General features: G+C 68.4%; 56 protein-coding genes, 5 tRNA genes, 1 other RNA gene and 1 pseudogene (2 of these 63 cut by a window edge). 26 read left to right on the top strand and 37 right to left on the bottom strand.

The genetic code is table 11. The annotated features are described in order from the left end of the window. A protein-coding gene (locus tag DVH23_RS03175; protein WP_114575992.1) for a GTP-binding protein crosses the window boundary here: on the bottom strand, positions 1 to 1,142 show its 5' portion. Its footprint begins 58 nt before the window's first position; 1,142 of the gene's 1,200 nt are visible here — the first part of the coding sequence; it begins with the start codon at positions 1,140 to 1,142; its stop codon lies off the left edge, out of view. A gap of 128 nt (positions 1,143 to 1,270) precedes the next feature. Between DVH23_RS03175 and DVH23_RS24080 the strand changes: the two genes are divergently transcribed. The 3 genes from DVH23_RS24080 (at position 1,271) to DVH23_RS03165 (ending at position 4,651) form a co-directional block, all read left to right on the top strand. Beyond that, a complete protein-coding gene (locus tag DVH23_RS24080) occupies positions 1,271 to 1,606 on the top strand; it encodes a hypothetical protein (protein WP_198667823.1) in 336 nt (111 codons plus the stop codon). Further along, positions 1,606 to 2,577 (top strand): ArsA family ATPase, encoded by a 972-nt coding sequence (locus tag DVH23_RS03170; protein WP_198667822.1) that lies wholly within the window; start codon positions 1,606 to 1,608, stop codon positions 2,575 to 2,577. The genes DVH23_RS24080 and DVH23_RS03170 overlap by 1 nt, the downstream gene beginning before the upstream one ends. Before the next feature lie 127 nt (positions 2,578 to 2,704). Continuing rightward, positions 2,705 to 4,651, top strand: coding sequence for a carbon starvation protein A (locus DVH23_RS03165; protein ID WP_114575990.1), 1,947 nt, complete (start codon positions 2,705 to 2,707; stop codon positions 4,649 to 4,651). Here DVH23_RS03165 and DVH23_RS03160 read toward each other — a convergent pair. Next, positions 4,648 to 5,283 (bottom strand): hypothetical protein, encoded by a 636-nt coding sequence (locus tag DVH23_RS03160; RefSeq protein ID WP_114575989.1) that lies wholly within the window; start codon positions 5,281 to 5,283, stop codon positions 4,648 to 4,650. The two genes, DVH23_RS03165 and DVH23_RS03160, sit on opposite strands and share 4 nt — an antisense overlap. 96 nt (positions 5,284 to 5,379) lie before the next feature. Here DVH23_RS03160 and DVH23_RS03155 point away from each other — a divergent pair, with 96 nt between their 5' ends. Continuing rightward, a complete protein-coding gene (locus DVH23_RS03155) occupies positions 5,380 to 5,634 on the top strand; it encodes a hypothetical protein (protein ID WP_114575988.1) in 255 nt (84 codons plus the stop codon). A 9-nt stretch (positions 5,635 to 5,643) separates the two neighbouring features. On the opposite strand, the gene upp is transcribed toward DVH23_RS03155, so the two are convergent. The 3 genes from upp to DVH23_RS03140 all read right to left on the bottom strand — a co-directional run bounded on the left by upp (position 5,644) and on the right by DVH23_RS03140 (position 7,403). Next, positions 5,644 to 6,321 carry a uracil phosphoribosyltransferase gene (gene upp / locus DVH23_RS03150; RefSeq protein ID WP_114575987.1) on the bottom strand — a complete coding sequence of 226 codons (678 nt, stop codon included), beginning with the start codon at positions 6,319 to 6,321 and terminating at the stop codon, positions 5,644 to 5,646. Between the two features lie 52 nt (positions 6,322 to 6,373). Beyond that, positions 6,374 to 7,063, bottom strand: coding sequence for a carbonic anhydrase (locus DVH23_RS03145; RefSeq protein WP_114575986.1), 690 nt, complete (start codon positions 7,061 to 7,063; stop codon positions 6,374 to 6,376). Positions 7,064 to 7,329: 266 nt separating this feature from the next. Next, positions 7,330 to 7,403 (bottom strand) — tRNA-Phe (locus DVH23_RS03140). Between the two features lie 197 nt (positions 7,404 to 7,600). Here DVH23_RS03140 and DVH23_RS03135 point away from each other — a divergent pair. Then, positions 7,601 to 8,047, top strand: a complete 447-nt coding sequence (locus tag DVH23_RS03135; protein ID WP_114575985.1) for a hypothetical protein — start codon at positions 7,601 to 7,603, stop codon at positions 8,045 to 8,047. Between the two features lie 130 nt (positions 8,048 to 8,177). Here the strand turns inward: DVH23_RS03135 and DVH23_RS03130 are convergent. After that, positions 8,178 to 8,251 (bottom strand) — tRNA-Val (locus DVH23_RS03130). Between the two features lie 60 nt (positions 8,252 to 8,311). Here DVH23_RS03130 and DVH23_RS03125 point away from each other — a divergent pair. Both DVH23_RS03125 and DVH23_RS03120 read left to right on the top strand, forming a co-directional pair. Beyond that, positions 8,312 to 8,806: a DUF192 domain-containing protein gene (locus DVH23_RS03125; protein WP_114575984.1), complete on the top strand. Its 495-nt coding sequence runs from the start codon at positions 8,312 to 8,314 to the stop codon at positions 8,804 to 8,806. A 67-nt stretch (positions 8,807 to 8,873) separates the two neighbouring features. Next, positions 8,874 to 10,814, top strand: coding sequence for an ABC transporter ATP-binding protein (locus DVH23_RS03120; protein ID WP_114575983.1), 1,941 nt, complete (start codon positions 8,874 to 8,876; stop codon positions 10,812 to 10,814). Here DVH23_RS03120 and DVH23_RS03115 read toward each other — a convergent pair whose 3' ends face one another. Next, a complete protein-coding gene (locus DVH23_RS03115; RefSeq protein ID WP_224828266.1) occupies positions 10,815 to 11,192 on the bottom strand; it encodes a hypothetical protein in 378 nt (125 codons plus the stop codon). Between the two features lie 86 nt (positions 11,193 to 11,278). Between DVH23_RS03115 and DVH23_RS03110 the strand changes: the two genes are divergently transcribed. Continuing rightward, complete coding sequence (locus DVH23_RS03110) at positions 11,279 to 12,016, top strand: creatininase family protein (RefSeq protein WP_114575982.1); 738 nt, start codon at positions 11,279 to 11,281, stop codon at positions 12,014 to 12,016. Between the two features lies 1 nt (position 12,017). Here DVH23_RS03110 and DVH23_RS03105 read toward each other — a convergent pair whose 3' ends face one another. Together DVH23_RS03105 and DVH23_RS03100 are read right to left on the bottom strand one after the other, a co-directional pair. After that, entirely contained in the window at positions 12,018 to 13,295 is a 1,278-nt protein-coding gene (locus DVH23_RS03105) for an MFS transporter (RefSeq protein ID WP_114575981.1), read from the bottom strand. A gap of 59 nt (positions 13,296 to 13,354) precedes the next feature. Continuing rightward, on the bottom strand, positions 13,355 to 13,801 hold the full coding sequence (locus tag DVH23_RS03100) for a DUF5790 family protein (RefSeq protein WP_114575980.1): 447 nt from the start codon (positions 13,799 to 13,801) through the stop codon (positions 13,355 to 13,357). Between the two features lie 167 nt (positions 13,802 to 13,968). Here DVH23_RS03100 and DVH23_RS03095 point away from each other — a divergent pair, with 167 nt between their 5' ends. Continuing rightward, positions 13,969 to 15,588, top strand: coding sequence for a hypothetical protein (locus DVH23_RS03095; protein WP_114575979.1), 1,620 nt, complete (start codon positions 13,969 to 13,971; stop codon positions 15,586 to 15,588). Continuing rightward, positions 15,585 to 16,379 (top strand): ABC transporter ATP-binding protein, encoded by a 795-nt coding sequence (locus DVH23_RS03090; protein WP_114575978.1) that lies wholly within the window; start codon positions 15,585 to 15,587, stop codon positions 16,377 to 16,379. Before DVH23_RS03095 ends, DVH23_RS03090 begins: the two co-directional genes overlap by 4 nt. A 16-nt stretch (positions 16,380 to 16,395) precedes the next feature. Here DVH23_RS03090 and DVH23_RS03085 read toward each other — a convergent pair whose 3' ends face one another. Then, positions 16,396 to 16,764 (bottom strand): dihydroneopterin aldolase family protein, encoded by a 369-nt coding sequence (locus DVH23_RS03085; protein WP_114575977.1) that lies wholly within the window; start codon positions 16,762 to 16,764, stop codon positions 16,396 to 16,398. Positions 16,765 to 16,859: 95 nt separating this feature from the next. Between DVH23_RS03085 and azf the strand changes: the two genes are divergently transcribed. Next, positions 16,860 to 17,606, top strand: coding sequence for an NAD-dependent glucose-6-phosphate dehydrogenase Azf (azf, locus tag DVH23_RS03080; RefSeq protein WP_114575976.1), 747 nt, complete (start codon positions 16,860 to 16,862; stop codon positions 17,604 to 17,606). Here azf and DVH23_RS03075 read toward each other — a convergent pair. The 11 genes from DVH23_RS03075 to DVH23_RS03030 form a co-directional block, all read right to left on the bottom strand. Beyond that, entirely contained in the window at positions 17,603 to 18,217 is a 615-nt protein-coding gene (locus tag DVH23_RS03075; protein WP_114575975.1) for a DUF309 domain-containing protein, read from the bottom strand. The two genes, azf and DVH23_RS03075, sit on opposite strands and share 4 nt — an antisense overlap. 45 nt (positions 18,218 to 18,262) lie before the next feature. Next, positions 18,263 to 19,339, bottom strand: a complete 1,077-nt coding sequence (locus DVH23_RS03070; protein WP_114575974.1) for an aminopeptidase — start codon at positions 19,337 to 19,339, stop codon at positions 18,263 to 18,265. 50 nt (positions 19,340 to 19,389) lie between these two features. Next, complete coding sequence (locus DVH23_RS03065) at positions 19,390 to 20,091, bottom strand: queuosine precursor transporter (RefSeq protein ID WP_114575973.1); 702 nt, start codon at positions 20,089 to 20,091, stop codon at positions 19,390 to 19,392. Between the two features lie 282 nt (positions 20,092 to 20,373). Beyond that, positions 20,374 to 20,622 (bottom strand): hypothetical protein, encoded by a 249-nt coding sequence (locus DVH23_RS03060; protein WP_114575972.1) that lies wholly within the window; start codon positions 20,620 to 20,622, stop codon positions 20,374 to 20,376. 105 nt (positions 20,623 to 20,727) lie between these two features. Next, complete coding sequence (locus DVH23_RS03055; protein WP_114575971.1) at positions 20,728 to 21,099, bottom strand: type IV pilin; 372 nt, start codon at positions 21,097 to 21,099, stop codon at positions 20,728 to 20,730. Between the two features lie 353 nt (positions 21,100 to 21,452). Then, a complete protein-coding gene (locus tag DVH23_RS03050; RefSeq protein ID WP_114575970.1) occupies positions 21,453 to 21,734 on the bottom strand; it encodes a hypothetical protein in 282 nt (93 codons plus the stop codon). Further along, positions 21,731 to 22,540 (bottom strand): succinylglutamate desuccinylase/aspartoacylase family protein, encoded by an 810-nt coding sequence (locus DVH23_RS03045; protein WP_114575969.1) that lies wholly within the window; start codon positions 22,538 to 22,540, stop codon positions 21,731 to 21,733. Before DVH23_RS03045 ends, DVH23_RS03050 begins: the two co-directional genes overlap by 4 nt. A gap of 261 nt (positions 22,541 to 22,801) precedes the next feature. Then, a tRNA-Ile gene (locus DVH23_RS03040) sits at positions 22,802 to 22,905 on the bottom strand. Positions 22,906 to 23,002: 97 nt separating this feature from the next. After that, on the bottom strand, positions 23,003 to 23,137 hold the full coding sequence (locus tag DVH23_RS24945; protein ID WP_255565192.1) for a hypothetical protein: 135 nt from the start codon (positions 23,135 to 23,137) through the stop codon (positions 23,003 to 23,005). Between the two features lie 152 nt (positions 23,138 to 23,289). Then, on the bottom strand, positions 23,290 to 23,883 hold the full coding sequence (locus tag DVH23_RS03035) for a molybdenum cofactor biosynthesis protein B (protein ID WP_114575968.1): 594 nt from the start codon (positions 23,881 to 23,883) through the stop codon (positions 23,290 to 23,292). A 49-nt stretch (positions 23,884 to 23,932) separates the two neighbouring features. After that, positions 23,933 to 24,005 (bottom strand) — tRNA-Asn (locus DVH23_RS03030). Between the two features lie 91 nt (positions 24,006 to 24,096). On the opposite strand from DVH23_RS03030, the gene cca reads away from it, so the two are divergent. After that, complete coding sequence (gene cca, locus DVH23_RS03025; RefSeq protein ID WP_114575967.1) at positions 24,097 to 25,467, top strand: CCA tRNA nucleotidyltransferase; 1,371 nt, start codon at positions 24,097 to 24,099, stop codon at positions 25,465 to 25,467. A 560-nt stretch (positions 25,468 to 26,027) separates the two neighbouring features. Here the strand turns inward: cca and DVH23_RS03020 are convergent. The 5 genes from DVH23_RS03020 to DVH23_RS03000 form a co-directional block, all read right to left on the bottom strand. Then, on the bottom strand, positions 26,028 to 27,026 hold the full coding sequence (locus tag DVH23_RS03020) for a histone deacetylase (RefSeq protein ID WP_114575966.1): 999 nt from the start codon (positions 27,024 to 27,026) through the stop codon (positions 26,028 to 26,030). 4 nt (positions 27,027 to 27,030) lie between these two features. Then, complete coding sequence (locus DVH23_RS25105) at positions 27,031 to 27,462, bottom strand: histone family protein (RefSeq protein ID WP_114575965.1); 432 nt, start codon at positions 27,460 to 27,462, stop codon at positions 27,031 to 27,033. Between the two features lie 53 nt (positions 27,463 to 27,515). After that, the gene (locus DVH23_RS03010; protein ID WP_114575964.1) at positions 27,516 to 28,958 is read right to left on the bottom strand and encodes a single-stranded DNA binding protein; all 1,443 of its coding nucleotides are present in this window, start codon (positions 28,956 to 28,958) and stop codon (positions 27,516 to 27,518) included. A 33-nt stretch (positions 28,959 to 28,991) separates the two neighbouring features. Further along, the gene (locus tag DVH23_RS03005; protein ID WP_232833689.1) at positions 28,992 to 30,260 is read right to left on the bottom strand and encodes an MFS transporter; all 1,269 of its coding nucleotides are present in this window, start codon (positions 30,258 to 30,260) and stop codon (positions 28,992 to 28,994) included. A 172-nt stretch (positions 30,261 to 30,432) separates the two neighbouring features. Then, positions 30,433 to 31,293 carry a hypothetical protein gene (locus DVH23_RS03000; protein WP_114575963.1) on the bottom strand — a complete coding sequence of 287 codons (861 nt, stop codon included), beginning with the start codon at positions 31,291 to 31,293 and terminating at the stop codon, positions 30,433 to 30,435. A gap of 142 nt (positions 31,294 to 31,435) precedes the next feature. On the opposite strand from DVH23_RS03000, the gene DVH23_RS02995 reads away from it, so the two are divergent. The 3 genes from DVH23_RS02995 to DVH23_RS02985 all read left to right on the top strand — a co-directional run bounded on the left by DVH23_RS02995 (position 31,436) and on the right by DVH23_RS02985 (position 34,456). Beyond that, positions 31,436 to 31,508: transfer RNA gene (locus DVH23_RS02995), tRNA-Arg, on the top strand. Positions 31,509 to 32,147: 639 nt separating this feature from the next. Further along, positions 32,148 to 33,332, top strand: a complete 1,185-nt coding sequence (gene galK / locus DVH23_RS02990; RefSeq protein WP_114575962.1) for a galactokinase — start codon at positions 32,148 to 32,150, stop codon at positions 33,330 to 33,332. 137 nt (positions 33,333 to 33,469) lie between these two features. Further along, on the top strand, positions 33,470 to 34,456 hold the full coding sequence (locus DVH23_RS02985; protein ID WP_114575961.1) for a sugar phosphate nucleotidyltransferase: 987 nt from the start codon (positions 33,470 to 33,472) through the stop codon (positions 34,454 to 34,456). Here DVH23_RS02985 and rnpB read toward each other — a convergent pair. Continuing rightward, positions 34,451 to 34,951, bottom strand: an RNA gene (rnpB, locus tag DVH23_RS02980) — RNase P RNA component. The two genes, DVH23_RS02985 and rnpB, sit on opposite strands and share 6 nt — an antisense overlap. A gap of 91 nt (positions 34,952 to 35,042) precedes the next feature. Between rnpB and DVH23_RS02975 the strand changes: the two genes are divergently transcribed. Then, positions 35,043 to 35,651, top strand: a complete 609-nt coding sequence (locus tag DVH23_RS02975) for a TIGR00296 family protein (RefSeq protein ID WP_114575960.1) — start codon at positions 35,043 to 35,045, stop codon at positions 35,649 to 35,651. Here the strand turns inward: DVH23_RS02975 and DVH23_RS02970 are convergent. The 3 genes from DVH23_RS02970 to DVH23_RS02960 all read right to left on the bottom strand — a co-directional run bounded on the left by DVH23_RS02970 (position 35,641) and on the right by DVH23_RS02960 (position 40,273). Then, complete coding sequence (locus DVH23_RS02970; RefSeq protein WP_114575959.1) at positions 35,641 to 36,804, bottom strand: nicotinate phosphoribosyltransferase; 1,164 nt, start codon at positions 36,802 to 36,804, stop codon at positions 35,641 to 35,643. The two genes, DVH23_RS02975 and DVH23_RS02970, sit on opposite strands and share 11 nt — an antisense overlap. 38 nt (positions 36,805 to 36,842) lie before the next feature. Beyond that, a complete protein-coding gene (locus DVH23_RS02965) occupies positions 36,843 to 38,324 on the bottom strand; it encodes an Hvo_1808 family surface protein (protein ID WP_114575958.1) in 1,482 nt (493 codons plus the stop codon). A gap of 65 nt (positions 38,325 to 38,389) precedes the next feature. Continuing rightward, a complete protein-coding gene (locus DVH23_RS02960) occupies positions 38,390 to 40,273 on the bottom strand; it encodes an Hvo_1808 family surface protein (protein ID WP_114575957.1) in 1,884 nt (627 codons plus the stop codon). 91 nt (positions 40,274 to 40,364) lie between these two features. Between DVH23_RS02960 and DVH23_RS02955 the strand changes: the two genes are divergently transcribed. Next, positions 40,365 to 40,946, top strand: a complete 582-nt coding sequence (locus DVH23_RS02955; RefSeq protein ID WP_114575956.1) for a cysteine hydrolase family protein — start codon at positions 40,365 to 40,367, stop codon at positions 40,944 to 40,946. Then, positions 40,943 to 41,026 (top strand): annotated as a pseudogene (locus tag DVH23_RS24500) (DUF4385 domain-containing protein); the annotation flags it as partial. The gene DVH23_RS02955 and the pseudogene DVH23_RS24500, both read left to right, overlap by 4 nt. On the opposite strand, the gene DVH23_RS02950 reads toward DVH23_RS24500, so the two are convergent. Then, entirely contained in the window at positions 41,025 to 41,495 is a 471-nt protein-coding gene (locus DVH23_RS02950) for a PaaI family thioesterase (RefSeq protein ID WP_114575955.1), read from the bottom strand. The pseudogene DVH23_RS24500 and the gene DVH23_RS02950 overlap by 2 nt on opposite strands. Before the next feature lie 56 nt (positions 41,496 to 41,551). Beyond that, complete coding sequence (locus tag DVH23_RS02945) at positions 41,552 to 42,418, bottom strand: hypothetical protein (RefSeq protein ID WP_114575954.1); 867 nt, start codon at positions 42,416 to 42,418, stop codon at positions 41,552 to 41,554. Between the two features lie 52 nt (positions 42,419 to 42,470). Between DVH23_RS02945 and DVH23_RS02940 the strand changes: the two genes are divergently transcribed. From DVH23_RS02940 to DVH23_RS02930, 3 genes are all read left to right on the top strand, one after another. Then, positions 42,471 to 43,169, top strand: coding sequence for a lipoate--protein ligase family protein (locus DVH23_RS02940; RefSeq protein WP_114575953.1), 699 nt, complete (start codon positions 42,471 to 42,473; stop codon positions 43,167 to 43,169). A gap of 60 nt (positions 43,170 to 43,229) precedes the next feature. Continuing rightward, positions 43,230 to 43,484 carry a hypothetical protein gene (locus DVH23_RS02935; protein ID WP_114575952.1) on the top strand — a complete coding sequence of 85 codons (255 nt, stop codon included), beginning with the start codon at positions 43,230 to 43,232 and terminating at the stop codon, positions 43,482 to 43,484. Between the two features lie 117 nt (positions 43,485 to 43,601). Continuing rightward, a complete protein-coding gene (locus DVH23_RS02930; RefSeq protein WP_114575951.1) occupies positions 43,602 to 44,099 on the top strand; it encodes a hypothetical protein in 498 nt (165 codons plus the stop codon). Between the two features lie 7 nt (positions 44,100 to 44,106). Here DVH23_RS02930 and DVH23_RS02925 read toward each other — a convergent pair whose 3' ends face one another. Further along, positions 44,107 to 44,853 carry a DUF5806 family protein gene (locus DVH23_RS02925; protein WP_114575950.1) on the bottom strand — a complete coding sequence of 249 codons (747 nt, stop codon included), beginning with the start codon at positions 44,851 to 44,853 and terminating at the stop codon, positions 44,107 to 44,109. 111 nt (positions 44,854 to 44,964) lie between these two features. On the opposite strand from DVH23_RS02925, the gene DVH23_RS02920 reads away from it, so the two are divergent. The 4 genes from DVH23_RS02920 to DVH23_RS02905 all read left to right on the top strand — a co-directional run bounded on the left by DVH23_RS02920 (position 44,965) and on the right by DVH23_RS02905 (position 48,744). After that, positions 44,965 to 46,104 (top strand): thiolase family protein, encoded by a 1,140-nt coding sequence (locus tag DVH23_RS02920; RefSeq protein ID WP_114575949.1) that lies wholly within the window; start codon positions 44,965 to 44,967, stop codon positions 46,102 to 46,104. Then, on the top strand, positions 46,101 to 46,817 hold the full coding sequence (locus DVH23_RS02915; protein ID WP_114575948.1) for an alanyl-tRNA editing protein: 717 nt from the start codon (positions 46,101 to 46,103) through the stop codon (positions 46,815 to 46,817). The genes DVH23_RS02920 and DVH23_RS02915 overlap by 4 nt, the downstream gene beginning before the upstream one ends. A gap of 162 nt (positions 46,818 to 46,979) precedes the next feature. Beyond that, on the top strand, positions 46,980 to 47,879 hold the full coding sequence (locus DVH23_RS02910; RefSeq protein ID WP_114575947.1) for an NmrA/HSCARG family protein: 900 nt from the start codon (positions 46,980 to 46,982) through the stop codon (positions 47,877 to 47,879). Between the two features lie 100 nt (positions 47,880 to 47,979). Beyond that, a complete protein-coding gene (locus DVH23_RS02905) occupies positions 47,980 to 48,744 on the top strand; it encodes an ABC transporter ATP-binding protein (RefSeq protein ID WP_114575946.1) in 765 nt (254 codons plus the stop codon). A gap of 173 nt (positions 48,745 to 48,917) precedes the next feature. Here DVH23_RS02905 and DVH23_RS02900 read toward each other — a convergent pair whose 3' ends face one another. Further along, the gene (locus DVH23_RS02900) at positions 48,918 to 49,295 is read right to left on the bottom strand and encodes a hypothetical protein (RefSeq protein ID WP_114575945.1); all 378 of its coding nucleotides are present in this window, start codon (positions 49,293 to 49,295) and stop codon (positions 48,918 to 48,920) included. A 128-nt stretch (positions 49,296 to 49,423) separates the two neighbouring features. After that, entirely contained in the window at positions 49,424 to 50,194 is a 771-nt protein-coding gene (locus tag DVH23_RS02895; RefSeq protein ID WP_114575944.1) for a hypothetical protein, read from the bottom strand. A 165-nt stretch (positions 50,195 to 50,359) separates the two neighbouring features. On the opposite strand from DVH23_RS02895, the gene DVH23_RS02890 reads away from it, so the two are divergent. Further along, positions 50,360 to 50,572: a hypothetical protein gene (locus tag DVH23_RS02890; RefSeq protein ID WP_114575943.1), complete on the top strand. Its 213-nt coding sequence runs from the start codon at positions 50,360 to 50,362 to the stop codon at positions 50,570 to 50,572. On the opposite strand, the gene DVH23_RS02885 is transcribed toward DVH23_RS02890, so the two are convergent. Then, positions 50,573 to 52,510, bottom strand: coding sequence for a long-chain fatty acid--CoA ligase (locus DVH23_RS02885; protein ID WP_114575942.1), 1,938 nt, complete (start codon positions 52,508 to 52,510; stop codon positions 50,573 to 50,575). Positions 52,511 to 52,587: 77 nt separating this feature from the next. Then, a protein-coding gene (locus DVH23_RS02880) for an MBL fold metallo-hydrolase (protein ID WP_114575941.1) crosses the window boundary here: on the bottom strand, positions 52,588 to 52,901 show its final stretch. It continues 583 nt past the right edge of the window; 314 of the gene's 897 nt are visible here — the last part of the coding sequence; its start codon lies off the right edge, out of view; its stop codon occupies positions 52,588 to 52,590.

The following is a 52,901-nucleotide window of genomic DNA, read 5'->3' as shown; positions in this document are numbered from 1 at the left end:
GCGCTCTCGCCGTCCTCGAGAAGGCAGGCGTCGATCGCGTCCTCGAGCGCCGCCGCGTCGAGATCGGTCCCGAGACAGACCAGCTCCGTCCGGCGGTCTCCATAGTCGTCGTCCCAGGGGAGGTCGGGGTGGTTCTCCCGGTAGAGCTCCCGCCGGGACCGGGGAAGCGAGGCGATCCACGGACCCTCGCCAACCGCCGAAACCGACCGACCCGCGAGGCTAGCATAGATTGCGAGCTCGTCGCGGCCGGCGAGCCAGCAGACGCCCTTCGCCCGGACGACCTCGAGATCTCGAAGGAAGTCTGCGAACCGCGCAGGGTCGAGCGGCCGGCGGCGCCGGATGACGTGGCTCTCGACGCCGTAGACCGTTTCGGGCGAGCGGTGGTCGTGGCTCGTGTGGTCGGCGTGGCCGCCCGGGTCGTGGTCCGCGTGGCCGCCGTGGCCCCCACCGCCCTCGAGGGCGCGCTGCCAGCCCGCGAGTTCGCCGAGCGCGTCGGGATCGAACCGATCCGCGAACAGCCGGTCGGGGTCGATCTCCGAGTAGGTCGTCCGGACGACCGCCGCGTCGGGCTGGAGGCCGAAGACGATCGCCTCGAGATGTTCGAGTTCCGAGTCCTCAAGGAGGTCGCACTTGTTCAGGAGGACGAGGTTGCTCACCTCGATCTGTTCGATCAGCAGGTCGGCGAGCGGGCGGTCGGTCGCGTCGGGCGGCGTCTCCCGCTCGAGGGTTTCTCCCGAAAGAGTCTCGGCGAGGACGGCACTGTCGGCGACGGTCACGAGCGAGGCGACCTCGAAGCGGGCGGCGGCGTCGCCGGCGGTGAAGAGGCGGGCGACCGGCGCGGGCTCGCTGATCCCCGAGGACTCGACGACGAGGTGGTCGAACTCGTAGCCGTCGGCGAGGCCTCTGACTGCGGTGGCGAGGTCGTCCCGGAGCTCACAGCAGATACAGCCGTTCGAGAGCTCGGCGATCCCCTCGCTCGGGAGGCGCCGTTCGAGCAGGGAGGCGTCGACGTTGACCTCGCCCATGTCGTTGACCAGCACCGCGAGCCGGCGGTCGGCGGTCTCGAGGAGGTGGTTCAACAGGGTGGTCTTGCCCGCCCCCAGGTTCCCGCTGACGACGGTCACGGGGATCGAATCCGACATGGCGGTCGGTTACGGCTGCGTGGTGAAAACCGGCCCGGTCGTTCGTGAGGTTCCCGAGGACTGCCGGCGGGCCGGTCCGGTTCGGCGGTTGGCGACATTCTTTTGGCCGCGCCGTGAAACCGACCCACATGGCGATCGCCGACCGGATCGCAGCCTACAGGGAACGCCTCGAGGCCTGGCTCGAGGCCCGCTTCGGCGGGACCGTCGCCGAGGAGTGGGCCAGAGGGCTCTACCATGGGATGGTCTCGCATCCGGCCTACGAGAAGATCGAGTTCGAGGCCGAGGACCGCGAGGACGCGTTCATGCTCGCCTGCTTCCCCGACGCCTTCGGCATCCCGAGTCCCGTCTCCTATTACACCGCCGAACTGCTCCCCTACCTCGAGGACGAGTACGAGGCCTGGCAGCGCCGGATGTGGGACCGGAGTTCGATGTTAGAACGGAAGGGCCGCCAGCATCACCTCTGATGGAGAGTTCGAGGTTCGTCTTCGTCGGCGGGAAAGGCGGGGTAGGGAAGACGACCGTCGCCAGCGCCTACGGCGTCCGCCGGGCGCGCGCAGGCGACCGGGTCCTGCTGGTCTCGACCGATCCCGCCCACAGCACGAGCGACGTCTTCGGCCAGGAACTCGGCGACGACCCCCAGCCAGTGAGAGGTCACGACGGTCTCGAGGCCGTCGAGATCGATCCCGAAAGCGAGGTCGAGACCCACCTCCAGGGACTCAAACGGGAGCTTGGAACCCAGATGAGCCCGGTCCTGGTAAACGAGATCGACGTCCAACTCGAGATGGCCCATCGAACGCCGGGGGCCTACGAGGCGGCGCTGTTCGACCGGTTCGTCGACGTCATGCGCGAGTCCGGGGGCTACGACCGGGTCGTCTTCGACACCGCGCCAACGGGGGGCACCCTCCGGCTGCTCTCCCTGCCGGACCTGCTCGAGGGCTGGATCGAGCGCCTGAAGGAGAAACGAACGGAGAGCATCGACCTCTACGAGAAGGCGGCGATCGGCAACCGGACGCCCCGCCGGCTGCTGGAGGGCGATCCGATCCTCGCGCGTCTGGAGGAGCGCCGCGAGCGCTTTGCGTTCGCCGGCGATGCGCTGCGGGAGGACGCCGCCTTCGCGCTCGTCGTTACCCCCGACGAGCTCTCGATCCGGGAGACCGAGCGAGCGATCGACGACCTCGCCGATTCGGATCTCTCGGTTGGTGCGCTCGTCGTCAACCGGCTGCTCCCCTGGCCCGAACCCGACGAGGAGGGGCGGGGCGCGACGTATCTCCGCGAGCGGGGGCGCTCACAGCGGGCCAGGGTCCGGGAGGCCAGAGAGCGCCTCGATCCCCCGGTCGTCGCCGAGATCGAGGCCCGGACCCGGGAGGTGACCGGCGACCTCCTGGGCGAGGTCGCCGGGGAGGTGGCGCTGTCGGTCGACGGCGGCGAGAAGTAACGCGAGTCGGAGGGAGAACTCGACTCCAGTAACACGCTGTTACCGGAGGTCGTACTCGGATAATCATCATCAAAAACCCGGTGGGTTTAAGCGACGCTCCATCCATGACCTACGGTAGCGTGATAGCATGCAGGTGATCTGGTTCGTCGCCTTCGTCCTGGTAACGTTCACGGTGGGGTACGTGGGGTATTCGGCGTACCTCTCGCGGCTGGTCGAACTCGACGACGACCGGGATACCCCCGCTCACAAACACAGGGACGGCCAGGAGTACGTCCCCTCGAAACAACCGGTCTTGCTCGGCCATCACTTCTCGAGCGTCGCCGGGGGGGCACCGATCGCCGGTCCCCTCACTGCGGTCGCCGCGTTCGGCTGGCTACCTGGGTTGCTCTGGGTCGCCATCGGCAACCCGATCTTCGGCGCGGTCCACGACTTCATGGCGCTCTCGGCTTCGATCCGCCACGAGGGGAAGTCGATCGGCTACATCATCGGCGAGTACGTCGGGGAGCGGGGCAAGAACATGCTGCTCTGGTTCGCGTTCCTGCTGGTCGTACTGGTCGTCGCCGCCTTCGTCTTCCTCATCGCACAGGTGTTCAACGCCTACCCACCGGCGGCGACCGCCAGCGTCATCTACATCGCGCTGGCGCTGCTGTTCGGAGTGTATCTCTACCAGTTCGACGGCCCGTTCGTTCCCGGCGCCGTTTTCTTCATTGCCGGCGTCTTCGCCGGCGTCTGGGTCGGGGTCCAGTACCCGATCGCGCTGGTCGGGATCGACGGGCTCCCGGAGGGGACGATCGTCCTGCTCGGCGACGCCGGTGCCTGGAACTGGCTTCCCCTCGCCGAACAGACCAACGCCAACTTCGCCGCCTGGGCGGTCGTCACCGTCGTCTACTCCTTCCTGGCGGCGACGCTTCCCGTCTGGGTCCTGCTCCAGCCCCGGGACTTCCTCACCTCCTCGCTGCTGTACACGGGGATCGGCGCGATGCTCGTCGGCGTCCTCGTCGGAACCTACCTCTCGCTGACCGGCTCGTTCGAGCCCGTCGACGTCCCCGTCTCCGGCGTCGAGTTCGACTCGGTCACCATCGAGGGGATGGAGGCCGCCGTCCCCGCGTTCACCGGCTTCGTCCACCCGAGCCTCGGGCCCCTGCTCCCCTTCCTCTTTCTGACGATCGCCTGTGGAACGATCAGCGGCTTTCACTCGCTGGTCTCCTCGGGGACGACCGCCAAACAGCTGAACAGGGAGAGCGACGCCCGCGTCATCGGCTACGGCGCGATGCTCGGCGAGGGGCTACTCGCGCTGACCTCGATCATCGCGGTCTCGCTCGCCGCCGCGACCGTCGGCGCCGGCGACCTCGGCGCGGCGATCGCCGTCTTCCCCGCGGGCGGCGGCGCGCTCGTCACCACGCTGGGGGTCTCGGCGACGCTCGCCTCGGCGTTCATCGCGCTCGTGTTCGCGAGCTTCCTGCTCACCAGCACGGACACCGCGATGCGGCTTGGCCGATACCTCCTCGAGGAACTCATCGGAACGCCGGAGACGACCGCCCAGGGCGCGATGACCAACCGGTACGCCAACGCGGGCGTCACCGCGGTCGGGGGCTATCTGCTGGTCGCCTCCGGAACCTGGTCGAACCTCTGGCTGCTGTTCGGCGGTGCAAACCAGCTCCTGGCGGCGCTCGCCCTGCTGGTCGCGACGGTCTGGCTCGCCAACTGGAGCGACACGAAACAGCTCCTGAGCACGGGGATCCCGCTCGCGTTCATGGTGGTCGTGACCATCATCGGGCTCCTCTGGGTCGCCCTGATCCGGTTCCCGGCGTACATCATAGAACCCGCCGCCGCGAGCGACCCCGGGATCACCGAGTGGGACGTCTGGGGCGACCTGATCGCCGACCCGGGGATGATCGCCGGGATCGAGCTCTCGCTTTCGACGTTTTCCTTCGCTCTCCTGAGCATCGTCGCGCTCGTCCTGGTCGGGCTGGCGATCACTCTGTTGGGGATGGGACTGGACAACATCCGCGAGGCCAGAGCCGGCCTCGGCAGGGAGGCCGTCGCCCCCAGCAGCGAACCCGGCGACGACTAGCGCGACAGCCAGCCCAGAAACCGGTCGAGGCGCCCCGGTTCCTGTACGTCGATCGGCTCCCACACCCGGAACGCGCTCTCGACGTCGGCTTCCCGACTCGCGACGCTCGCTTCTCCTTCGGGTGTTACCACCAGCAGGTTGATCTCGTAGTGACCGAAGTAGCCGTAGTTCAACAGCGTGCGGTTCCGGTAGCCCGCGACGAACTCCCGGACGTCGTCGGGGATCGAGTCGGCGATCAGGACGAACGTGAAGTCCGTGCTGTAGTGGTCCTCGTCCGCCTCGATCCGCTCGTCGGCCAGGCGTTCGCCGAGGGTCTCCATGGACTCCAGTTCCACGACCGCCGGCCGATCGACCCGCCGGACGAACAGGTACTCCTCGGCCTCGTGGTGGCCGAAGGTCAAGGCGGGGTGGATCGCATGGCGCTCGTGGCGGACGTGCATCTCGCCGTAGAGCGAGAAGCGCTCGCCGGCGACGACGTGGTCGCGCTCTAGATCGTAGTGATGGGCCAGCCGAAGCCCGACCCGGTCGAGGTAGTCGTCGTTCCAGACCGGGACCCCTTCGGGACGCTTCGACCGTTCCCGAGGGGTGTCGTCGGTTGAGACGGACCGATCGCCGGCAGGGTCGTCGGTCACCACGGCCACCCCCGCTTCATGACTGGATCGTCTCGCGGCGGCGGTAAATACGTTGGCCGAGGGGCCCTTATTGTCCCTCGGTACGTACACCCGTGTATGGATCCGTCGAACGATCCCGGCGGCCCGGCGGACCGAGAGAGCTGTGGCCGGTGTAGCTTCTCGACGGTCGTCGATGCCGTCTCGACCGACGACCCGGAGCACGAGAGCCCACACGACCCCTTCGAGGGCGGCCACATCGAGGTCGAGGAACGCGACCTCCGGCTGGTCTCCGCGCCCGCCGTCGTCGCCGGCCGGCTCGGCCGCCGGCTCGACGACCTCGCCGAACGGCTCATCTACGGTCGGGAGGACTGACCACGAGACTCAGGTCGTCCGGAACGCCCGGTCGCCGGCGTCGCCGAGGCCGGGAACGATGAAGCCGTTCTCGTCGAGTCGGTCGTCGATCGCGACCGTCAAAAGGTCGGCCCCGGGGAACTGCTCGCCGACCCGGAGCAGCCCCTCGGGCGCCGAAACCGCCGAGAGCACGATGAGGTTCTCGGGTTCGCCCGCGTTCTCGACGACGTGTTCGAGGACGACCGCCATCGTACTTCCCGTCGCGAGCATCGGATCGGCGACGATCACGGTGTCCTCTTCGGTGATCTCGGGCAGTTTCACGTAGTCGACCGTGATCGGGAACCGGCCCTCCTCGTTCCGGCCGGCCTCCTCGTCGCGACTCGCGCTGATCACTCCCTGACGGGCCCGCGGGAAGGCCTTGAGCAGCCCCTCGACGAACGGCGTCGCCGCACGGAGGACGTTGATGATGACCACGTCGTCGAGCCCGTTGACGCGCTCGCCCATCGTCTCCTCCAGGGGCGTCTCGATCGTGACGTACTCGGTCTCCATCCGGCCGTCGATGATCTCGTAGCCACAGATCCGCCCGAGTTTGACCAGCCCCTTCCGGAACTCGACCTGTTCGGTCTCGACGTCCCTGATCCGCGAAAGGGTGTCCTTTGCCATCGCGTGGGTGACGAGGGAGGCCTCCTCTCTGTCTTCGATCGGCATTACCCTACCCCTGTGTGGGGGCGCCGGTAAGTGTATCGACGTTCGCTCGCAGTCACAGCAACCGTCGGACGTGCTCCTCGAACTCCTCGGGAACGAGGTCGGCGAGCGCATCGGTGTCGGTCTCGCCGTCGGCGTTGACGAGATAGGTCCGTCCGCGGACGTCGCCGTACACGCCCTGGAAGTCGTAGACGAAGCCGTAGATCGCCTCCGCGTCGGGGACGTCGCTACTCTCGCGGAGGAACTCGACCTGGCGATCGACGTTGTACTCGACGAGTTGATCGACGAGGCTCGGCTCCCGGTCGGGACCGACCCGGTCGTCGGCGAGGCCCGCCTCTACGACCGGGACGAGCTCTCGGATCCACTTCTCGACGCCCGCCGGTGCGTCGATTTCGTCCGCTCGGACCGCCTCGAGGGCCGCGGTCACCGCGCCACAGCCGGTGTGGCCGACGACGGTCGTCACGCCAGTGTCGGTATACGCGATCGGGTAGAGAACGCTGCCGTCCACCACTCGCTGCCCGTCGTGGCGGTCCCAGACCTGGTTGCCGATGGTACTGGGGGTGAACAGCCAGCCGGGTTCCTCGACCGACCACATTCCCTCCTGGGAGACCCGTGAGTCCGAACAGCAGATCGAGACCGCTGCGGGCTCCTGGCCGTCCTGAACGGCCGCGAAGTAATCGTCGGATACGGATTCGACGTGGGCGGCGTTGCGCTCGAGCAGTTCGCGAAGCGTGGTCTCGGGCATGGGGGAGGCTGTGTGTGCGAGCGTATTCTATGTTCCCCTCGGGTCGGCCGGGACGGATTCGATCGTGCTCTCTCGAACCGGATCAAAAACGGGACTCGGGGGTTCGCCGAGACGATCGCCGCGAGAAGTGCGTCCTTCCGGGTTCGAACGTCCGAAAGACGAGCGAGAGCAAACCTTTCGACTTCCCGCGCGCGCAGCGAGTGAGGACGGCTCGGTCCGCGGTCGAGTGCGAAAGCTCTTCGAACGAGAAGCGCGTGGAAACCGGATGCCGCCTCCCGGATTTGAACCGGGGACAGCTCGATCTTCAGTCGAGTGCTCTCCCAGTCTGAGCTAAGGCGGCCCGTCCGTCTCTCCGTCGATAGCACAAAAAAGGATTTCGAAAGGCGCCGGCTCCCGGCGGATCCAAACGCCCGAGGTCGAACAAGGGGTCGTTGACGCCCGCGGAAATCCCAAGCGATCGGGACATACCCGCCGTCGTCTGTTGGATGCCCGAATATTCAAGACACGCTTTTGCGCTCCGGCGAGTAATATCGTGTTATGGAAGCGCTTGCCAGGGATGAACCCCCGGCGGACCTCTCTGCCGATACGATCCTGGAGCTGCTCGCAAACCGGCGGCGACGGTACCTCCTCTACGCGCTCCGTCAGTACGACGACCCTATCGAGCTCGCCGCGGTCGCAGAACGGATCGCCGGCTGGGAACACGACATCGCGCCCGAGGAAGTCTCGCGCAACGAGTACAAGAGCGTCTACGTCTCCTCGGTCCAGTGTCACGTCCCCAAGCTCGCGGACGCGGGCGTCGTCGATCACAACGAGGAAAACCACTCCGTCGTCCTCGCCGAGAACTACGAGCAACTCGAGCCCTACCTCCGGCTCGTGATCGTAGACGAGCCACGGAACTCCCGGCTCCACGCGGCCCTGGAGGCGGAGTCCGGGGACGGCCTGATCCGCCAGCTCCGGGAGAACGTCGCACGGCTTCGGCCGTAGCACGGGGTTACCAAGAGGGGGTTCGGGCGGGTTCGAACTACCTGAACGTCGCTCGCTACCGCTCGCCCCGTAATTCGAATCCGTCCTCACAGCATATTTCTGCCGCTCACGGATCGTTCGCGACGGAATATGGGCTCGGGCGGGTTCGAACCACCGACCTCGGCCTTGTAAAGGCCGCGTCATGACCAGCTAGACCACGAGCCCCGGCCGTCGGAAGGCCCGCCGGGCGAATAACCTTTGCCTTCTCGTCCAGAACACCACCCAATGAGCCACGAACGGGCGGTCGCCGCGCTCCTCGCGCTCGCGGTCGTCCTCGCCGCCGGAATCGGCCTCTCGGTGCTGGGGGTGCTCCCGGCGCCCTGGACCGACGACGAGGGCGACGTCCGGATCGTCGGCGCCGACGGCGAGACCAAAGCCGCCATCGACGTCGAGGTCGCCGACACCCGCCAGGAACGGTACACCGGTCTGAGCGACCACGACTCCCTGGAGCCCGGCGAGGGGATGCTGTTCGTCCACGGCGACGAGGGCGAGCGGACGTACGTGATGCGAGAGATGGCCTTCGGGATCGACATCGTCTTCGTCGGAGGCGACGGTGAGATCACGGAGATCCACCACGCCCGCGCGCCGGAGTCCGGGGAGGACGGGGCCGAGATGCACTACTCCGGGCGCGCGAAGTGGGTCCTCGAGGTCCCCTACGGCTACACGAACGAGACCGGCGTCGAGGTCGGCGACGAACTCGTGATCGAGAACACGTTCTGATCCGGCGACGGGGACTATTTCGATTCGTAGGAAATACTTATTGCTGACCGCCCATTCAGGCGGTGTAATGAGCGTCGACTGGGAGGAGGACGACCCGTTCGAGGAACAACGGGACAAGATCGAGAACCCGATGAAGCGGTTGTTCGCCGAGTACGGGATGCGCTACAAGTTCCAGGCGATCGTCGGCATTCTCGCGAGCGTCTTCGCTCGCATCCTCGATCTCCTGCCGCCGGTGATGTTGGCCGTGGCCCTCGACGCGGTGTTCAGGGAGGAGACGACCTACGCCGAGGCGTTTCCCCTGGGGAGCAGCCTGATCGAGCCGTACGTACCGGCGACCCAACTCGGACAGTTCTACCTGACGGTCGGCATCATCGCCGGGGCCTTCTTTCTGGGCGCCGGCTTCCACTGGGTTCGAAACTGGGGGTTCAACGGCTTCGCACAGAACATCCAACACGACGTGCGGACGGACACCTACGACAAGATGCAGCGCCTGAACATGGACTTCTTCGCCGACAAGCAGACCGGCGAGATGATGTCGATCCTCTCGAACGACGTCAATCGCTTGGAGCGATTCCTCAACGACGGCATCAACTCGATGTTTCGCCTGTCGGTGATGGTGGTCGGGATCGGCGTCATCCTCTTTGCGTACAACTGGCAGCTGGCGCTGGTCGCGCTCCTTCCCGTGCCCCTGATCGCCGCGTTCACCTACCTGTTCATCAGGATCATCCAGCCCAAGTACGCGAAGGTGCGCTCGACGGTCGGCAACGTCAACTCCCGGCTCGAGAACAACCTCGGGGGGATCCAGGTGATCAAGTCGAGCACGACCGAGGAGTACGAGTCCGACCGCGTCGAGGACGTCTCGATGGACTACTTCGACGCCAACTGGGACGCCATCGAGACGCGGATCAAGTTCTTTCCCAGCCTGCGGGTCATCGCCGGCATCGGGTTCGTCGTCACCTTCTTCGTCGGCGGCCTCTGGGTGTTTCAGGGGTCGCCGCCGGGACCCTTTACCGGCGAACTACGGGAGGGGACCTTCGTCGCGTTCGTCCTCTACACCCAGCGGTTCATCTGGCCGATGGCCCAGTTCGGACAGATCATCAACATGTACCAGCGCGCACGCGCCTCCTCGGCGCGGATGTTCGGCCTGATGGACGAACCCCACCGGGTCGCCGAGGACCCGAGCGCCGTCGATCTCGAGGTCACCGACGGGCGCGTCGAGTACGACAACGTCACGTTCGGCTACGACGAGGAAGAGACCATCGTCGAGGACGTCTCCTTCGAGGTCGAGGGCGGCGAGACCCTCGCGCTCGTCGGCCCGACCGGTGCCGGCAAATCGACCATCCTCAAACTCCTCTTGCGGATGTACGACGTCGACGAGGGGGCGATCCGGATCGACGACCAGGACGTCCGCGAGGTCACCCTGCGGAGTCTCCGGGAGCGGACCGGCTACGTCAGCCAGGACACGTTCCTGTTCTATGGCACCGTCGAGGAGAACTTGAAGTACGGCACGTTCGGCGCCGACCGCGAGGAGGTGATCGAGGCCGCGAAGATGGCCGAGGCCCACGAGTTCATCCAGAACCTCCCCGAGGGCTACGATACGGAGGTCGGGGAACGCGGCGTGAAGCTGTCGGGCGGCCAGCGCCAGCGCATCTCGATCGCCCGGGCGATCCTCAAGGATCCCGACATCCTCATCTTAGACGAGGCGACCAGCGACGTCGACACCGAGACCGAGATGTTGATCCAGCGTTCGATCGACAAGCTGACCGAAGACCGGACGACGTTCGCGATCGCTCACCGGCTCTCGACGATCAAGGATGCAGAACGGATCGTCGTCCTCGAGGACGGGCGGATCGTCGAACGGGGGTCCCACGAGGACCTTCTCGACAACGACGGGCTCTACGCCCATCTCTGGGGCGTTCAGGCGGGCGAGATCGACGAGCTCCCCCAGGAGTTCATCGAGCGCGCCCAGCGCCGACAGGCCCGGACCGAGGCCCAACAGGACGACTGATCAGAACGAGTCCTGGTCGGAGTGGCCCTCCTCCTCGCCGGCTTCGTCCTGGCGCTCCTCGCCCGGCGCGTAGGGGGTCCGATCGGAGTAGTTCTTGCGGCCGATCGCGTCGTCGCCGACGAAGTTCATGATCATCGTTTCGATGTCGCCCGCGTCCTGGTAGGTCTGGTCGTCGTCCTGTAGCGGCTCGAGGATCTCCGCCAAGGTCGTCGTCTCGTCGCCAAGTTCGAACTCGGCGTCGCCGTACTGCTCGATGAGTTCGTCGTTGTCGATCGGGTAGTCGATATCGTCCTCGATCGTCTCCTCGAACCCGCCGAACTCGACGCCCTGCTCCCTGCTCTCCTCGCCGTCCATCGTGGTCGAGTCGTCGTCGCTCATACACTCGATCGTCGGCCTCCGTCCACAAAACGGTTCCACCTGCATCCACCGCCGGAACTAACCCCTCCCCCACGTGACCCAGGGTCATGTACCTTCCCGAGGCCACCTGGAGTGAGGTCGCCGACTGTGGAACCGACCTCGCGGTCGTCCCGGTCGGCGCCACGGAACAACACGGCCCCCACGCCCCCCTGGGAACCGATTTCCTGATCGCCGAGGCGGTCGCCGCCGAAGGGAGCGAACGCTTTTCGGGCGAGGTCGTCCGCGCGCCGACGATTCCGGTCGGCGTGAGCGAGGAGCACCGCCAGTTCCCGGGCACGCTCTGGCTCTCGCCCGACACCTTTCGAGAGGTCGTCCGCGAGACGGTCGCGGGCCTCGCCGCCCACGGCTTCGACCGGGTCGTGCTCGTCAACGGCCACGGCGGTAACGTCTCCGCCCTCCGGGAGGTCGCGGGAACGATCACGCGCCACGATGCGGCCTACGCCGTTTCCTTTACCTGGTTCGACGCGGTGGACGACGACGAGATCGAGATGGGCCACGCCGGCGCCTTCGAGACCGCCGTGCTTCGGTACCTGGGAGACCTGGTTCGGGAGGGAAGTGTCGAGGAGGCGAGCGACGCCGGGGCAAAGCGGTGGGGCGAGTGGGTGTCGGGCACCAACCTGGCCCACGACTCGGCTGAGTTCACCGACAACGGCGTCGTCGGCGATCCCGCGGAGGGAACCGAAGAACGGGGCGCGCGGCTGTTCGACCGGGCCACAGACCGACTGGCGGATCTGCTCGAAACCGTCGAGAGACGGGACGTGTCGCGGCCGGCCCGACGGGAGTGAGTCAATCCGACCCCGTCAACCGGTGGAGCCAGAGCGCACAGGCCAGCGCGACGGCTGCGGCGAGGGTCGCGATGGCGAACGCCATCCGGTAACCGGTCGCGGTGTAGACCCTGACGCCGCCGACGAGCTCGCCCGTCCAGTAGCTGTCGAGCACGAAGCCCATCAGCGTCGGAAGGGTCGATCCCCCGAGGAAGGCGGCGCCGTTTATCGTCCCCGTCGAGACGCCGCTGGCGCTCGCGGGATGGCGGTCCTTGACGACCGCGTAGCTCAGGACGAACGCGCCGAGGAAGGACCCCGTCAGGAAGAAAACGGCCGCGACGACCGGCAGTGGAGGGTTCCCGACCGCGGCGATCGTCCCGAGCGCGAGGACGTAACAGCCTCCGCCGACGATCATCAAACTGGTACGCTCGCCGGTCCGATCGGAGAGCCAGCCGAGCGCGGGCGGGCCGACGACCAGCCCGACGCTTCCCGCGAGGGTGAACGTCGAAGCGTACGTCACCGAGACGTCGTACGTCTGGGCGACGTAGGGCACCCCCCAGAGCCCGAACAGGGTCAGGTTGATTCCCGTCGCACAGAACAACATCGCGCTCACCGCCCAGACGCTCCGATCCCCGAGAACCGCCGCCAGCGACGCCCGGAGCTCGGCGAGAGTGAGCGAGGGCTGGTCGGGGACCCCCTCGACCGGCTCGAACCCCGCGCGTTCGGGGGAGTCTCGGACGACCAGGGCAACGAGGACGGCGACGGCGAGCCCGACGGCCCCCAACGCGGCGATCGTCGTCCGCCAGCCCGCCGCGCCGACGGCGAGCGCGAGCGGCGTCGTCGCGAGCACCCCGCCGATTCCCGACACCGCGAAGGTGAGCCCGCTCATCGTCGCGAACTCGTCGGCGCGGTACCAGCTCGCACAGAATCGCAGGATACAGACGAAGATGACGCTCCCCCCGAGGCCGATCAACCCTCGGCCGGCGATCGCCGTCCAGTAACTCCCCGCGAGCGAAAACCAGAGCGCGCCGACGCTCATTACGACGGCCCCCGCGGCCGCCGTCCGCCGGGGACCGACCCGATCGGCGAGCAGCCCCGTCGGGATCTGCATCGCGGCGTAGACGTAAAAGAAGACCGCGTGGAGCGTTCCCAGGCGGGCGCCCGTCGTCCGAAACGCCGCCATCAGCTCCTCGGCGAGCACCGCAGTCGAGAGCCGGTAGACGTTGACCAGCAGGAAAACAAGCCCGAGGAGTCCCCACAGGAGCCAGCGATAGCGTCGCGGGGAACCGAACGGCTGCATCGACTCGGACTCGATTGCGACGGGAGAAACGTTCACCGATCGGCGACGGCCGCCCGCAGCTACTCCTCGTCCTCGTCTTCGCCTTCGTTCCCGCCGTCGGCTCCGTCGCCGGCGCCGGTTTCTGCGTCCTCGAGGGACTCCTTGAGCGCTAGCATCGTCTCGGGAAGGCCGTCGATGCGCTCGCCGGCCGTCGAGAGCTGCTCGACGGTTTCCTCGAGGGCCTCGATCTCGCTTTCGAGGTCGGAGGCGTCCTCGAAGGCTTCGGCGCGCTCGCCCATCGTGTACCACTTCTTTGCGTCCCGGAGATGCTCTTCTGCGTCGCCGGCCTCCAGGTTCGCGTCGAGGGTGTTCAGGACGCCGAGGACGTTGTCGGCCTCGGCCTCCCAGACCGCGTCGGCCTCGGGGAGGGCCTCCCGGGCGGCCGAAAGCGAGGACTCGACGTCGTCGCGCATCTCGCTTGCCGCCTCCCCGAACAGTTCGTCGTCGTCCAGTGCCGATTGGCTCATGGCCGGGCGTACACCGCCGCCAGGGTTAAAAGGTCGCCCGAAAGCGGAAGTGAAATCGGGGTCGAGAACCGCGAACGGGAGCGAACGACGCACGGATTCCGAAACCAGCTCGTCGGGAGAGGTCGAAACCGTTAAGCTGTTTTCGTGTCGTTTTTCAATCATTCGGGATGTGGCGCTCCTGGCTCCGAGGCGGCGCGGAGATCGCACGCGGCGAGTGGGTCCTCCACCGCCGGGAACGCGGCGGAGTGGCCCGGCGAGGACTCGCGTTCGCCGTCTTCGTGGTTGGCGCCGCTCTCGGCTGGGGCGCCTACGGGATCGGCCGGGAGGTGGCTGGTGGCGAGTCCGTTCCCTTCGGCGTCCTCGGGATTGCCGCGGCCGCCACGATGGCATGGGTGGCCTGGCGGAGTTCCAGGCTGACCCGGGACTCGTTCGAGGGTCTGAACCCCGAGTTCCTCCTGACGACTGTCCCGGCGCGGATCCCCGCCCTGGGGCTGTTGGTGGTCGTCTACGCCCGCGTCGCGACCGTCCTCGCCGTCCCGACGGTCGCCATCGGAGTCGGCGGGGCGGTCGGACTCCGGACACCGGCGCTCGCGCTCACGGTCGTCCTCGCGGTCGCGGCCGCAACCGCGGCCGCCGTCGGTGTCGGCGTCTCGGTTCGGCTGGTGGCCTCGCTCGCCGCCTCGCGGCTATCCCGCGGACGGACCTACAGGGACCTGGTAGTGTTGTTCGGCTGGGTGCCGCTCGTGGTCGGCTGGTTCCTCCTCATCGAGACGGTCGAACGCGTCTCGATCGCGTGGCTCGCGGCCGCACCGACGAGAGGTGTCGCCGACCTCGCGCTGCTCGGCGCGGCCGGTCGGACGGGGGCCGACCCCGCGAGCGGGCTGGCCGCACTCGCCGTCTTCGCCAGCGGAGCGGCGCTTTCGGTCGGGACGACGACCTTCCTCGCCCGGCGGATCTGGGAGGGAGAACCCGCGGGGCGGGCCCCGAAAACCGGCTCGCACCCGCTCCTCGAGCCGGGCTGGGTCGAGCGGCTCACGGGCGAACGCATCCCGCGACCGGTCCGGACCGTCGCCCGAAAACGCTGGCTGGTCGAGCGCCGGACCGCGCGCGGGCTTTTGTATGCGGGTCAGGTCGTCGGATTTTCCGGCATCGTCCTCTTCCCAGCCGGCATCCTCGCCGGAGGAGTCCCCCTGTTCGTACTGGTAGTCCATTCGCTCGGGCTCGCGGTGGGCATCGCGTTCGGCTCCGACCCGATTGGGATCGAGTACCGCGGCCTGCAGATGATGCTGACGACTGTCGGGGGACGGGCGTTCGTCGGTGGTTTTCTGCTGGCGGCGCTCGCACCCGCCGCCGTCATCGTCCCGGCGGTCGTCCTCCCGCTGGGGGCGGTGAGTACCGCCACCGCCGGCGAGACGCTCTCGTTTGTTCTCTTCGGGATCGCCGTCTGTGGATCTACAGCCACACTCGCGCTCGCGGTCGGACTGGGCGTCGAGCGATCGGCGTTCGTCCCTCACCCGGGGTTCTTCACGGACGCCCCCTGGTACATCGAGATCGGATGGGAACAGTTCGGCCGGCTCGGAGTGGTCCTCGTCGCCGCGACGCTTTCGGCGCTGCCGGCGTTCGTGGGGACCCACCCGGTGGTGTACGAGTATCTGGCGGGAGCCGGGCTTTCGGTCCCCACCACCCGAAGCGTCTCCCTCCTGCTCGGTGCCCTGGTCGCCGTGGGGGTCACACGGCTCGCAAGCGTGATCGCTATCGACCGATACGAGGGGTATTCGTTCGAATGACGCCGACGGAACCGCCGGCCGACGAATTCGATGGAAACGATGCGGCCGACCCCAAGGCGGCAGTCGTCGCCGACGGACTGACGAAACGCTACGGCGACACGGCGGTCGTCGAGGACCTGTATCTCGGAATCGAGGCCGGCACCGTCTACGGCCTCCTCGGACCCAACGGAGCGGGGAAGACGACCACCATCCGGATGCTGACCGGGTTGGCTCCACCGACCGACGGAAGCGCCCGGGTCGCAGGCGTCCCCGTCTCCGACCGGGAGACACTCGTCTCACAGATCGGCTACCTGCCCGAATCGACGCCGATCCGGGGACAGTTCACCGGCCGCGAACAGCTCGCCCACCACGGCCGGCTCCGCGGGATGGAGTCCCGCGAGATCGACGGCCGGACCGAGGCGCTGTTGGAGCGCCTCGCGCTCGACTCGGCCGATGACCGGGTCGTGACCTACTCGAAGGGAATGCGCCGAAAGGTGGGGCTGATCCAGGCGATCATGCACGAACCGAGCGTCGTCTTTCTCGACGAGCCGACCGCCGGACTCGACCCGCGAGCCACGCGGACGGTCAGGGAGGTCGTCACTGAACTGGCAGACGGGGGAACGACGGTCTGTCTCTCGACGCATATCCTCCCGGTCGTCGAAGCCGTCGCGGATCGGGTCGGAATCTGTCATGAGGGCGAACTCGTCGCGGAGGGTCCCTCGAAAGAACTCGCCGAGCGCCCGGGAGACACCGATCGAACCCTCGAGGATGCCTTCCTCCGCCTGACGAGCGAGCGAGACGGGAACCGGTGATCGCAATTGGAGCCGGTCAGCGATCGACAGACTCGACTCTCATTAGCGGATACCCCTCCTCCATCTCCATACGGGTCCGGACGGTACAACCCTCGTAGGCGACGACGATTCCGACCTCGATGAACCGACCAGTCATCTCGGTGTAGCCGTCGGTGCAGGCGGCCGCGAGTTCGTCCTCGCGAACGTCGACGGTCACTTCCTCGCAGTGGGGCTGGTTCTCGATGGCCTCCTCCATCGCCCGGGCGAGGCTGGGGGCACTCTCGGGGGTGACGGGGGTGCCGGCGAACTGGTGGTAGAGCGAGCCGAACTTGATGCCGGCCTCGAAGCAGGCGGTCTCGGGGTCGGTAGGCCCCGTCTCGTCGGCGCCTTCGAGGGTTTCGTCCATATCCGTTCCACGCCCGGCGAGCGGAAGGCGATTTCGGCCGCGGGAGAACCGCACGTTACTTACCCTGCCTCGCCAACGCCCCACCAAGACCAACGATGGGAGAGCGAGTCCTGCTAACGGGGGCCGCGGGACGCGTCGGCCGGGCGATCATCGACGACCTGGCCGACGACTACGAGTGGCGACTCCTCGACCGGGACCCGCTCGCGGGCAGCCAGCCAGGCGAGGTCGTCGTCGCCGACATCACCGACGACGAGGCCGTCCGGGAGGCGATGGAGGGAATCGACGCGGTGGTCCATCTCGCAGGCGACCCCCGCCCAGAGGCCCCCTGGGACAGCGTCCTCGCAAACAACATCGACGGCACCCAGACCGTCTACGAGGCCGCCGTCGATCGCGGCGTCGAGCGGGTCGTCTTCGCCTCCTCGAACCACGCCGTCAGCGCCTACGAGACCGACGACCGCACCCCCGACGTCTACCGGCCCGACGACGAGTTCCGCCTCGACGGGGACGAACTCCCCCGCCCGGGAAACCTCTACGGCGTCTCGAAGGCCGCCGGCGAGACCCTCGGCCGGTACTACCACGACGCCCACGACCTCTCGGTGCTCTGTGTCCGCATCGGCAACCTCACCAAGGGCCACCCGCCGATCGACTATGAGCGCGGCCAGGCGATGTGGCTCTCCTATCGGGACTGTGCCCACCTCTTTGATCGCAGCCTGCAAGCGGAGTACGGCTACGAGATCGTCTACGGAATCAGCGACAACGACCGGAAGTACTACTCCCTGGAGCGCGCCCGGGAAGTGCTGGGCTACGACCCTCGGGACAACTCCGCCGACCACGACGACTAGAACAGTCCCTCGACGTCTCGCTCCTTCGCCTCCCGCCGCTCGACGTGGCCCCGTAGCCGGTCGTAGACGATCCCCCGGTGGTCGTCCTCCGCGAGGAAGTCCGCGACGAGCGCGAGAAAACGGCTCCCCTCCTCACCCGCCTCGAGATCCACGAGCGCGTACTCGCAGGCTCCCTCGACGATTTCCTCGTCGTAGCCCAGTTCGTCGGCGAGAATCGGTGCCGCGATCGCCCGCTCTTCCGGAGAGAGGTCCGCGAGGGTCGGACGCTCGCCGTCGAGAACGATCCGGGGCGGCGGCCGGCGCTCGATGATTTCGGGATCGGACGCGAGCGCCGACAGCGCGCGCCGGACGCCCGCGAGATCGACCTCTCGGTAGTCTGCGGGGAGGCCCTCCAGATAGTCGAGCGCACTCGAAGCGAGGCCGACACAACCCTCCCAGTTTCGGTTCCTGGCGTGGTGGACCGCGGCGGTGAACTGGATCAGGCCGTGGAACAGGCGCTCGTCGTCGCTCTCGCGTTCGAGCTCGAGCCAGTGGGCCTCCCAGGCGTCGTGGGCCGCGTGGTAGTGGCCCGCGTTGTAGATCGCGACGCCCGCCCGGAGCCGTTCGCGCATACCCGATTCAGGCGGGCCGGGTCGATAGGCGTGTGGGTCCGCGACCTACAACAGGAACTCCCCGTCGCGCTGGACGACCTCGCCGTCCACTTCCAGCACCGAGTCCTCGCTCGTATCGATCAGCATGTCCGTGTGGATCGCCGACTCGTTGCCCGACTGGCCCTCGGGAAGACAGGCGTCGTACGCCCGGCCGAGCGCGAGGTGGACCGTCTCGGCCATCTTCTCGTCGAAGAGGATGGTGTCAGTGTAGCGGTCGATCCCCCGGTTCATTCCGATCCCGAGTTCGCCCAGTCGGCGGGCGCCCTCGTCGGTCTCGAGGAGATCGGCGATCACGTCCTCCCCCCGGTCGGCTTCGTGAGAAACGACCTCGCCGTCCTCGAACTCGAGGCGGACGCCCTCGACGGCCTCGCCGTCGATCGTCATCGGGATATCGAACAGGACCTCCCCCTCCGTCGCTTCGGGCGCCGTAAAGACCTCGCCACTGGGCAGGTTGTGGGAGTCGTAGGCGACCGAGGCGGCGCTGTTGACCGCCGTCCGGTCCTCGATCGACATCGTGAGGTCGGTTCCTGCCGACTCGATCCTGACCTCGCTTCCCTCGTCAAGCACCGCCTTCACCTCGGCCATCTCGTCGGCGAGAGAGTCCCAGTCCCGGAGAATCGCGTCGTAGGCGAACTCCCGATACTCCTCGTAGGCCATGTCGGCCTGCTGGGCGAGGCTTCGGGTCGGGTGGTACGTCGAGACCCATCGGGTGTCGTAGCGGGCCTCCCGAACGTCAGTGCGGGCACTGCGGTAGGACTGGCGGCGCTCGCCGGGGACGTCGGCCATCGCGTTCGTGTTCCGGCCGCCGCCGAGCGAGAGGACGACGTCCGTCGCCTCGTAGAGAGCGAGTTCGTGGTCGGGAGCCTCGAACTCCCCCTCCGAGGTCTGCAAGTATGCCCGGCGGAGTTCCTCCGAACTGTAGGTCGCGAGTAGGTTCGCGCCGCGCTCGCCGAGCGCTTCGGCGACGGCGACCGCGAGGTCGTGGGCCGCGGGGCCGACCGAGAGGACGACGTCGTCGCCCTCCTCGACTCTCGCGCTCCAGTCGACGAGCGTTTCGGCGTGGTCGTAGACGCGTTCGTCCATGGAATCCCCTCGACTGTCCCCGACTAAACTCCCTCTGATCCCGGCCCGTATCAGGCCGGACCGGTCTCGCGCCGGGCGAGCGCGACGACCGCGTAGACGACCGGCGTGTCGAGGATCGCAATCGCGAGTTTCAGGAGGTACTGGCCGACGACCAGCGAGAGGACCGCCTCGGGCGGGAGGGCGGCGCCGATCCCGAAGAGGGCGGGCGCGACGGCGAAGGCGACCCCGACGAAGATGACGGTGTCGATGGCCTGGCTGGTCGCCGTCGAGGCGACGTTCCGGAGCCAGAGCTTCTCTCGCCCGGTGTGCGCGCGGATCCGGTGGAAGACGAAGACATCCCAGTTCTGGCTGACGACGTAGGCGAGCAGGCTGCCGGCGACGACGTTCGCGGCCGGTCCGAGCGCCGCCTCGAACGTCCCCGGATCGACCGGCGAGGTCGGCGAGGCGGGTGCGGTGATCGTCGACCAGACCAAGAGAAGTACGACGAAATTCATCGCGAAGGCAACGTTGACGACGATATGGGCCGCCCGCCGGCCGTAGAGTTCGGCATAACAGTCGCTGGCGAGGAAGGTCAGTGCATACGCGAGCGCCGCGCCGGGAAGGACGAGTTCGGCGCCCGTAATCGGAAGCGAGAACGGCAGCGAAAACGCCAGAATCTTCGAGGCCGTCAGCTGTGCGGTGACGAGCGCGGTGACGAAGAGGCCGATCAGCGCCACCTGGGGCACCGTCGGCGTCGGCCGGGGATCGGACATGGCCGGACCTCTCGCCGGGCCGCCGTAAACGATGCTATTCCGATCCGACCTCGGCCACCCTCGAGGAATATCGGCTCGGCGCGAACTCGGGACTCGAGGGAAACGGGTCTCAGGGGTGGCGCCCGGAACTACTCCTCCCACTGCGTCGAGATGTAGAGCAACAGGATCATACAGACCACGACGAGGACGATCAGCGCGATCGTCGGGACGAGCGGGACGGCCAGGTCCATACCGCTTTTTGGGTATGAGCGGCCAAAGAACTGTGGGTCGGACGGGCGTCTCCTACTCGACGATCGCCACCCGGTCGATGTCGCCGTAGCCGATCCGGTCGGTCGAGGGCGAGTCGGTCAGCTCTTCGAGCTCGAGGTACTCCTCCTCCAAACCGACGACGGTCCCCTCCCTGCGGTTCTCCTCGCCGGCGACCATCACGGTGTCGTAGAGCTCGATCTCGTCGCCGACCGAGACCAGTTCCCGGACGAGTTCGCGGGCCTCTCGGGCGTCAGCGTTCTGTGGAACGTCGAGTTCGGTCATGCAGTGTGTGGATAGGGGGTCTCGACAGTTGAAGGATGGGGAGGCACGCGCATGGTCCACTACGGAGGCTCGAGAAAAACGGTAGATTGCAGGTTGAGGAGCGATCTACGTTGTGGTACCGCCGCCAGCTTCACCAACGGTCGCAATCTGAGTTTCAGTGTCTCCGCTGACTGCTATTACTGCATCGCCTCCGCTTGCACCGCAGGACTCTCCAACGGAAGTCGCGCATTCGCTCCCGCCGACATTAATGCTATCCGCGTTCCCCTCACTGATCCAGGACACCTGATATCCGCTATCAGTTTCCTCAATGTCCACGCCGGCGTTTGCCTCTTCGCTGACGCTCCCGCCGAGATCCAGTACGAACATCGCAATAACCGCTGCCAGAATGACTGTGATTGCCACCATCAGGATGACCCCGATGACGGGCGATACGCCGCGTTCGTCTTCGTTCCCGAAGACAGTCTGTTTCAAGTCCATTGTTGTTCGGTCGCATCGTTGGGATGGGGACCACGCGGCCGCGAGGGCACGCGTGAGGACCGACTCCCGGCCGGTCGCATCGCATTACGTCCCGCTGTTTCCGATGCTAAACAGTAGTGACTCCCGTTACTATATAAATATAGTTGACCGTCCCGAGTTCATGACATTCTATCTTCGAGAACGGTTCTAGGACGAATCTCTCAATGCCCCGTAGAACGCGTACAAGCGGCCCTTGAACACCCTCACCTCGCCCGGTTTCGGTCGAAGGGCTCCGTCACGCCGGAACCTATGATCATTCCAACCGTTAGTGGACGGCGAACAACCCGAATAGATCCACCGGTGAAACCCCGCGATCAGCGTGCCAGACGGAACCCGTAGTAGAGTCCACCGACGGCAACCGCGACCACGTAGCACGCGGCGAGGAAGGGCACCCAGTAGATCCAGAGATCGTAGGGAACGAGGCGGCTTCCGACGGCGGTCATCGTGAGCAGGACGGTATAGCCCGGCGCCGCAAGCGGCGTCATCAGCCGAGCGTCGAAGACCCCGAGAACGAAGGGAACGAAGAGCAGGCAGAACGCGACGACCGTCGCCGGACCCGAGAGGACCCGGACCGCGAGGGTGCGGAAGTCGGTCATGCGATCCGCGCCATCCCGTACCGTTCCAACAGCCGTTCGGTGATCTCGAGGGTCCAGCGCACCTGGGTACCCGGATCGAGCAGGAAGTCGGTGAGTTCGACCAGAAAGCCCGCCCGGTCGAGGTCGCCCCCGACCTTGTGGATCAGGAGCGGCCCCTCGCCGGTGAGCGTGTTCCCCATCGAGAACCGGTGGGCGACCATGGTCCGCGGGACGTGCTCGTCGTTCATGTGCTCGATCACCGCCCCGGCGTCGGCGGGGGCGTCGCCGGCCACCGTCGGGAAGATCGCCTGGCCGACCCACCGGTGATGGGTGCCGTAGATCCCCCGCGAGCGATGCAGGTCGAGGACGACGTCCGGATCGGAGCGTTCGACCTCGGCCCACAGTGCCCGTGCGAGTTCGGTCGTCGGCTCCCGCCCCGCGGGGAACTGCCGGTTCAGATCGCCGTCCGGACCCCCGCGTTCGTTGCGCTCAAGGGCGACGATCTCCGCCCAGGGGATCACGACCAGAGTGCCCCGTTCGATCCCCCAGCCGATCACTTCCTCGGCCGCCCGGTAGCCGCTCGTCTCGCCGCCGTGGACCCCGCCGACGACCACCGCCGTCGGCCCCGGCTCGGGTCCCTCGAGTTCGAACACGGTCGTCTCCCGGTCGGTCCCCGCCATGATCGGCCGGCGGGAGAGTGCCATCTCCGGGTGGGGGTCGGCAGGTTCGCCCGGCCCCGACGACTCGGCCCGCGACCGGACGAGGGTGACCCCCCCGGCCAGGCCGGAAACCGCAGCCCCGGCCCCGAGAACCGTCCGTCTGTGCATATCGGTGACTCTCGAGCGAGCGAGGATAAATGGTGTGTCATCCGGAGAGAGCCCACGGATTCGAACGTCGTCGCGATCGTCCTCGAGCCGTCAGAAATTTGTCGACGACCCCCGTTGGCTCGTCACAGTTCCCTGGACCCTGACGGATTGAACCATGTTGAGACGGTCACGCTCGCTTCGCTCGCGAGCTGCGACTCCCCGGATTCGAACCGCCAGCGATCCGAACGATTCGCTCCTCGCGTCCGCTCGTCGCAGAATCGATGGGCCCTGACGGATTCGAACCATCGACCACTCGGTGTCCCACAACACCCCCAACGGGGCACTGATATGAGCCGAGCGCTCTCACCGGACTGAGCTAAGGGCCCTCGTTCGGAGAACTCGAGCCCCGCAGTTAACCCTTACTCTCCCGGGCGAAAACGGGGCGGTCGCGGCGGTTCCACGGCGGTCGCGGGTCGAGCGGACTCAGGCCGCGAGACCCAGCGCCGCGAGCTCGTCGTCGTCGAGTTCGGCCTCGAGTTCCTCGCGGCTGTGACTCTCGACGACGTCCTCTCGTTCCTCGGCGCTCAGTTCGGTCGCGTCCTCGAAGCAGTGGCACATGGCATCCGGATCGTGGGCTGGAAGGTCCATAAAGGCTGTTAGCGGCGGTTTCGTGGTTGTGTAATAACCCGTGTCACCTAGCAATGATTGTTATTTCATAGTCAAATTTTGGTAACTTCCGACGGGGAAAGACGCGATCTCCCGACCCCCCCTCACTCCTCGCTGAAGGCGTCGAGCGTCCGGTCTTCGGTCCCCGCGCGGTGGCTGGTCGCGAGTCCCGCGAGGTGGGGGGCCTCGGGGACGATCAGCTCCTCGCAGGCGGTCCGGACGGCGTTCGTGCTTCCCGGTAGACAGAAAACGGGCGTGTCGGCGGCGATCCCCGCCGTCGCCCGGGAGGCCATCGCGCGAGTGCCGACCTCCTCCCAGGAGAGCGCCCGGAACAGCTCGCCGAAGCCGGGAAGCTCGCGCTCGAACAGCGCCGACATCGCCTCCGGGGAGACGTCGTCGGCCGTGACGCCGGTCCCGCCCGTGGTCACGACGACGTCGATCCCTCGCTGGGCGACGAGCCCCCGTACGGCGGTTCGGATCGCGCCGTAGTCGTCCCGGACGAGTTCGCGCTCGCGGATCTCGTGGCCCGCCGCCTCGAAGACCTCCGCGATCGTGTCCCCGCCCGGATCCTCGGGCTCCTCGTCCGCGCGGGCATCGGTCGCTCGAGAGGTCGAGACGGTGACGATCCCGACGTAGAGGGGATCGATGAGATCGTGGCCGTGGTCGTCGGTGGTACGTCTGTCGGCGGAATCTGACATGGCCGGGACTCCTCGCTGCAGGGAGATATAGACGGCGGGAGAACGGAAGCGCCGAAGCCAGGACTCGAACCTGGGACCGCCTCGTTAACAGCGAGGTGCTCTACCAACTGAGCTACTTCGGCCCGTCTCGGTGTTGTCGGGTGGATTTGATAGGGCTTTCGCTTCCCGCCGGCCTTCGACACCCTTTCACTCCCGCCGCGAATAGGGCAGGCGATGACCGACGACGCCGGCGGGGACGCGTTCGAGCGGGTCACGAGCGAGGTCGCCGAGCGAGTCGACCCCGGCTCCGAGGAACGCGAGCGCCTCCGGGCGGTCGCCGACACCCTCGTCGAGCGCGCCCGGCGGGCCGCAACCGAGCGCTGTCCGGACGCCGACGTCCTCCGGGTCGGCTCGACTGCCCGGGACACCTGGATCAGCGGCGACCGCGATATCGACGTCTTCGTCCGCTTTCCGACCGGTCTGGACCGAGAGACCCTGGAACGGTACGGCCTCGCCGTCGGCCACGAAACCCTCCCGGAGGGCCGCGAGGAGTACGCCGAACATCCCTACGTCAGCGGCGAGTTCGAGGGGTTCGACGTCGACGTCGTCCCCTGCTTTCGCGTCGAGAGCGCGACAGGGACCCGGTCGGCGGTCGATCGGACCCCCTTTCACACGCGCTACCTCCAGGAGCGCCTCGACGACGAGCTCGCCAGCGAAATCCGTCTCGCAAAGGGCTTTCTGAAGGGGGTCGGGATCTACGGCAGTGACCTCCGAACCCGGGGATTTGGGGGATATCTCACCGAACTTCTCGTCTGTGCGTACGACGGTTTTCGCGAACTCTGTGAAGCTGCCGCCGACTGGCAGCCGCCGGTCGAACTCGACCCCGAGGGCCACGGACGCGAATCGTTCGCGGACCCGCTGGTCGTCATCGACCCCACGGACCCCGAACGCAACGTCGCCGCCGTCTGCTCGGCCGAGAGCGTCGCCCGGTTCCAACACCACGCGCGGGACCTGCTCGCCGACCCTCGCGCCGAACTGTTCGAGCCCGACGACCCCGACCCGCTCTCCGCCGAGGTGGTCGCCGGCCACGTCGAGCGCCGGGAGTCGACCCCCCTCGCGCTCTCGTTTCCGGCCCCCGACCTCGTCGACGACCAGCTCTATCCCCAACTGCGGAAATCACTCGCCGGCATCGCCCGCGAGCTCGAGGACCGCGGGTTCGACGTCCTTCGAACCGCGACGTTCGCGGCGGAGGACGCGGTGCTCCTGGTCGAACTCGCGGTCGCCTCGCTGCCGGCCGTCGAGCGCCACGAGGGACCCCCGGTCGCCGTTCGCTCCCACGCCGAGGGCTTTTACGACGCCTACGCCGACGAGCCGGCGGCCTACGGCCCCTACGTCGAGGGCGGCCGGTACGTCGTCGAGCGCGAGCGGGAGTTCACGTCGGCGCGGGCGTTCCTCGAGAGCGACCGGCTGTTCGACGTCGCCCTCGGCGCACACGTCGAGACCGCCCTGGAGGAGGACTACGATCTGCTCGTCGGCGAGAACCTCGCGGCGCTGGCCGACCCCTTCGGCGCTGAACTGGCGCGGTACTTCGACCCGAGCCCCTAAACTGCCTTCCATTGCCTAATACATCTCAATTTCCATAATAGGAGCGCTTATTCCTCTCGACCGACTTCGACTCTCCCATGGCGACGGCCCCCACACGACGCGCGGAATCCTGCCCGAACTGTGCCGGACGGATCGAGCGAAGACACCGAACCTGGCAGTGTCCCGACTGTGGACACGCCCCGAACCACGGCGCCGACTGATAGGGTCGGGTACAGGTCAGTATACCGTCAACCCAACACGCTGGCGCGATCGAACGGTACATCGGTGTAACCCCCTCCACGAGCGGAACCGCCGTCCCGACGGGTCGGCGAAACCGCGACCCTTCCGTGGGGTCGCCGGAGGTGTGACAGCGGTCCCGGCGAGAGCCGCCTCGGATCGGAGCCGACGGCCGGGTGCAAGCCCCGGGGCGGTCCTGGGCGCGTCGGCTCGCGCGCTCGCGGCTGCCACTGGCCACGTCACGGCCCGGCGGTCGAAAACGGCCCCGACACGACGGACAGCCACCCTCCTGGGCGACTCCCGCCCCTCGAGCCGAAGCCGGCGGCCGCTCCCTGCGGCCGTACCTACAGCCCGTGAGCGTCGGCCACCCGGTCGATCAGCGCTTCGGTCTCCTCGTCGACCCCGCCGCCTTCCTCCATCGGTTCGCGGCCGTCGAACGTCTCGTGGACGAGCGCGACGCTATCGGCCAGGACCTCCAGGCCGTAGCCGCCCTCGAGGACGAACGCGAGCGCCCCGCCATCGGCGATCCCCCGGAACCGGTCGGCCAGACCGGCGTAGGCCTCCGTCGAGAGCCGGATCCGGGAGATCGGATCGTGACGGTGGGCGTCGAACCCCGCGCTCACGAGCAGGAGGTCGGGATCGAACGCCTCGAGTGCGGGGTCGATCAGGCGGTCTACGACCGCGAGGTAGTCGGTGTCGTCGGTGCCGGGAGCCATCGGGACGTTCATCGTCGTCCCGGCGCCCGCGCCCGTCCCGGTCTCTGTGACCTCGCCGGTGCCCGGATAGAGGCCCTCCTCGTGGATCGAGGCGACGAAGACGTCGTCCTGGTCGTAGAAGATGTCCTGCGTGCCGTTGCCGTGGTGGACGTCCCAGTCGACGATCGCGACCCGCTCGGCCCCGCAGTCGTCGATGGCGTGCTGGGCGGCGACGGCGACGTTGTTGGCGAAACAAAAGCCCATCGCGTCGTCCTCGATGGCGTGGTGGCCGGGCGGGCGCCCGATCGAAAACGGCGTCTTCCGACCGGAGTCGCCGTCGAGGGCGGCCTCGGCGGCCCAGCAGGCAAGCCCCGCGCTCGCACACAGGGCGTCCCAGGTCTCGGGAACGGCGCTCGTATCGGGGTCCCAGCTTCCGCCGCCGTCGCCACAGAACTCCCGGACCTCCTCTATATACTCCCGGTCGTGGACCGCCGCGAGCGTCTCGACGTCGGCGGGGTCGGCCTCGACGTACTCGACGCCGTGTTTGCGCTTTAACCCTTCCCGGATCGCCCGCAGTCGGTCGGGCGTCTCGGGGTGGCGCGGACCGGGATCGTGCTCGAGACAGGTCTCCGAGTAGCCAAAGCGCATCCGGTCACACCCGGTCGAGCCGGACGGAGGTCTCGACGTCCTCGGCCGTGACCGTCTTCCGGCCGGCGTGGCGCGCGAGGATCGCCGCCGCGGCCGCGACGCCGTCGGCGTACTCCTCGAGGCGCTCGGCGAGGGCGACCCGGGCCTCCGTCGATACCCGATAGCCGTCGTCGATCTCGAGGCGGGCGATCCGATCGACCGGCGCGATCGGGAGTTCGATGGCGTCGCCATCGCCGGGGTCGGCGCCGAAGTCCGCGGCCTGGAGGGTCTTGCGGCCGTCCTCGCTGGCCCGCCGGGCGGCCTCGACCGCGAGATCGGCGCCGTGGCGCTGGATCCGTTCGGCGAGTTCCCGGGCAGCATCGGCGCTCACCCGGAGATCCCCCGCGTTCCGCCGGATGATCGTATCAACCGGCGCGAACGGTAGCTCGACGTTCATACCCGGATACCGGCAGTTCACACCCTTAATGATTGTGTAAGCGGGTCACGCGATCAGAACAGGTCGGCGGCCTCGAGACGGCCGTCCCGGACGATCCCGCGCGCGGTGACCTCCTCGCCCAGCCCGACGTTCGCGTCGGCCTCGACGCTCATCGTCGTCTCGCCGTCGTCGAGAACGATCGGGTCGCCGGCCTGGACGACGACGCCCGTGAACTCGACTTCCTCCCCGTCTGCGGGATCGTCGGGAGCCGCGTCACCCCCGCCCTCGCCGCCGGAGTCGTCCGCTCGGTCGGACGACGCCCCGTCCGAGGACGACGACTCCCCGTCGGCGAAGGCGTCCAGTCCCGCCTCCGCGCCGTCGCGGTCGTCGCCGGCCTCGGCGGCGCTCTCGGCCTCGCTTTCGAGGACCGTGATCGTCGAGCGCCAGCCCGCCGACGCCTCGACGTCGTCCTGCCAGCCGTCCTGGATCTCGACGTCGCCGACCGCGACCTCGTCGCCGGGGCCGATATCGACGTCGGCCTTCTCGCCCCAGAGCGCGACCCGGATGTCGCCGGTGGCGTCCTGAATCCGAAGGTTTCTGACCTGGCCCTCCGACCCGTCGTCCCGGTCGAAGGTGCGTTTGGGGTCTGCCGAGCGAACGACGCCCGCGAGATCGACCGTCTCGCCGATCTCGACGCCCTCGATCGGCGTGCTCTCGGGGACGTACTCGATTCCCTCCTCGATCCCCTCGACGGCGCCGCGGTCCCCGACGTGAAGCTCAAGTTGGCCGTCCCGGTCGCGGACGTAGCCGTCGACGACCTCGACTGACTCGCCGGGGGAGAGCTCCTCGGCCAGATCCGCCCGGTCGTCCCAGAGCGTGACCCGAACCCGCCCCGTCGGGTCCCCGAGCGTGAGGTTCGCGACCCGCCCCTCCGAGCCGTCGTCCCGGTCGAACGTGCGGAGCGAGTCGGTCTCGAGGACGACTCCCCGGAGGTCGACGTCCGAGAGGCCGAGCGAGAGCTGTTCTATCGTATAGGTGTCCGTCAGCTGAACGTCGACCTCCTCGTCGGCGTCGGGTTCGGCCTCGTCGACACTGATCTCGAGGCCCGAAAACCCCTCCTTGGGCCGGCCCTTGATCCGGAGTACCTGGCCCGCCTCCAGTTCGTCTACTGCGGCCGCGGCGTGATCGTCCCAGAACGCCGCCCGGATCGACCCCGTCTCGTCCGCGACCTCGATGTTGACGACCCGACCGTCCTCGTCCTCGCCGTCGCGTTCGAACGTCCGCAGCTCGCCGATCGAGACCACCTTCGCGACGAACTTCGCCTCCTCCATCCCCGGCTCGACGTCGGCGATCCCCTCGACTTCCCCGCCGTCGGCCTCGTGGGCGAGCAACATTGCGGCCGTCTCCTCGTCGGCGAGCCCGCCCATCTGCTCGACTTTCTCCTCGACGGCCTCGCGGAACTCCTCGAGGGAGACGTCCGCCTCGAGGTCCTCGTAAATAGCCTCGATCTCGCTCATGGAATCGTCCATGCCCAGGCCGCGCATAAGCGTTTATCCTCGCTTCCGGGCGACCGAGGGCGCCGGAACGTACCCCGCCGACAGCGACGCTGCGAGCCCCCCAGCGGCGGTCGAACACGCCGCGAGGACGAGGAAGGCGACCATCGCCGAGGCGTAGGTGAGCACGATCCCGACGACCGTCGCGCCGAGTGCCCCCACCCCGAAGATCGCGAGGTAGGTGTAGCCAAACGAGAGGCCTCGCGAGTCGGGCGGGGAGTACTTCGCGATCGTCGCCTGCTCCAGGGGCTGGAGGGCAAAGAGGACGAACCCGAGACAGACGCTCGCGGTCACCAGCGGGAGGCTCCCGGCCCCCGCCACGGGAACGAACAGGATCGCGATGGCGGTGAGGACGACGAAGACGACCGCGAGTCCACGGTCGGGTTCGATCGCGTCGGTGAGCCGCCCGCCGAGATACTGGCCGCCGATCCCGACCACGAGGAGCGCGACGTAGAGGTATTGCCCGAGGTCGAACTCCTCGGCCATCGGGCTCCCCTCGATCGCCGCCGGCTGGAACTCGACGGCGAGAAACTCCCCGAGGAGATCGGGGAGGAAAGTGAGCACCCCCCGGTAGAAGAAGCCACTCAGCGTGACGAGGACGACGGCCGTCAGGAACGCCAGCGTGAACAGCCGCCGGCTGTCGGCGAGGAACCCGGCGAGACCGCCCTCGGGGTCGCCCGCGGGCGCGGAGTTCCCCGGGCCATCGACGGCCGCCGTCTCGTCGAACTCGAGTCTCGCTCCGATGACTGCCCCGGCGATCGAAGGGATCGCGAGGACGGCGACGGCGATCCGCCAGTCGACGACGAGCAAGAGGAGCGCGGTCACGAGCGGTCCGCCCGCGATCCCGACGTTGCCGGCCATCCCGTGGTAGGCGTAGCCGGCACCCCGTTCGGTGACGCCGTTGCTCAAGAGCGCGAGCCCCGCGGGGTGGTAAACGCTCGCGGCGACCCCCCAGACCGCGAGCGCGAGGGCGATCCCACCGATCCCGGGTGCGAGGCCCAACAGCCCGAAGGAGATCCCCATCCCGACGAGACACGCCGCGATTAGGGTCCGCGAGCCGTACCGATCGACGAGCATCCCCCCAGGGAGCGCGCCGACGCCGAACAGTCCGTAGCCGACCGTGACGACCGCCCCCAGCGTCGCCGCCGTGACCGAGAACTCGAGCAGCCAGACCGTCATCAGGATCGGGATCGACAGCTCGTAGGTGTGGACCAGCCCGTGGCCGACCATCGTGAAGCCGACGATGGTGCGGTCGTTCTTGTTCACGGCCGACCACCGCCGCCCCGTGGCCTCTCTCGGGGCCTCCCGCCGCCTCCCTCGGTCGACTGACTCACTGGTCGACCGTTCGTCCCGTCCTACGAATACGTGTCCATCCGCGCCGCCGGCGTCGCCCGGTCGATCCCGAGCGGGCCTCGGCGTCCCGAACTCGCCGACGGCGTTAGCTCCCGATCTCCGCCTCGGCGACCTCGATCGGGTCGCCCTCGATCCGCTCGTGCTCGACGACGATCCGCTCTACGGCACCGACCACCGTTGCCTCGTACTCGACGGCACCCACACACTCCATACAGAGGCCGCTGCCGTCGCTCTCGACGCCGATCCGGAGCCGGAGTTCGCCGCCGGCGATCTCCCGCTGGGCTACCCGGGCCTCGTAACACGGCGTCGGCGACCCGATCGTCCCCCGGATCGCCGCTCCCTCCTCGGTGGGCTCGATCGTCGCCTCGTCCACGCCGTCGCCCTCGCGCTCGCCGCCCCCGCTTCCATCGTCGTCCTCGCCGGTCGCGTTTCCACCCTCCCCGCTTCCCCCGCCCGCACAGTCGGTCCCCGCTGTCTCGACCGTGATCTCGAGGTCGTCCTCGCTCGCGTCGTCCCCGCCGGTATCGTTTTCATCGCCCTCGCCAGTGTCGTTATCCTCCGTTCCCTCGGTTTCGGTTCCATCGCTCCCTCCGGTTTCATTTCCATCGCTCCCGCCGTCCCCATCGTTCTCGTCGCTCCCGTTGGGATCGCTCTCGTTGCCGTCGGGAGCGTTGCCGTCGGTGTCGTTACTGCCAGTGTCGTTGAGCTCGTCCTCCTCGTCGGTGTCGTTGCCGGTACCGTCGGTCCCGTTCGTGTCGTTTCCGGCGTCCTCGTCGGCGTCAGTTTCGTTCTCCGCGTCGCCACCATCGTCCGGGCTCGAATCGCTCCCGTCGTCTCCGTCCGTGTCGTTGCCGCCATCTTCGTCGCTCCCGTCGTCGAGACAGCCGGCGATCGTTCCGGCGGCCGCGACGGCACAGAGCGCCTCGAGGAAGGGTCGTCGGTGCATACGTTCCGGTAGATCGTCCCCTTCAAACAGCGTTTCGGTAGCTGAAATCAGCGTTGTAGCTACGCCGATGGCGCTTCCGGGCCCCGGCTGGCGTCCCCCGTTTCGAAAGGGCTTTATTGGGGACCCGACTATCCCGAGTCGAGTCCTGGTAGGGTAGTGGACTATCCTCTTGGCTTGCGGAGCCAGGGACCGGAGTTCAAATCTCCGTCAGGACGTTCACTTCGTTCACGACCTGACGTGCCCAACGCTCGCTTCGGTCGCGTTGGACTCCGTCAGGACGCTTCCGTCAACACCGATTCGTGAGCGAAGCGAGCGACCCGGACCGTCCCGGCGAGGTTAAATCCACGCCACGACCGAACGACGTGAACCGCCCGCCCCGTTCGGACCTGACGTGCCTTACGCTCACTACGCCACAGGCGGCGAAGCCGGCGGTTTCCAGCGGGACCGCCGGTCGGTTCGCGTAAACCTCCGTCAGGGCGTTTTCTGTGAGCAACGCTGGCGAGATCTGCGAACTCCGGTGATGTTCCAGTTGCCAGTGCGAGAGCGGTGAGACCGTTGCTCGTAGCGGTGAAAGGAAAAAGACCGCCCGCGGTGGGGGGTGACGCGAGGGCGGACGGTCGGTCGAATGGTCCGGCACACGGTGGTGGGGGAAGTGTGCCGCAGTTGCGTGTAAACAACGGAGACATATATACGCCAGGGTTGCACATCACGGCAGGGTATGTCGAACGGTAAGCGCGAGAGGCGAGACATCGGTCGGGAACGGCCGGGGAACGCCGAAACACGCGGGTCGCCAGGGCGGCGCGGTCGGGGGAGAAAGAGTATTACGCCCGGCGTGGTTGGACCGAGAAACGTGTATGCACCGGGATAGCGGCGAGCGAGAGCGGACGGGCGGGGAGAGTTCGGTCGATCCGGTCGGCGAGGCGTTCCGCGAGCGGTTCGGCGCGGAGCCGACCGAGCGGGCGCGTGCGCCCGGCCGGGTGAACCTCGTCGGCGGCCACACCGACTACAACGACGGCCTCGTCCTGCCCGTGGCGATCGACCGGGAGACCGTCGTCGCCGCCCGAGCCCGCTCGGACGGGGTGATCCGGGCCCGCTCGTTGGCGTTCGAGGAGACGATCACCGAGCCCGTCGGCACCACCCCCGAGGGCTGGGGCGCGTACGTCCTCGGTACCGCGTCGGTCCTCGCCGACGAGGTCGGGGAGTCCGTCGGCGCAGACCTCGCCGTCGGCGGCGACGTGACCATGGGCGCGGGGCTGTCCTCGTCGGCCGCCCTCGAGGTCGCCGTCTGTGGCGCCATAGACGCGGCCCACGACCTCGGGCTCGACCGGGAGACGATCGCGGACGTCTGCTGGCGCGCGGAAAACGAGGCGGTCGGAATGGCCTGTGGGATCATGGACCAGTTTACGGCGGCGACCGCCCGGTCCGACCGCGCGCTCCGGATCGACTGCCGGGATCGCTCGGTCGAGCACGTCCCCTTCGAACTCGACGCCGAGCTGGTGGTGGTCGATACGAACGTCAAACACGAACTGATCGACAGCGGGTTCAACGACCGGGTCCGGGAGTGCCACGAGGCGACCGCCCGCCTCGACGGCGCGATGGGCAAACGCGTTCGGGCGCTCAGAGACGTTACCCCCGAGGAGGTCGAGGCCCACGCGGACGCCCTCGGCTCCCCCCACACCGCCCGGGCCCGCCACGTCACGAGCGAGATCAGGCGCGTCGAGGCCGCAACGGAGGCTCTGGCGGCCGACGACGCCGCGAGCCTCGGCTCGCTGATGACCCAGTCCCACCACAGCCTCCGGGACGACTACGAGGTCAGCTGCGAGGAACTCGACGCCGCCGTCTCCGCGCTGACCGACCGGCCCGCCGTCTACGGCGCCCGGATGGTCGGCGGAGGCTGGGGTGGCAGCGTCGTCTCGTTGGTCGAGCCCGGAGAGCCACCGGCAGTCGCGGAGGCGGTCCGGGAGCGCTACGAGGAGGCGACCGGCGTCGCGTGCGACATTTACGCGTTCGACGCCGGCCGCGGGCTCACCGTCGAGTGACGGACCGACCCGCCCGGATCGGCCGCGCCGACCCGGTCGCTGGCACGGGCTCGTGGGGGGAACTGTTTCGGGGACGAGCCCCGTTCGGCCCGTAGAGAACGGAAACAAACTTCACTGGCCGGCGACGAAGGGGAGACATGAAGGCCGTCGTCCTCGCGGGCGGGTACGCGACCCGGCTCTGGCCGATCACGAAGGATCGACCCAAGATGTTCCTCCCGATCGGCGACTCGACGGTGATCGACCGGATCTTCGCCGACCTGGAGGACGACGACCGGATCACCGAGGTGTTCGTCTCCACGAACGAGTACTTCGAGGAGGAGTTCCGCGAGTACCTCGCCGATCGGGACTTCGAGAAGCCGACGCTCTCGATAGAGGACACCACCGGCGAGGACGAGAAGTTCGGCGTCGTCGGCGCCTTGGCCCAGCTCGTCGAGCGAGAAGGCGTCGACGATGACCTCCTGATCGTTGCCGGCGACAACCTGCTCGGGTTCGACCTCGGAGAGTTCACCGACTTCTTCGAGGAGCGCGGCGAGCCCTGTCTGGTCGGCTACGACGTCGGTTCCCTCGAGCGGGCGACGGCGTACGCACCCCTCGAGCTCGACGGGACCGAGGTGGTGGATCTCCAGGAGAAACCCGACGAGCCCGAGAGTTCGCTCGTCTCCATCGCTTGCTACGCGCTCCCCGCGGCAGAACTTCCCTCCCTCGAGACCTACCTCGCGGGCGACAACAACCCCGACGAACCCGGCTGGTTCATGCAGTGGCTCGTCGCGAACCGGACCGTCCACGCGTTCACCTTCGACGGCAAGTGGTTCGACATCGGCGAGCCCGAGGCCTACCTCGAGGCCGTCGCCTGGGAGCTCGACGGCGAGAACCTCGTCGCCGAGGACGCCGACCTGCGGGACGCGGAGCTCTCGGGCAACGTCCACGTCATGGCGGGCGCGACCGTCGAGAACTCGACGGTCGCGAATTCGCTGGTGTTCCCGGGAGCGACGATCAGGGACGCCGCTCTCGAGGGGAGCATCGTCGACGAGCAGGCCGTCGTCGAGGAGTTGCCGCTGTCGGGGGCAGTCGTCGGCGCCCACTCGCGGCTCCAGCCCGACGGCTGGTCGGAGCGAGACGGGTGAGAGGAGTAAGCCCCCTTCTGTTCGGCCCGGCATTCGGCTGAGCAGTCACGCCGGCCGCGTTCGCGGCGGGTCCGGGCTACCTCGACGTGACCTTGCACCGGCGAGGGTTCGCCGTTCCATCGGTCCTCGGCCGTCTGCGATTCTCGCGGCAAAGCCGCTCCGAATCGCCCGTTCGGCGGCTTGTGCCGCCTCACGTCCCGCGGTTCCGCGACGCGGAACCGCGCTCCCTCCGCGGGTCAACTCCCCTTCCTTGCGGTCGGGTTCGCGCGCATCATCGGTCGGGCCGAGACGTGTCGTTTCTGTTCCAGAGCCAGCGGTCTCCCGCTCCGGACTTGCGTCCGGTCGCCCGCCCGGCGGTGGGGGGACTTTCCTCGCGAGCGTTGCGCATCTCGGGGAGACGGGCAACGTGGGCGTGGGGCGACTCGGAGAGTCGGTCCACGATGGTGGCCCCGCCGTCGCCGGCAGAGCCATCGCGGCAGTCGGGCTCTCTCTCCCGGTTCCCGTAGGGGCGAACCGGGGTTAAATCCCTCGATGGGGCCGCCGCGAATGGAAGCGCTTTAGGACGCTCACGTGTACCACTGTCTGTATGTCCCAGCCACAGGGCGTCGAACTCTCCTACGAGGACGGTGCGCGCGCGGTGGAACTCGCGCGCGAGGCCGTCGAATCGTACGTGCGCCACGGACAGCGAGAACACCCCGGCAGCATGCGCGACGCGTTCTACGAGCGCACCGGCGCGTTCGTCCGCCTCGAGTCCACCCGCGGACGGGGGAGCCTCCGAGGCTGTGCCGGGGGCTACCGCTCGGGCGACCAGCTCGGCCACGTCATCGTGGATTCGGCGATCGAGGCCGCGAGCGACGACTCCTGTGGCTCCGAAGTGACCCCCTCGGAGCTGTCGAACCTCACCGTCTCGGTCTGTGCGGTCGGCGACGTGATCCTGACCGACGACCCGCTGGCCGACCTCGAGCTCGGGGTCCACGGCGTCGCCGTCGACAGCAGCGGGCAGAGCGGCTGGCTCTACCCCACCGTCCCCGTCGAGAACGCCTGGAGCGAGCGCGAGTACCTTGATCGGGTCTGCCGGAAGGCGGGGATCCCGCCGACGGCCTGGCAGGAAGAAGACAGCGTCGTCACTCTCTTCGAAGGGCTGGTCTTTCGCGAACGAGAGGCCGACGGCAGCGTCGAGCAGCTTACCGCCTGAAGCCGACCGCCTCCGCGTCGGCGAGACAGCGGTCGGTCGCCGCCGCCAGACTCTCCTCGCGAACCACCTCGCCGTCGCGGATCAACGGCTCGAGCAGGGCCTCTCCTTCATCCCCTTCGTCCCCGTCGGGCTCCCCGCAGTCCGCGAGGGCGACGCCGTGACCCCCCTCGGGCGTCCGGTAGACCTCCTTGACCCCCGAGAGCTTCCCGCGCTTCGAGACCGGGTCGCCGTCGAGCGCGACGATGTCGAGCGCGAAGTCGACCGGGTCGGCGTCGGTGATCGCGCCGCCGACGCCGAAGCCGTCGGCGACGTCGCGCAACTCCCGGAGGTCCCCGGGCCCGAGCCCGCCCGAGAGGAAGATCTCGACGTCCTCGTGGCCCCGGGCGTCGAGTTCCCACCGGATCTCGCGGGCGATGTGTCGGAAGTCCCCACGACGGGAGCCCGTCGTGTCCAGGCGGACGCCGGCGAGATCCTCGACGGTCTCGGCCGCGAGCAGGCTCTCGCTTTTCTCGTCCCAGAAGGTGTCGGTCAGCGCGACTCGGGGGACGTCCTCGGCGACGGCCTCGTCGAACGTCGCCCAGGCGTCGGCCTGGTTGCCCTCGCCGAAACAGAACATGAGCGCGTGGGGCATCGTGCCGCTGGCCTCCCGCCCCAGGACCTCGCCGGCGGCGACGTGGGAAAAGCCGTCGAGACCCGCCAGCAGGGCGGCGCGTTCGACGACCGAGGCGATGCTGGGGTGGACGTGGCGGGCGCCAAAGGAGAGCACCCGGGAGTCGGGCGCGGCCCGGCGGACCTCGAGGGCGGCGGTCGCAAAGGCGCTCGCCTGCGACAGCAGTCCCAGGAGGGCGGTCTCGAGTTCGGCAAAGGCGAGGTAGTCGCCCTCGATCCGGGCGACGGGGCCGCCGTCGAACAGTTGGCCGTCGGGGAGTGCGTCGACGTCGACCGACCGACCCGAGAGGAGGGTCGCGACGTCGGCGATGCCCGTGAGGACCTCGAACTCGCCGGTCGGGAACTGGTCTGCGGTGACCTCGGCGACGACGTGGGGGTTCTTCCCGGCGTGCGCCAGGGTCTCGCGGGTGCGGTCGAAGTAGGCGTCGGTCGCACGCCCTTCGAGGATCGCCTCCGGCGGGACGGTTCCGAACGGGTTCGTCATACCCCCGAGTTTCCGACCGGGGGCGAAAAAGCTACCCGTTAGCCCGGTTCGGCCCGCGCCGCGGTCGGTCCCGCCTGCGGAGCCAGTTCCGTCGCTCCGGGCGGGGCAGTTGGTCCGGGCAGGGACGCCGCTCGCTCCGCACCCGTCAGCCGGATCCCCTGGAGAGCATCGGCGGTCGGCCCGCCGACGACCGTCACCCGGTCGCCCGCGACGGTCAGCCGGTAGGCGCCGGAAAACGAGCGGTTCTCCGGGATCCGATAGGTCTCCCCGGAGGCCCCGATCCGCTCGGCGCCGCGTTCCTCGAGCAGGTCGCGGTAGGCGTCGGCGAACTCGGCGGCGTCCCGGTCGCTCTCCCAGGCGAGTTCCCAGACGTGGCCGGTCCGATTTCCCGGACCGCGGTAGGCGAGGAACGTGTCGCCGGCCCAGCCGTCGGTCGCCGGGTGGGAGTAGTTATACCGTCCAAGGTCGCCCGCGCCCTCGTCGATCGGGCGGGAGACGACGCCGTTTTCGAACAGCGTCGCGAACAGGGTCGCCTCGCCGACGGTCTCCGTCCGGAGGGCCGTGCTCGCGTTTCCGTCCCCGTCCTCCTCGGTGAACGGCTCCCAGCCGTCGTCCGAACGGTCCTCGACCGAGACGTTTTCGGGGCGGTCATTGGGATACCGGTCGGGATGGATCAGTTGTTCGGTGCTCGCCGGCCGCTCCTCGAACGCCCGGCCGACGGCCTCCCACCCCCCCGTCTCCCGGAGGGACGCGACGAACGACGGCCCCGCGGCGTAGGGCGCGTAGATCGAGAGGAAGAGGCCGACGTCGAACGGCCGCTCGCGGAGTTCGGCCCGCTCCTCCCCGTCCTGGGGGAGACACTCCCACTCCCCGCAACGGTCGTCGTAGAGCGCCGGCACGTACCCGGCCTCGCCCTCGATCAGCCCGGTCTCGGCCCGCCGTTCGTCGATCGTCTCCCCCTCGCGACCGAGACCGAACCGCTGGTCCTGGAGGGCGTGGACGAGTTCGTGGACCAGCGTCGCGCGGTTCAGCCGGAACGAGTCCGGCTCCTCGACGACGAGGACGATCCGGCCGTCCGAGTAGTAGCCGACCACCGCGTCGCCGTACACCCCGGCGAGCGCATCGTCGACGTCGGTCTCGCCGACGACGAACGCGCCGCGCCACACCTCGTTGACGAACGGTCCCGCCTCCCCCTCGCGGCTCGACTCCGCGCGATAGCGCTCGCGACTTACGACCTCGAGGGCGACGTCCTCCTCGAACCGGAGCCCCCGGATCTCCTCGATCCGGGCCATCGAGCGGTATTTCAGGGCTTCGAGGTCGGCCGGCGAGAGCTCGTCGGCGTCGATATCGAGGGTTTCCTCGGCCGTGTAGCCCGCGACCTCCCCGAGCGGACGGTCGTCGTCGAGGTCGCCCGCCTCGACCCGGAGTCGCTCCTCGGCCGGGGAGACCGCCGGCGCCACGGCCGTCAGCGCGAGGAGGGCGGCGACGAGGAGGAAACCGAGGGCGGTAAGGCGTCGCACGGCGGGAGCGAGGGCCCGTGTCGAAAAAGCGTTTCCGGCCCGCGACCGCCGGGAGAAGAAGGCGGCTACTGCCGCCGAACGAACAGGGCGGCGGCGACCGCGAGAACGACGAGGACGAGTCCGACCCCGGCGAAGGCGGTCGTGGAATCGATCGCCCCGTCGCTCTCGGTCTCGCCGGCCGCCTCGGGATCAGCGTCGTCGGATACGTTCTCGTCGCCGGTCGCGTTGCCAGTCTCGGAATCGTTCGCGACGCTCCCGGAGCCGTTCGTGCTTTCGTCGTCGACGTCCTCGCTCTCCTCGTTGCCGTTGCCGTTTCCGTTGCCGTTTCCACCCTCGTCGCTGGCCTCGTCATCCGCGCCGTCGTCGTCGGCGTCAGCGTCGGCGGTCCCTTCGTCGTCGGTGTCGTTCTCGCCGCCAGCGTCGGCATCGTCCGGTTCCTCGTTCTCGCCGTCGGCGTCCGTCGCCGCGTCGGCGACGTCATGGATCTCGCCGAGTTCCTCGACGGAGGGCGCGGTGACGATCCACAGCCGGTCGTCCTCCTGCTCGAGGGTGACCGCGCCGCCGAACTCGCTTTCGGCACCGAACTCGTAGGTTCGGTTCGCGTCCTCGACGGCCTCGCCGCCCCGGATCTCTATCAGTTGCTCGTAGGCGTCGGCGAACTCGGCGGCCTCCTCGCCGTCCTCCCAGGCGAGCTTCCAGACGGTTCCCGTCTCCTCGCCGTCGCCGTAGGCGTAGAGCCGGTCGCCGACCCAGCCGTCAGTCTCGGGGTGATCGTACTCCAGTGGGTCCGTCCGGTTGGCCTCGCCGCCCTCCATGTTCAGGAACTCCTCGGGCGGGATGATCGGCGAGCCGTCGTAGGCCGGATCCATCAACATCGCCGAGAGCCCCGCCTGGCCGATCACGTCGTAGTCGGGGCCCTGCGGGCGCTCGATACGCTCCCAGTCGTCGCCGCTCTCGTCGGCGACGGTCACGTCCTCGGGGGTGAACTCGCCGTAGCTCTCGGGATCGATCGTGTGGACCGACGTCGAGGGCATCTCCTCGTAGACGCCGTTGACGGCGTCCCAGCCGCCCTCGTCGTAGACGTGCTCGACGAACGACGGGCCGTCGCTGTAGGGCTGGTAGCCCATGAAGTACAGCCCCCAGCTCGGGGGTTCGCCCGCGGCCGCACCCTGGGCGGTCGCGTTCTCGCTCAGGCAGGGCTCGGCCCACCGCCCGGCCTCACACCGCTCCGAGTACTGGTACTCGATCCGCTGGGCGTCGCCCTCGATCATCCCGAGCACGCCGTTGTCGACGTCGGTCGTCGGCCGCTCGTAGCTATCGAGGTCGAACTGCTGGTCCTGGAGGGCGTGGCCGAGTTCGTGGGCCAGGACCCCCTCGTCGATCTCGACGGACCCGGGGTCCTCGCTGACGACCACGATCCGCTCCTCGACGAAGTCGTAGTAGCCCGCGACGACGGCCGCCCGCTCCTCCTCGCGGACGTCGATCGAGTCGGTCTCGTTGCCGACCAGCAACATCGTCTCGAGCATCGCGTTGTCGAAGGCGCGTTCGTCCTCGGTGACGTTGGCGAAGGCGTTCTCGGACTCGAACTCCTCGCGGGAGACGACGTCGATCTCGGGGAGTTCCTCGAAGGTCAGACACCGCAGCGCCTCGAATCGGGCGGCCGCCCGCGCCGAGAGCGCGTCGAGTTCGGTCTCGTTCAGCCCGTCCTCGCGCTCAATGTTGAGGGGCTCGTCGTACCAGTAGCCCCCGACCCAGCCGACGGTGTCGTTGCCCTCGGCAGGATCGGCGTAGTCAGCCGGCATCTCGGCGGCACAGTCGGCGACGAGTTCGTCGGTCTCGTTTTCGGCCTCTTCCTGGGCGGTGACGGCCGTTCCGGCCGCGGCGACGCCGGCACCGACGACGGCCGCCAGGAGGAGGGCGACGACGAGGCGGGTCGAACGGGCTGACATGTGTGGGTTGTGCGCATTCGGAAGGTTGGCGCCTTAAGGGTATCCCTCGCGCGACGGCAGACCTATTTTCCTCGCGGCCCACGCCTCGTCCATGGAGGGGACGCTCGATCCCGACCGGACGGCGGTCGTCGTCGTGGACATGCAAAACGGCTTCGCCCACCCCGAGGGCTCGCTGTACGCCCCCGGCAGCGAGCGCGTCGTCGGGCCGATCGCCGACCTCGTCGCCCGCGCCCGCGAGGCCGGCGCCCGGATCGTCTACACCCGCGACGTCCACCCGCCCGAACAGTTCGAGGGCACCCACTCCTACGACGAGTTCGACCGCTGGGGCGAACACGTCCTCGAGGGCTCCTGGGACGCCGAACTCCTCGCCGAACTCGACGTCCGCGACGACGACCTCGTCGTCGAGAAACACACCTACGACGCCTTCTACGACACCGAGCTCGAGGGCTGGCTCGACGCGCGAGGGATCCGGAACCTCGTGATCTGTGGTACCCTCGCGAACGTCTGCGTGCTCCACACCGCCGGGAGCGCGGGGCTTCGGGACTTCCGGACCGTCCTCGTCTCCGACTGCATCGGCGCGATCGAAGACGAGCACAGGGAGTACGCCCTGGAGCACACCGCGTGGCTGTTCGGCGAGGTCGCCGACAGCGAGGAGGTCGGGTTCGCGCGATGAGCGACGACCCCGAGTACGACGTCGATTTCCGGGACCACCCAGACCGATACGAGATCGGCCGCGGCGAGGAAGGCGTCTTCAATCGTCCCGGAAGATCCGGTAGGCGCCCTGTGCGATCGCCACCGGCTCCCGATCGCCGTCGGGCGTCTCACTCTCGACGATGATCTCGCTGACGCCGATGGTCGAGCCCGCCCGGACGACTTCGGCGGTCGCCTGCAGGTCTCCCGTCGCCGGCCGGAGGTAGTTGACGTTCAGGGTGATCGTCGCGATGGCCCCCGAGAGGGGGTCGTCGAGTTCGGTCCGGAGCGCCAGCCCCCCCGTCGTGTCGACGAGGGTGGCGGCGACGCCGCCGTGAATGTCGGGCGTGCGCTCCCCGTCGGTTCCGGGCCGGCCGTTCGTGAGCTTGTCGTCGTAGGGGATCGACATGACCATGCCGCCGCGCTCGACGGCCTCGACGCCCGTGCCGAGCCAGGAGAGGAACTCGTGGTGGTCGTCGATGTAGCTCTGGAGGACGGCGGCGAGCGAGTCGAAGTCGCGGTCGTCGGTCATGTCCCCTCGATCGGTCGCCGACGGTTTGGCTCCGGCGGTTTGCCGGCCCGGCCCGTTTACCGGCGTTTCTCGCGCTCGAGCGTAACCTCGACTCGCTCGCCGGCCTCGAGGGAGTGGCCGGGGGAGACGACCGTCACGCCCGGCTCGAGGCCACAGGAAAGCGAGAGGCCGGTCGCAGGGTCGCCGTTGGCCCTGACCCCGAGATCGTCCCAGGCGACGGTTCGGCCGTCGGCGACGCCGACACGCTCGCCGCCGAAGGAGACGGGTCCCTGGGGTCCGCCGAGGAGACCGCCGGCCGCGTAGTGAGGGAGCCCGCCATCGAGCACCCCGCCGCCGTCGGCCCCGATGCCGGCGAGTGTTCCCGAACCCGACCCGCGGAGGACGGCGTACGTTTCGCCCACTGCGGCGACTCTCCCCGTCCCGTCCCAGGGAACCGGGCGGAGGTCGGCGCCGACGGTCACGGGAAGCGAGCCCGACGCCCGACGGTGGTCGGCCTCGAGCGGGCGAAAGCCGACGTGGAGGTGGGCGCCGACCCAGGGGTCGAAAAACCCCGTCCGGACCAGGGTGCCAAGCGAGTCGCCGATCCCGACCTCGTCGCCGGGTTCGACGGACGGGTCGACGTGGAGGATCCTGGCTGCGAGTCCTCTCGCCGAGTTGGGTGCCGTACACGAAATGACGATCAGGTAGTCCCGGTCGATCCCCACCGGCCCCGCGGGTGCCCGAACGGTCTCGATCGAGAGCACTCGCCCTGCGACCGGCGACGGTGCCGGCTCGCCGTCGAACCCCTCGCCGGCGCGCCCGCCGGGGTAGAGGTCGATCGCCCGACCCTCGTCGTGGGCGGGGTACGGCGAGTTGAAAAGCGAGAACCGGGCGTAACGCTCGAGCGTCCCCGCACTCAACTCGACCGTCCGATCCCCGCTCATCGGCGCCCCTGGGTGCCGGGAGCGTTTAGGCGCGTCGGTCCCTCCTCCCGGTATGGCACCGCCAGCACCGACGCGCGTCCTCCGCGCGCCCGACGGCCCGGCGAGCGAGGCCGTGCTCTCGCTCGCCGACGAGGGACCCGTCGTCTCGGTCGGCATCCCCCGCCGACAGGTCGCCTTCGGCCGGCGGGACCGCCGACGCGCGGGCTACGACCGGGCCCGGGAGATCGCCGAGAGGCGGGGCTTCGAGCCGGTCGAGCGGGCGGTCGGCGGGCGCGCGGTCGCCTTCGACGGGGCGACGACGGTCGCCTTCGCCCGGGCCGAACCGGTCGGGCGAGAGCGGACGGGGATCGCCGACCGCTACGACCGACTCCTCGGCGACGTCGCCGACGGCCTGGCCGGACTGGGCGTCGCGGTCGAGCCGGGCGAACCCGAGAACTCCTTCTGTCCGGGATCGCACTCGCTGTCGGGCGAGGACGGCAAACTCGCGGGCGTCGCCCAGCGCGTCCGGGCCGACGCCGCGGTCGCCGCGGGCGTCCTCCTGGTCACCGCCGCCGACGACCTCACGGACGCGCTCGCGGCCGTCTACGGCGCCCTCGACGTTCCGTTCGATCCGGAGACCGTCGGCAGTGTCGCCGCGGCCGGCGGCCCCCGAGACGCGACGCGGGTCCGGCGCCGGCTCGAGGACGCGCTCACCGGCGATGGCCCGGTCGAAGTGGTCGATACTGCCGGCGATGGAGCCGGAGACGGGTGAGCGAGGGGGCTGGAGACTGCCGGCGTGGCCCTTAGGTAGCGTCGGCCCCTCCGTTCAGGTATGAGAGTCCCACGAACGCTGCGGTCGGTCGACCACGAGACCGCGATCGCCCGGACGGTGACGGCCGACGGCGAAAGCGAGATCACGGTCGACTTCGGGGCGGGGGCCGGCGACCTTGAGGTCGACGTCGTCGGCGGGACCGTCATCGCGACGACCGACGGCGACCAGTTCGAGTTCGACCTCCCCGAGGGCGCCGAGGGCGTGACCGCCAACAACGGCGTGCTCACGATCCGGGGCCCCGCCGACGGGAACTGACCTCGGGATGGGCAACCCTTTCTCTCAGGGTCCCCCTCCGGGAGGTATGGACGAACCGAGCCGACGGCACGAGCCGACTCCCTCGACCCCGGCGACCGGGCGGGCAGGGGGCAAGCGATGACCGGCGACTCCCCGACCGAAGGGCTCGGCCCGGAGGTCTGGCCGACGTTTCTCGCCGACGCGGCCGATATCGCGGCGGAGTACCGCGAGGCCGGCTGGGAGGTCGTCGAGTGTGATCCCGGCGACGTGACGGCGGTCGCCTCGACCGACCACGACCGCTTCGGGTTCAGCGTGTTGGTCGCCGACGACGAGTACGAGGCCATCGAGGAGCTCTTCGACCGGGCGGAGTTCGACTCCGTCGAGGTCTTCAGCCACGCCGTCGAGGGAGTCGTGTTCGTCCTCGCCGTCGAGCGCGACGAGGAGCGCGAGGTCGCGGTGACGGTGCCGATCTTCTACCGGCGCGCCGGGAGCCAGGACCTGTTCGAGGTCGCCGAGGACCGGGGGGAGCTTCCGATCCACCTCCGAACGCCGTCGGGCGACCGGTGGCTCACCTTCTCCCACGACGAGCCATCGTTGTTCGCGGGCGACGCCGAAAGCGGAGAGAGCGGCGGGTAGCGGGCTCTTACTCCCCTTCCTCGCGGAGTTGCTCGCTGGCCGCCCGGACCTCCCGCATCACCGCCGAGATCCGCTCTTCGGCCTCGAGTTCCTCCTCGACGGAGAGATCCACCCCTTCGACCTCCAGCAGGAACTTCGCGACCTCCGTCGATTCGTACATCACGTCGTCGAGTTCCTCGGCGGTGAAGAAGTCCGACATCGCGCCGTAGAGGAACGTCGCGCCCGACTTTCTGACTTTGTCCTCGAAGGACGAACGGGCCTGGTTGACCGCCTGCGGGGAGTAGGTATCGGTCATGAAGGGGACGAGTTCGGGGAGGTTCTCGCCGATCTTAGTCATCTCGACACCGGTCTCGGTGCGAAAGTCCGCACAGAGGCGAGCGATCGCCCACTCGCGGGCCGTAATATAGGTTCGGTCCCGGAGGAACTCGTTGACCCGCTCGTAGGCGGCGCCGTCCATCTTCTGGAACTTCGCGTACTTCCGGACGTCCTCGGGGACCTCGGTTTCGGGTTCGGGCTCCTCGGGAACGCCGGGCATCGACCCGCCCGAGTCGGTCGGTTCCGCGGCCTCCGGTCCCTCCGGGCCGCCAGTCGCGTCGGGCGCCGCTCCCGGTCCCGAACGATCGTCGTCGGGAGAGGGGTCGTCGCCGGAGCCGTCGGCGTCGGTCGTCTCCCCGCGTGTCGCCTCCCCGCTCGCTCCACCGTCTCCTCCCGGCTCCGCGTCGGGTTCGCGCTCCGGGTCCCGGGGTTCGTCCATACCTTCGCCTACCGCCAGGCGCCAAAAAGGGTTCTCCTCGCGGGCGTAAACGCCGTTCCTCGCGCTCGGAGTTTGACGGCAATTTAAGGCCGTAAGCGCCGTGGAAGGGATATGAGCCAGCCATCCCAGCCGGTGATCGTGCGGGCGGTCCGGACCCCCCAGGGGAAAGAAGACGGCGTCTTCGCGGACGTGCGAAGCGAGGACCTCTCGATCCCACTGATCGACGAGATCCTCGCCGAGGCCGGGCTTTCGGGTTCGGACGTGGACGACCTGATGTGGGGCTGTGCCCAGCAACGCGGCGAGCAGGACAACAACCTCGCGCGCGTCATCGCCCTCCTCTCGGAGCTGGGCGAGGAGGTGCCCGCGACGACGATCAACCGCTGGTGTGCCTCCTCGATGCAGGCGATCATCTCCGCCTCGGATGCGATCCGGGCCGGCCAGCGCGACTGTATCGTCGCCGGCGGCGTCGAGAACATGAGCAGGAATCCGATGGGCGAGGGCACCGCCCACCTCCATCCCCAACTCGCCACCGAGTACAACGTCGGCGAACTCCAGATGGGGATGACCGCCGAGAAGGTCGCCGCCGAGTACGACGTCTCCCGGGAGCGCCAGGACGAGTACGCCCTCGAGAGCCACCGACGAGCCGCCGAAGCGACCGACGAGGGCCGCTTCGACGACCAGATCGTCCCCATCGAGACCGACGACGGCGAGGTCAGCGAGGACGAGGGGATCCGCCGCGACACCGACATGGAGACCCTCGCGGGCCTGCCCACGGTGTTCAAGTCCGAGGGGACGGTCACCCCCGGAAACGCCTCCCAGATCTCCGACGGCGCCGCCGCCCTTCTGGTGACGAGCCGCGAGTTCGCCGACGACCACGACCTCGAAATCATGGCCGAGGTCGGGAGCAACGCGGTCGCGGGCGTCGATCCCACCGTGATGGGGATCGGGCCCGTCCCCGCGACCCGAGCGCTCCTGGAGCGCGTCGATCGGGAGATCGAGGCGTACGACCTCGTCGAACTCAACGAGGCCTTTGCAAGCCAGACGGTGTACGCCCGCGACGAACTCGGCGTCAGTGAGGAGAGATTCAACGTCAACGGCGGTGCGATCGCGCTCGGACACCCCCTGGGTGCTAGCGGCGCGCGACTCCCCGTGGCGTTGCTCCACGAACTCCGCCAGCGAGGCGGCGGTCGCGGGCTCGCGACGCTCTGTGTCGGCTTCGGCCAGGGCGCCGCGATCGAGTTCACCGTATGACCGAGGCGCTCTCCCTCTCGGACTCCAGTCTCCTCGAGTTCGAGGCGACGGTCGAGCGCGTCGTCGGCGACCGGGTCGTCCTCGATCGGACTGCCTTCTACCCCGAGGGCGGCGGCCAGCCCGCGGATCGGGGAACGCTCGCCGCCGACGGCGAGTCCTGGGCCGTCTCCGACGTCCAGAAACGGGACACGATCTACCACCACGTAGACCGGGAGCCACCCGCAGTCGGAACCGTCGTGGAGGGAGCGGTCGATGCCGACCGGCGACGGGCCCACAGCCGGTATCACAGCGCCCAGCACCTCCTCTCCGCGATCGTCCTCGCCGAGTTCGACGCGGCGACGACTGGAAACCAGCTGTATGCCGACCGGGCCCGCCTCGACTGTGCCTACGATCGCTTTTCCGAAGAAGAACTCGCCGACGTCGAAGCCCGGATGAACGACCTCGTCGAGGACGAACTCGCCGTCCGGTGGTACACGATGGATCGCGAGGACGCCGAAGCAGGCCTGGATCCCGGACGTACCCGCCTCGACCTCCTCCCGGAGTCGATCCGCGAGGTCCGGATCGTCGAGATCGGCGACCCCGAGGCTCCCTTCGACCGGACGGCGTGTGCGGGCACCCACGTCGAGAACACCAGGGATATCGGCCCCGTCACCGTCACGGGCCGGGAGAGCCGGGGCGCCGGCGAGGAACGACTCCGGTTCGAACTCGAGTAGAGTGCGAACGGTTCTCGGGGACGCCGATGTCATCGGGTAACCCGACTGTCGCCGAAGCGATATATAGGTTCGCGGCCGAATCAGGTAACGTGATGCAACCAGAGTTCCGGCAGCCGATTCGAACCGTCTCGACGACCGCCACCGACGAGGAGGGCCACTGAGATGGCCGACACCGTCCTCGTCACGGGCGCGACCGGCAACCAGGGAGGTGCCGTCGTCGAGCACCTGCTCGAGTCGGGCGAACTCGAGGTCCACGGGCTGACCCGGGACGCAGCCGGCGATCGGGCCCAGGAGCTCGCAGAGCAGGGCGTGGAGATGGTCGAGGGCGACCTGGACGACCCCGAAAGTCTCCGAGGACCCGTCGGCGACGCCGACCGGATCTTTGCGGTCACGAACTTCTGGACGGAGGGCTACGAGGGCCAGGTCCAGCAGGGAGAGAACCTCGCCGATGTCGCGAGCGAGGAGGAGGTAGACCAGTTCGTCTTCAGCGGCGTCGGAAGCCACGACGAGGAGACCGGCGTCCCTCACTTCGACTCCGCCTGGGAGATCGAACAGCACGCCCAGGATCTGGACCTCCCCATGACCGTGCTCAAGCCCGTCTTCTTCTTCCAGAACCTCGAGGCGTTCGCCGAGGACGTCGTCGAGGACGGCCAGCTCGCCTTGCCCTTGGAGGAGGGCGTCTCCCTCCAGATGGTGGACGTAGACGACGTGGGCCATGCCGCCGCAGTCGCCCTCGAAAATCCCGACGAGTTCGTCGGCGAACGGATCGATCTCGCGGGCGACGAGGCGACGCTGGCGGAGACCGCCGACGTTCTCTCTACGGTGACGGGCCGGGAGGTCGAGGCCGTCCACGTCCCGATCGAGGACGCCTACGACTCCTTCGGCGAGGAGTTCACCGTCATGTGCGAGTGGTTCAACGAGGAGGGCTACAGCGCGGACATCGACGCCATGGAGGACGTCTTCGGCTTCGACTTCGCCGACCTCGAGGAGTACCTCCGCGAGAACGGCTGGGAGGACAAGGAGGGGATGGCCTCGACCCCCGGCTGGGTCAAGGCGCTGTAGGCCGACGGTCGCAACGCGGGACCCTCCACCGTCCGTGGTCGGACAGCCGGCGGCCATCGAGGAGGGATACGGTTATTACGATTCGCCAACAAGTCGGCGCATGGCCGACCTCGCGATCGAGACCGACGCGCTGACGAAACGGTACGGCAACGAGTACGCGGTCCGGGAGCTCGATCTCGAGATCGACCCCGGCACGGTCTACGGCTTTCTGGGTCCAAACGGCGCGGGAAAGACGACGACGATGCGGATGCTGACGACGCTCACGAAACCGACGTCGGGCTCGGCGCGGGTCGCCGGCCACTCGATCGCCGAGCGCGACGCCGTCACGCCCCACATCGGCTACCTCCCCGAGGAGCCCCCGATCTACGACGAACTCACCGGGCGCGAACAGCTCGAGTACGTCGCCGGGCTCCGGGACCTGCCTCGCGAGGAGTCCGGAGCCCGGATCGAACGCCTGCTCGAGCGTTTCGACCTCACGGGCGACGCCGACAAGCGCATCGAGGCCTACTCGAAGGGAATGCGCCAGAAGGTCGGCGTCATCCAGGCGGTGCTCCACGAGCCCGCCGTCGCCTTCCTCGACGAGCCCACGAGCGGGCTCGATCCCCGCGCGGCCCGGACGATGCGCGAGACGATCGCCGACCTCGCGGATCGGGAGATGACCATCTTCCTCTCGACGCACATCCTCCCCGTCGTCGACGAACTCGGCGACCGGATCGGCGTCCTCCACGACGGCCGGCTGGTCGCCGAGGGCACTCCCACCGAGCTCAAGCGCCGCGCGGAGACCGGCGAGGAGGGAAGCCTGGAGGATGCCTTCCTCGCGGTCACCGACGAGGGCGAGTACGCCGAACCCGAGGAAGCGGTCTGAGAGCCTTGGTCTGGAACGACCGGCGGGTACCTCGCCCCGGTCGAACTAAGTATGGCTCAAGAATCAGCCGTTGATCGCGGAGGGTGTCATATAACGGGTCACACACTCTGTCCGCTACTACTCAGCATCGCTCAGTAGAGGGGATAGCTCTTCCAGTAAGGATCGAGTCAGTGTTAGTCTGCGGACATAGCAGCTGTCGTTGGTTCCTCCTCAATTGATTCCGAGTTATTCATTTCCATACCCAGCCCCATTCCTGCGACCGCGATTCCCATTGCCAGAAGCATAATCGGAGCCCGAAAATCACCGAGTGGGAGGGCAGAGGGAGTGCCAAACTGTGGGACTCCAACTGCCAGCAGAATGAACAGCAGTGAGGGGAGCGTGTCTGCTTCCCGCCAGACCCGGTGGTTCCGCGCCAGCGACCAACCCGCAATGGCCCAGACGAGCCCGAGCACCCCCACGAATTGCAGGCTCTCTATCCCATCTACGTAACCGAGACCGAATATGGCCGCTCCAACGAGGGTGCCGACAGCGAGAGACTTGAGTTCGACCATACTTACAATAATCCCTACAATAACAAAAAAGTAACTCATAGATCGCCGATACACACACACCTGCAGTGAGCACGGAATTCATCAAATACACCCTGAAAAGAACCGTTTGCGAACTGTTCTGTGGCACCCTACTTGACCGCGACCAATCTGTCCTCGACCCCCGCCAGGTCCCGCTCGATCCGCCGGCCGGTCGCCGCGATTGCCGCGAGCAACGGATGGACGCTCTCGCAGTCGGCGTACAGGTACTCCCCGAGGTCGTCGCCGGCGGGCGACGACCGACAGCCGTCCCCGAGAGTCGCCTGGCGCTCGGCGGCGAGGTCGTCACACCGCTCCTCGAGCCCGCACAGCCGCCGACGAGAGAGTCTGAGCGCGTTGAACTCCATGCGATCGATCGGCTGGCCGACGATCGCCGCCCGTTCCGCTTCGATCCCCTCGAGGCGCTCGTCGAGGTCGGCGATCGACTCGAGTTCCGAATCGATGATCGAGAGCAGCGTCGTCCGACCCCCGATCGCGGCGTCGGCCGCCGTCAGCAGCGACCGCTTTACGTACGGCCGGAGGCGGTCGTGGCGCGCGAGGGCAGCGGCGAGTTCGGGGCTGAGTTCGCCGGCGACGTTCTCCGTGAGGTCCTCGTCGAATCGCTCGCGGTAGTGGGGGACCGCCATCACGGTGTCGGCGTAGGCCTCCCGAACCCGAGCGATCCCGCCGCCGACTTCCCGCGATCGGGCGGGCGCCCCGCCCCGAGAACGGACGACGTCCAGATCCTCGACACGCTCGCGAAACCCGGCGAACGCGGCGCGCTCGTCCGCGAGGTGACGGCGCTCGCGCGTGACGGCCCGCCGGGCGTCCTCGAGGCTCCCCTCGGAGGAACGCTCCACGCCGGCCGGGCCGTCGGAGGGCATACCGACCCCTTCGCCGGCCCCGACTTAAACGTGTTGGGTCGTTAATTATTACCGGCAAAACCCGGAGGAGGCGAAGGGGCGTCTCGCCGGCGGCCGCCGGATCGACGGTGACGGGATGGAACGGGACGACGACGGGGTTTTTCCCCGCGGGGCCGAAGCGAGCGTATGGGTTCGGGGAACGATCGGTTCGGGGGCGCCGCGGCGATCGCGTTCGGGTCCCTCCTCGCGGCCGTCTCCGTCCTCGCGGTCGGCACCGTTGCCGGCGAGGGCATCCTCCGAAACGTCGCCGTCGTGATCGTTCTCCTCGGCGCGGTCGTCTTCGCGCCGACGTACCTGCTCTATGCCTCCTGGTTCGACGAGTTCGGCGACCGCCGGTAGCTACTCCTCGTAGAGCTCCCGAACCTTCTCGTCGAAGCGTTCGAGGATGACGCGGCGTTTCTTCTTCATCGTCGGGGTCAGCATCTCGTTTTCCTCGGTGAACTCCCGGGGGACGAGCCGGAACTCTTTGATCCGCTCGTGGCGCGAAAAGCCCTCGTTGACCCGTTCGACCTCCCGCTCGACGTACTCCTCGACCCGGTCGTCGGCGACGAGGGCCTCAGGGTCGTCGGGGAGGTCGATCCCCTCGCCGGCGGCCCACTCGCGGACGCGGTCGGCGTTGGGAACGATCAGGGCACCGACGAACTTCTCGCCGTCGCCGACGACCATACACTGCTCGACGACCTCGCTCGAGGCGAAGGCGTCCTCGATCGGCCCCGGCGCGACGTTTTTCCCCGTCGAGAGCACCAGGAGCTGTTTCGAGCGCTCGCGGAACTCGACGTAGCCGTCGGGACGCAGGTGGACGACGTCGCCCGTGTGAAACCAGCCATCCGAAAAGGCCCGGTCGGTCGCCGCCGGGTCCGACCAGTAACCGTCGGTGACGTTTTCCCCCCGGACGAGGAGTTCGCCGACCTCGCCGGCGTCCGAGAACGTCTCGGGATCGACCGCCGACTCGTCGATCTCGATCTCGATGTCCGAAACCGGAGGGCCGATCGTCCCGACCTTGGGCTCCTCGGTCGGGTTGACGGTGACGACCGGCGAGGTCTCTGTCAGGCCGTACCCCTCGTAGATCGGGAGCCCCATCGCGTGATACAGCGTACAGAGCTCCGCCGAGAGGCTCCCGCCGCCGCTGATCAGCATCTCGATCTCCCCGCCGAGGGCCTCCCGGACCTGGGAAAAGACCAGCCGGTCGGCCAGCCGGCGTTTCGCCTCCAGAACGGGACCCGGATCCGCAGCCTCGTAGTGGGCGACGCCGATGTCGGTCGCCCACTCGAAGATCCGCTTTTTCGTCGCGGACTCGCTGGCCTGCTCGCGGACCCCGTCGTAGATCTTCTCGTACACTCGAGGGACGCTCGTCGCGGAGGTCGGCGACACGGCGGCGAAGTCGGCCTGGAGGGTGTCGGGGCTCTCAGCGTAGGCGACGCAGGCGCCGCTCGCGAACATCAGGAAGTGGCCCGCCAGCCGCTCGAAGACGTGGGCCAGCGGGAGGTAGGAGACCGTCTCCGTCCCCGAACCGATCGACGGTGCCCCCTCCGGTTTGTCCGGACGCGGCGCGAACCGCTTGCGGACCTGATTGACGTTCGTCCGGAAGTTGCGGTGGGTGAGCCGGACCCCTTTGGGCTGGCCCGTCGTCCCGCTCGTGTAGATCAGGCTCGCGAGGTCGCCGGGCGAGGCCCCGTCGATCCAGCCCTCGTAGGCCTCGCGGTCGAAGCGCTCCGCCCCGCGCTCGTAGACCTCCCCGAGCGTGTGGACGTCCTCGCGCTCGCCGGCGATCGCCGACTCGTCCATCGAGACCAAAACGTCGAGATCGAGCCCGTCCGCCACGTCGAGAACCCGCTCGAGTTCGTCGTCGCCGGCGGCGACGACCGCGCTCGCGTCGGGGTCCGAGAGCAGGTGGCGGACCTGTTCGGGGCCGGAGCCGCTGTAGACGGTCGTGACGACCCCGCCGGCGGCGAGGACGGCGAAGTCGGTCTGGGCCCACTCCATGCGCGTGTCCGCGAAGATCGCGACCCGGTCGCCGGCCTCGAGGCCGAGGTCCCGAAAGCCGGCGGCGAGCCGGCGGACGACGTGGCGCATCTCGGCGTAGGAGATCGTCCGGAACTCGCCCTCGCGGGCGGGCGAGAAGGCGGTCCCGGCGAGCGAGCGGTCGTAGATCCCGCCCTTGTAGCGCTGGGCCGGCCGGTCGCGGTTGCGCTCGGCGCTGTCCTCGAACAGCCGCCCGAGGGTCGTCTGCCCGATGACCTCGTCGTCGTACGCGCGCTCGGCGTCCAGCCAGTCCATACTCCCTGAGAACGGCTCGCGAACGATAAAACGTGAGGAAACTCCTCGCACTGGGGGTCCCGTTTACCGACCCGGAGTCACCGATCGAGAGAGGCGAGGACGCCCCGGACGTTCATCGCCGCCTCCGCACGGGCCTTGCGCTCGCCCCAGACCTCGCCCATCTCGGTCGTCTCGGCGAAGTGGTCGATCACGGCCTCGTCGTCGCCCAGTTCGGCGCGCTTTTCTTCGACCGCCCGGACCCACTCGCGGAGTACCTCCCCGTACTGCTCGAGGACCTCCCCTCGCTCCCTGGGCCCGAAGTGAGTGAACAGCAGCGTCGATCGGTCGAGAGCCTCGAGGGTCTCGATGTCGGCGAGACAGCCCTCGAGGTCGAACTGGGGTGGGGGACTGG

It is taken from the genome of Saliphagus sp. LR7 (assembly GCF_003344565.1).
GTDB classification, from domain to species: domain Archaea; phylum Halobacteriota; class Halobacteria; order Halobacteriales; family Natrialbaceae; genus Saliphagus; species Saliphagus infecundisoli.
This window is presented reverse-complemented; position numbering and strand designations above follow the sequence as displayed.

Excerpts from the sequence above, each read along its gene's own strand:
- DVH23_RS03120 (WP_114575983.1), top strand. The coding sequence starts at position 8,874 with ATGAGCGTCGACTGGGAGGAGGACGACCCGTTCGAGGAACAACGGGAC.
- DVH23_RS03115 (WP_224828266.1), bottom strand. The coding sequence starts at position 11,192 with ATGAGCGACGACGACTCGACCACGATGGACGGCGAGGAGAGCAGGGAG.
- DVH23_RS03110 (WP_114575982.1), top strand. The coding sequence starts at position 11,279 with ATGTACCTTCCCGAGGCCACCTGGAGTGAGGTCGCCGACTGTGGAACC.
- DVH23_RS03045 (WP_114575969.1), bottom strand. The coding sequence starts at position 22,540 with ATGCACAGACGGACGGTTCTCGGGGCCGGGGCTGCGGTTTCCGGCCTG.
- DVH23_RS02945 (WP_114575954.1), bottom strand. The coding sequence starts at position 42,418 with ATGAGCGGGGATCGGACGGTCGAGTTGAGTGCGGGGACGCTCGAGCGT.
- DVH23_RS02975 (WP_114575960.1), top strand. The coding sequence starts at position 35,043 with ATGTCCCAGCCACAGGGCGTCGAACTCTCCTACGAGGACGGTGCGCGC.
- DVH23_RS03095 (WP_114575979.1), top strand. The coding sequence starts at position 13,969 with ATGTGGCGCTCCTGGCTCCGAGGCGGCGCGGAGATCGCACGCGGCGAG.
- DVH23_RS03035 (WP_114575968.1), bottom strand. The coding sequence starts at position 23,883 with ATGTCAGATTCCGCCGACAGACGTACCACCGACGACCACGGCCACGAT.
- DVH23_RS03135 (WP_114575985.1), top strand. The coding sequence starts at position 7,601 with ATGGAAGCGCTTGCCAGGGATGAACCCCCGGCGGACCTCTCTGCCGAT.
- DVH23_RS03165 (WP_114575990.1), top strand. The coding sequence starts at position 2,705 with ATGCAGGTGATCTGGTTCGTCGCCTTCGTCCTGGTAACGTTCACGGTG.
- DVH23_RS02910 (WP_114575947.1), top strand. The coding sequence starts at position 46,980 with ATGGCCGACACCGTCCTCGTCACGGGCGCGACCGGCAACCAGGGAGGT.
- DVH23_RS02950 (WP_114575955.1), bottom strand. The coding sequence starts at position 41,495 with ATGACCGACGACCGCGACTTCGACTCGCTCGCCGCCGTCCTCCAGAGC.
- DVH23_RS02890 (WP_114575943.1), top strand. The coding sequence starts at position 50,360 with ATGGGTTCGGGGAACGATCGGTTCGGGGGCGCCGCGGCGATCGCGTTC.
- DVH23_RS25105 (WP_114575965.1), bottom strand. The coding sequence starts at position 27,462 with ATGAACGTCGAGCTACCGTTCGCGCCGGTTGATACGATCATCCGGCGG.
- DVH23_RS03050 (WP_114575970.1), bottom strand. The coding sequence starts at position 21,734 with ATGACCGACTTCCGCACCCTCGCGGTCCGGGTCCTCTCGGGTCCGGCG.
- DVH23_RS02920 (WP_114575949.1), top strand. The coding sequence starts at position 44,965 with ATGAGCCAGCCATCCCAGCCGGTGATCGTGCGGGCGGTCCGGACCCCC.
- DVH23_RS02955 (WP_114575956.1), top strand. The coding sequence starts at position 40,365 with ATGGAGGGGACGCTCGATCCCGACCGGACGGCGGTCGTCGTCGTGGAC.
- DVH23_RS02935 (WP_114575952.1), top strand. The coding sequence starts at position 43,230 with ATGAGAGTCCCACGAACGCTGCGGTCGGTCGACCACGAGACCGCGATC.
- DVH23_RS02930 (WP_114575951.1), top strand. The coding sequence starts at position 43,602 with ATGACCGGCGACTCCCCGACCGAAGGGCTCGGCCCGGAGGTCTGGCCG.
- DVH23_RS02915 (WP_114575948.1), top strand. The coding sequence starts at position 46,101 with ATGACCGAGGCGCTCTCCCTCTCGGACTCCAGTCTCCTCGAGTTCGAG.
- DVH23_RS03100 (WP_114575980.1), bottom strand. The coding sequence starts at position 13,801 with ATGAGCCAATCGGCACTGGACGACGACGAACTGTTCGGGGAGGCGGCA.
- DVH23_RS02985 (WP_114575961.1), top strand. The coding sequence starts at position 33,470 with ATGAAGGCCGTCGTCCTCGCGGGCGGGTACGCGACCCGGCTCTGGCCG.
- DVH23_RS03075 (WP_114575975.1), bottom strand. The coding sequence starts at position 18,217 with ATGCGCGAACGGCTCCGGGCGGGCGTCGCGATCTACAACGCGGGCCAC.
- DVH23_RS03125 (WP_114575984.1), top strand. The coding sequence starts at position 8,312 with ATGAGCCACGAACGGGCGGTCGCCGCGCTCCTCGCGCTCGCGGTCGTC.
- azf (WP_114575976.1), top strand. The coding sequence starts at position 16,860 with ATGGGAGAGCGAGTCCTGCTAACGGGGGCCGCGGGACGCGTCGGCCGG.
- cca (WP_114575967.1), top strand. The coding sequence starts at position 24,097 with ATGACCGACGACGCCGGCGGGGACGCGTTCGAGCGGGTCACGAGCGAG.
- DVH23_RS03065 (WP_114575973.1), bottom strand. The coding sequence starts at position 20,091 with ATGTCCGATCCCCGGCCGACGCCGACGGTGCCCCAGGTGGCGCTGATC.
- upp (WP_114575987.1), bottom strand. The coding sequence starts at position 6,321 with ATGCCGATCGAAGACAGAGAGGAGGCCTCCCTCGTCACCCACGCGATG.
- DVH23_RS02885 (WP_114575942.1), bottom strand. The coding sequence starts at position 52,510 with ATGGACTGGCTGGACGCCGAGCGCGCGTACGACGACGAGGTCATCGGG.
- DVH23_RS03010 (WP_114575964.1), bottom strand. The coding sequence starts at position 28,958 with ATGAGCGAGATCGAGGCTATTTACGAGGACCTCGAGGCGGACGTCTCC.
- DVH23_RS02925 (WP_114575950.1), bottom strand. The coding sequence starts at position 44,853 with ATGGACGAACCCCGGGACCCGGAGCGCGAACCCGACGCGGAGCCGGGA.
- DVH23_RS03020 (WP_114575966.1), bottom strand. The coding sequence starts at position 27,026 with ATGCGCTTTGGCTACTCGGAGACCTGTCTCGAGCACGATCCCGGTCCG.
- DVH23_RS03055 (WP_114575971.1), bottom strand. The coding sequence starts at position 21,099 with ATGGACTTGAAACAGACTGTCTTCGGGAACGAAGACGAACGCGGCGTA.
- DVH23_RS03060 (WP_114575972.1), bottom strand. The coding sequence starts at position 20,622 with ATGACCGAACTCGACGTTCCACAGAACGCTGACGCCCGAGAGGCCCGC.
- DVH23_RS03085 (WP_114575977.1), bottom strand. The coding sequence starts at position 16,764 with ATGGACGAAACCCTCGAAGGCGCCGACGAGACGGGGCCTACCGACCCC.
- DVH23_RS02905 (WP_114575946.1), top strand. The coding sequence starts at position 47,980 with ATGGCCGACCTCGCGATCGAGACCGACGCGCTGACGAAACGGTACGGC.
- DVH23_RS02960 (WP_114575957.1), bottom strand. The coding sequence starts at position 40,273 with ATGTCAGCCCGTTCGACCCGCCTCGTCGTCGCCCTCCTCCTGGCGGCC.
- DVH23_RS03145 (WP_114575986.1), bottom strand. The coding sequence starts at position 7,063 with ATGCCCGAGACCACGCTTCGCGAACTGCTCGAGCGCAACGCCGCCCAC.
- DVH23_RS24080 (WP_198667823.1), top strand. The coding sequence starts at position 1,271 with ATGGCGATCGCCGACCGGATCGCAGCCTACAGGGAACGCCTCGAGGCC.
- DVH23_RS24945 (WP_255565192.1), bottom strand. The coding sequence starts at position 23,137 with ATGTGCCACTGCTTCGAGGACGCGACCGAACTGAGCGCCGAGGAACGA.
- DVH23_RS02900 (WP_114575945.1), bottom strand. The coding sequence starts at position 49,295 with ATGGTCGAACTCAAGTCTCTCGCTGTCGGCACCCTCGTTGGAGCGGCC.
- DVH23_RS02970 (WP_114575959.1), bottom strand. The coding sequence starts at position 36,804 with ATGACGAACCCGTTCGGAACCGTCCCGCCGGAGGCGATCCTCGAAGGG.
- DVH23_RS03105 (WP_114575981.1), bottom strand. The coding sequence starts at position 13,295 with ATGCAGCCGTTCGGTTCCCCGCGACGCTATCGCTGGCTCCTGTGGGGA.
- DVH23_RS03070 (WP_114575974.1), bottom strand. The coding sequence starts at position 19,339 with ATGGACGAACGCGTCTACGACCACGCCGAAACGCTCGTCGACTGGAGC.
- DVH23_RS03170 (WP_198667822.1), top strand. The coding sequence starts at position 1,606 with ATGGAGAGTTCGAGGTTCGTCTTCGTCGGCGGGAAAGGCGGGGTAGGG.
- DVH23_RS03000 (WP_114575963.1), bottom strand. The coding sequence starts at position 31,293 with ATGCACCGACGACCCTTCCTCGAGGCGCTCTGTGCCGTCGCGGCCGCC.
- DVH23_RS02940 (WP_114575953.1), top strand. The coding sequence starts at position 42,471 with ATGGCACCGCCAGCACCGACGCGCGTCCTCCGCGCGCCCGACGGCCCG.
- DVH23_RS03155 (WP_114575988.1), top strand. The coding sequence starts at position 5,380 with ATGGATCCGTCGAACGATCCCGGCGGCCCGGCGGACCGAGAGAGCTGT.
- galK (WP_114575962.1), top strand. The coding sequence starts at position 32,148 with ATGCACCGGGATAGCGGCGAGCGAGAGCGGACGGGCGGGGAGAGTTCG.
- DVH23_RS03090 (WP_114575978.1), top strand. The coding sequence starts at position 15,585 with ATGACGCCGACGGAACCGCCGGCCGACGAATTCGATGGAAACGATGCG.
- DVH23_RS02895 (WP_114575944.1), bottom strand. The coding sequence starts at position 50,194 with ATGCCCTCCGACGGCCCGGCCGGCGTGGAGCGTTCCTCCGAGGGGAGC.